Source organism: Nonomuraea sp. NPDC050153, from assembly GCF_044460125.1.
Lineage (GTDB): Bacteria > Actinomycetota > Actinomycetes > Streptosporangiales > Streptosporangiaceae > Nonomuraea.
Map to the genome: position 1 here is coordinate 285188 of NZ_JBITJQ010000009.1, position 55055 is coordinate 340242.

Consider the following 55055-nt stretch of genomic DNA (forward strand, 5'->3'; position numbering starts at 1 on the left):
GACCAGCCCGGCCAGTGCGACGGCCACGACGCCCGTCACGAGCGTTACCAGGTTGGCTCTGATCACGGTGTGACTCCAAGGATCGGGGTGTCGTGGGCGGGGCAGCGTCCGAGCGTGGCGGCGCCGTCCGGCACCACGTCGACCAGCACGGGCCTGCGCCTGAGCAGCGCGGTGACGGCCAGCGAGCCGTCGTCCGCCACCCGCGCGTGAAAACGCCGCCACAGCAGATGAAGGTGACCGCACCCGGCGCGTGCGGCGTAGTAGCCGAGGTACGGATCATGGACGAGATCGCTTCGGCCGGCGCCGTCCAGCCCCGCCCGCTCCAGCACGCGCGTCTCGACCTCGGCCAGCGCGGGCAGGAACTCGGCCACGGCCTCGCGCTCGCCCACCAGGACTGCCCGTCCGGCCGCCGCGGCCAGCCGTAGGGCGGGCTCGTTGAGCTCGCGCCGCCGCCGTTCGTGCCTGACCTTGGCATCGGTCGCCAGCAGCACGCCGTAGCGCCTGGACAGGCCGAGCGTGCGCCGGTCGAGCACGGCCCGGCGCACCTCCAGCACCGGTGCGCGCCCGCCGGCGCCCGCCATGCTCAGGACGGCACGCAACTCGGCGGTGGAGCCGATCCACAGGCTGGGCTCCGCTCCCGGGTCGTACGGCTCGGCGAACGGGCACAGTCGGTGTAGCTGCCCCGCCAGGTCCGCGCACGGCGTGGGCACGGGCTCGCTGAGCGCCCGGCCGGCCCGTACCCACTGGTCCCGGTAGAAGGGTACGCGGGCGAAGGCCGACCGGACGGTGCGCCGGTAGGCCCGCTCCCACAAAGCGGCGGAGAAGCCGAAACCGGAGTTGCTAGCGGACATCTATCCTGATCAGCGCATCGAGGTCGGCCGGTACGTGGTCCACGACGTAGCCCAGCTTGGCCCGGCACTCGGTGTAGGGCACGACCTGGTCCCCCGGCTTGGCCACCACGACCACCTCGGCGCTCTCCGGTAGTGAGGCCAGGCCCTCGATGGCGGCGAGCGTTCCCGCCGCCGGCGCGCGCAGCACTCGTACCGAAGCGGGACCCCGCCGGGTCGGGGTCAGATCGGGACGCTCTCCGACCGCCAACCGGACGGCGGCTTCGACCGTGTCCACCCCGTGCATCAGTCCGAGCGCCTCCCCCAGCCCGTTGCCGCCGATCCGCGCGCCCATCTCGACCAGGGTGACCTCACCGTCGTTCACGAACAGGTCGACGTTGAGCGGGCCGTCGGAGTACCCGAGGTCACCGCAGACGAGTTCGAGTTGCCGGGTGACCTCCTTCTCCAGGACGCCGTCGCCCGGCGCCATGTCGTGCCCGACCGCCACCACCTCCGGCGGCGCGGTGACGCGCCTGCTCAGACCGAGGAGGGCGACCCTGCCGTCCTGGAGCATGCCCTCCGCGCAGAGGTCCTCACCGGTCAGCAACTCCTCGATGATGACCCGCCCGCTCGGGGAGACGTCCGCCGCGTGCGCCATCGCCGCCGGGACCTCGCCGGGCTCGCGGCAGATCGTGATGCCGCGCGAGCTGCCGGAGTCCACCGGCTTGACGATGACCGGCAGCGGCGGCCGCAGCGCCGGGTCGGTGGCGTAACGCGGCCCCGGCAGGCCGAGACGCTCGCATACCTGGCGGAAGTAGAGCTTGTCCGTCGAGGCGCGCAGCGTCTCCTCTGTCAACCCGCACGGCAGGCCGAGCATACGGGCAAGTTCGACCAGCGACGGGAGGTTGATGTCGGTGCCGGGGGCGAGCAGACCGGCCAGCCCGGCACGCCCGCGCAGCGCGGCGGCGATGGCTGGGACGTCACGGGTGCTGATGTGGAGGAACTCGTCGGCCTCCCCGACCCCCGGGGCGTCCGGCCGCATGTCGACGCAGATCGTGGTCAGGCCCATCCGCCTGGCGGCGCGAAAGGCGCTGACCGTGCCGTCCGAGCCGCCCAGGATGACCAGGTGGCTCATTGCGGGGGGCTCCAGTGGGTGCCGCGGTTCTCGATGAACCAGTCGACGGTTTTGGTCATGCCCTCCGGCAGCGAGACCAGCGTGTCGGGGGCGATGCCGACCGAACGCAGCGTCTCCGGGTCGGCGGTGACGGCCGTCTCCGGGGTCTCGCCCGGTCGCATGGGCAGGTCGACGATCGGGACGCGGTCGTAGCCGCGTTCCACGCAAATATCGATGATCATCTCGGCGACGGCGCGGATGCTGGTGGACTCGACAGGGCCGATCTCCACCACGTGGTTCAGCGGGCCTTGAGCAGCCGCGGTCTCCAGCGCGGAGACCAGCCCTCTGGCGACGTCCCCGACCCAGACCATGTCGGAGATCTGAGTGCCGCCCCCGTACAGCTCGACCGGCATGCCGGACAGCGCGCGGCAGACCACGGCCGGGGTGATCTTGCGGACCTTGCCGGGCGCGAACGGCGGGGCGGCCATCTGCCGTGGGCCGTAGGCATTGACGACCCTGACCTGGTTGACGCGAGTGCCGCGGTGCGCATTGAACATGCGGACGAAGCGCTCGACGGCGGTCTTGGAGATGGAGTAGCTGTTGTCCATCCAATGGTTGCCGACGCAGATGTAGACGCCGGGCAGGTCGTACTGGGCGACGGCTTCGAGGAAGTTGAGGCCGCCGACGAGGTTGGTCTCGGCCGCGGGACGCGGGTTGGCGATGGTCTCCTGGGTCCCGAGGACGGCGGCCAGATGGATGATCGCGTCGGTGTGGGCAGCCAGTTCGACCATGGCCGTGGCGTCTCTGATGTCGCCGAGCATGAATTCGAAGGTTCCTGTACCGCGATTACGGTGGTCGAAAATGACCGGAGTGTGACCGCGGGCGGCTAACTCCTCGCATACGTAACGGCCGATGAAGCCGTTGCCGCCGGTGACGCCAACTTTCATGCTTTCCCCCTGATCAGCGCCGCGCCGGTGGTGGTGCGCGGGCGAAGGATGCACGCGTCCAATGGTGTGACGCGGCATGATCAAACCAGACATATACTTCAATTCTCGACGGCATATAACTATGTTGCATATTTGTTATATATTCACCGCGCAGCTAGGACGCACCGTGAGGTTCGACTTCTTCCAGCCGGATCGTGATCCCGAACCCGCAGGCTGGGAAGACTTCCGCCGTAGCCGCGATCTGACGGCTATCTGGTCATACGACGTGATCCGCGCCTCCTTCGACGGATCCTGGGCACGACCGCTGCTATGCGTGGCTCGCGAGGGGGAACGAGTCGTCGGCGCCGTGGGCGCGCTCCGGCTCGGACGCGGGCCGCTCCTGCTCGACGTACGCCTGCCTGCCCACTCCAACGGCCCCACGTGGTGCCTGCCCGACGGCGCCGAAGGGCGGGCGATCATCAGGGGCTTCGAACAGGCCGCCGTCGCCCGGTTCGGCCGGCGGCTGGCCGGAGTGGTGTACCGCATGGTCACCGAGCCCGCCCTTCCGCTGGTGGCCAGACGCGGCGCAGTGGTCCGCCACTCTCCCGGCACGACCCAGTTACCCGTGCGCTGGACGAGTGCCGAGGAATGGATCGCCACGCTCAGCCGCAACCGCCGCTCCACGCTGCGCCGCCAGCTCAGGCGGATCGAGGGGGCCGGCACGCTGCGCGTCCTGGAGGGCAGCGGGCGCACCGACCTCGACCCCGCCCAGCTGGCCGAGCTCCACGAGCGCCACGCCGCCCGGGTCGCGGCCCGCACGGTGCAGGGAAACGGGCCGGGCGCCTTCTTGGGCCGCCTTCTGGCGCGGCCGGCCGCCTCGTTCGATCGCCGCCTCGCGTTGTCCGTCGCCTACTTCGCCGAGCTGACCCGCCGCGACGACGTCTGGACCGTCTCCTATCACGAGGGCGAGCGGCTTCTCGCCTTCGCCATCGTCTACGACCACCCTGTCACCCCCATGTACGGGCCATGGGCGGCGCTGCCCGCCGACGAGGGCGGCCGCAAGGACCTCTACTTCGACAGCTACGCCCGGATCGTCGCCCGCGCGGCGGCGGGCAAGGCCGAGCGGCTGTTCGCGGGGCGGGGCTTCGTTGACGTCAAATGCTCGCTGGGGTTCGAATACCTCCCTATGAGACTCGTGGCAGTACCTAGATGGGCGATCGGATGAGGGTCGAGCTGCTTGATCCGCGGCACGACCCGGAGCCCGGCGACTGGGAGGAGTTACGCCGCGCCGCCGGCCAACGGGTGACCTGGCGCTACGACCTCCTGCGCGCTTACGCCTGGGCCGCCCAGGCGCCCGTGCTGCTGGCGGTGCTGCGGCGCGACGGCCAGGCGGTGGGCGCGGTGTCGGCCTCGCTGCGCGCCCCGCGGTTACGGCGGGGCAGGTACGCCGGGCCCGGGCGTGGGGTGGCGGGCGTCGTGGACGTGCACGCGCCTGGCAACCGCTCGCAGAAGGGCTGGTGGTGGCGCGGTGAGAACGACCCCGACCTCCTGCCCGGCTACGCTCGCGCGGTGCGCCGCGCACTCGGCCCCGGCTGGCGGAGCATGGTGTGGCGCGAGGTCTCGGAAGGCGAGAGCGCGCTGCTGCCCGGCCCGCTCAGGCTCCGCCTCCCCACCGCGCCCCTGGCCAAACTGATCCTGCCCTGGCCGCGCCTGGAGGATTGGTACGCGGTGCTCGATCCGCGCCGCCGCGACTCCCTGCGCAGACGCGCCAAGACCTTCTCCGCCGAGCTGTCGGTACGCATCGGGGCCGCCCGCGAACTGGTCAGCTCGGACGAAGCCGCCGGCCTGCGCGCCGAGAACGACCTCAAACACCGCAGCAGGCTGTTCCCGGCCCCGCCGCTCCCGCTGCCCTACCTGGAGGCGCTGATCGGCAGCGGCGAAAGCGTCGCGCTGACCTACCGGCAGGGCGAACGGCTGCTCGGCCTGTCGCTCATCCTCGACCACCCCGACTGGCCCATCTGCCTGAGCTGGGGCGCGGTCCCTCCCGAGAACGGCGGTCGCAAGCACCTGTACTTCGACGGCTACGTCCGCATGATCGAGTGGGCCATTGGCGCGGGCAAGCACGGACTGGTGCTCGGCAAGGGACAGGCCGAGGTCAAGGGCAGTCTGGGCGCCGACCTGCTGCCCTCCTCGGTGATGGCGGTGCCGCTGTGAGATGCGTGCAGTGCGGCGACCCGCACCCCACCCGCCTGCGCGGGCGACGCCGGTCGTGCCGCTCCTGTGGGGCCGTCTTCCTGGAGGTTCCGGTCGCGCCCCGCTCCGTGGCCGATGATCCGCTCGTGCCGTACCTGCCGGCCCGGATGATCCGCTGGATCCGCGACAACGACGACGACCGCCCGCTCGACCGCGCCACCCTGACCAGCTGGTACCAGGAGTTCGACGCGCTGGTGCTCAGGGCCAGAACCGACGACACCGCCGCCGGGCTCCTGGCGGAGATCAGCGAGATCTCGGCCGGCGACCTGCCCACGAGGCCGCCCGCCTTCCCCCAGGTGTGCGCCGCCCTGCACGCGACGTGCTACGACCTGCGGCTGGCCGAGGCGCGGCTCGCACCGGGCGACTCCTGGACCGCCGAGCGCCTCGCCCACGTACGCGCCTGGTTCGCCGGGCCGGGCCGCGCGGCCACGTGGCTGGCCGCGCCACCGGCCGCCTCTCCGGACCGCGAGGCGGTCGCCCGCCTGCTGCCCCTGCCGGACCGCTTCGAGTCCGCCCGGCTCAGGACATTCTTCTCTGCATTGTTCCAGGTGGACAGAGGGCCCTCGCCGATCGGCGTGCTGGACCGCTTCGGAGCCGAGTCGGTCGAGGCCGCCCTGCGCACGTACCTGCGGGACGGCTCGCGCCCGCTGCGCGAGCAAGTGGTCGCCGACCTGGACGCCGGATGAGCGCCGTCACCCACCGCATCGGGCTGTCCAGGCTGACGACGCTGCTCGCCGGCCGTGCCGTCTTCCGGCTCATGCTGTACGGCTCGGCGGCCCTGCTCGCCCTGGCCTGGAGCCGTCCCGACTTCAACGCCTACGCGGCGGTGATGGGAGCCGTTGGCTGGCTGTGCATGGTCGTGCAGTCCGGCGGCGAGAAGGCGGCGCTGAAGCTCATCCCGCGAGCCCGCCGCACCAGGGACGACCTTGCCGGCATGCTACGCGCCCTGGTCGCCTACGTCCCGGTGCCGCCCGCCGTCGCGGCGGTGGTCGCGCTGGCCGCCGCTCCGGGGGAGCACCTCACGTTGTACCTGCTGGGCATCGCCTACTACGTGGCGCTGGGCTGCGGAATGCTTGGCGTGGCCCTGCACCGCGCGCTCGGTCACTACACCCGCGACACCGTTCACTTCGCCGTGCTGGGCCTCGGGATGGGCGCGATGGCGGGGCTGGCGTTCCTGGCGGGGGTCGGGCCGACCGGCTACCTGTCCGGGCTGCTGGCGCTGGTCACCGTGCTCAACCTGTCGCTGCTGCCGGGGCTGCCGCGCCAGGCACGACCGCGGCCCGGACTGCGCCGCGTGCTGGCCGGGACCATGCTGCTGATGGGTGCGGCCGACGTGATGAACAACGCGATGATCGGTGCCCTGTTCGTGGAGCTGGCCCTCAGCCCGCACGCGGCGCAGAGCGGCGACCTCTACCTCGTCACACTGGGCTGGGGATTCGCGCTGTCGATCCTCTACACCGTGCAGCGCATCTACCAGCCGCAGCTCTCGCTGCGCGTGGCCGGGGGTGGCCTGGCCGGGGCACGCGTGCTCGCGCGGCGCATGGCCGGGCTCGCCGCGCTGGGGGCGGCTCTATGGCTGCTGATCTCCGGGATCGTGCTGGCCCAAGGACAGCACGGGCAGCTCGCGCTTGGGGCGCTGGCCCTCACCCTGCTGCCGATGCAGGCGTTGGCCAGTGGTGCCACTTTCGTCGTCGAACATACGAACCTGCGGGCCAACGCCAGGGCGGTCGTTATCGCCCTGGCCGCCGTCGCCGGACTGGGCGTCGTGGCCGTCTCCCTGGCCGGGGCGGCCGGGGCCGTGTACGCGCTGGGGGCGAACCCGCTCGTCCTCGGCCTGGCGCTGTGGAGGGCGCGATGACCGGATTGACCGTGCTGGTGCCGTGCTTCAACGAGGGCGCTCAGGTCGACGTGGCCCACAAGGAACTGATGGCGGAGCTGGCTGCCATCGAGGACCTGGAGATCCTCTTCGTGGACGACGGCAGCACCGACGACTCCCTCGCCCGCATCCGTACGCTGGCCGAGGCGGACCCGCGGGTGCGCTATCTGTCCTTCACCCGCAACTTCGGCATCGAGGCCGTCATGGCCGCCGGGTTCCGTTACGCCGGGCAGCCCTGGACCGTCCAGTGCGACGCCGATCTGCAGGTTCCGCCATCGCAGATCTGGCGGTTGCTCGACGGCGCCGCCGAAGGCCACGACATCGTCTTCGGCCGCCGAGTGCGGCGGCGCGACCCGCTCGTACGCAAGATCGGCTCGGCTGGGTTGCACTGGGCGGCGCGGACCGTGTTCCGCATCGAGATGCCCCGGGGCGCCTCCACGTTCCGGCTCGTCCGCACCCCCGTCGCCCGCACGATCACCGAGTTGCGCCTGCCCTGGTTCATGGCCGCCGTGCCGCTGGTGGGGGCGCGGCATACCATGGTCGACGTCAGCCATCGCGAACGCGACTCCGGCCGATCGAAACTGCGGCTGGCTCGGCTGGCCGGGCACTCCTTCGAGTTGTTCTTCGGCTTCTCCTGGCGGCCGTTGAACGCCCTGTACCTGATTGCCGCGCTGGGCCTGGTGGCGGCCGTCCTGGGGCTGGAGGTCGCGCACCTGCTGGTGTCGGCGGGGACGCTCGCCGCTGTGGCCCTGGTCGGACGCTACGTTCACCGCCTCGCACCGCGTCCACCCGCGTTCTATGTCCGCGAGTCGAACCTGCCTCTGCGCCCTGAGGACACTCTCTCCCACGGCGCCCCCACTCCGCCCCCACCGTCTCGGCCCGCTGTGTAGCACGGACGGTGGGCGGATCGGGCGTTGATCAGCGTGCCGGCGATCAGGAGGTGAAGAGGTCGAGCAGGTCTGTGCCGCGCTTGGTCCGGTGGACGTAGATCTCTCTTCCGTCGCGCCGCCGGGTGACCAGCCCCGCCGATTCGAGGTGGTTGCAGTGGTAGGTGATCACGCTGGGGTGGCATTTGATGCGCCTGGCCAGAACGCCCATCGACAGCGGCTGGTCAACGCTGATCAGGATGGTCGCCCGTGCATTGCCGAAGAGGAACCCGAGCTGCTCCTCGGTGTCCTTCGGCCTGGGCATCGTCAGATGCGGCGGGGAGTAGCCGACCCACACGGCGTCCGGTCCGTCGACGCAGGTGATGAGCGCGTTCGGTCCGGCGAGCATGGGCATCAGCACCAGGCCCTTGGACCCGATGGGGAACTCGTCGAGGCTGTAGTGGGGGATGGTCAACGCGCCGTCACGGAAGGTGCAGTCGGGGTGCAGGCCATTGAGCACGACATCGAGTGCTCCTCGGGCGCTGGCCACAGCGATCCGCTCGACCTCGCGGTCGAACAGCGCGCGTGTCTGCTGCCACTCCGGATGCATGGCGGACCACACCTGCTCCATCAGGTTGGCGAACCCGTGCAGCCAACGGCGAGGGGCCTTCATCGCGGGCTGCCAGTGGGTCGGCGGTTGCCCGTTGGTCAGGGAGTCCAGCTCTACCTGTAACGCGTCGGGCGACAGATCGCGAAGCATTTCGAGTTGCGCGGGAACGTCCACATCTCGGCTGAAGTCTCCGGGGAACGCGACAGTGGGAAATACGGTGCAGCCGGGTGCCGAGAGCGAATCCACCACCGTTCCATCAGGTGTCACCGCGGCGGAGCGCACCAGTTGCCGCCATCGTTCGGGAGTGCCCTTGTCCCGGCCCGCGAGCGCATCGCTGATCAGCGCGAGCATGGACAATCCGGGGACCATCGTCACGGTCACAGGTACCCGATCAAGCCGCTCAATGAGCAGGCGCGCGCGCATCAGTGGGTCTTCCCTTCGAGCTTCGGTCAACAGGAAGCAGCGATGCTACCCATGGCACGGTGGCGGATACAGGCTTGCTTCGGTGGTCGGCAGGGCGCCGATTCCGGAAGACGATGATCGCCTGCGTCCTGCTCACTCATCCGCACCACCTGATCTGGCTGGCGCGCAGATGCTCGCGTACGGCGGGAGTCAGCACCTGACGCGCCCGGTCCGCCATGAGCGCCATGTGGTAGGCGACGAGCGCCGCGTCGCTGTCGGGCGCAGCGAGCACGGCCAGCCAGGCGTTTTCGCCGATCGACATGGTGGTCAGCATCATGCCGTTCGCCATCTCGACCATGCTGTGGACAACCTCACCGCCGTCGAGGGCCCAGGACGCGGCCACCGACAGACCCATCAGCCCAGAGGTGATCGCGGCCAGCCGGCCGGCCCGGTCGACGGGGAAGCCCGAGGACGTCGCCAACGGCAGGCCGTCGCCGGAGAAAAGGACGGCGTGGGCGACTCCTGGAACAATGCCAACGAATTCGCTGATCAGCCAGTCGACCTCGTAGGCCATATAGCTCAAGTCGTTCATGCGCCCTGTCCTCTGTGCTTCGGGTCAGGAGCGGCCATGCCCATACTGATGTCGTCCCGAGCGGACCGGTATCCCTGCTGGAAGCTGGACAGGCGGCTGCGTACCCGGTCCGCCGAGATGGACGGCATCGGCGGGACGTCTTTGGGCGCGGAGGCCGGGGTGGCCGAGCCGGGCACCAGGTTGGCCTTGGGCACCCGCTTGGGCAGCCCGGTCGCGGTCTCGCCGTCGCGCACCGGCTCCGCGGCGGCTCTCGCCGCGTTCCATCCGGCGTCGGCCGCCCCCCAGCTGGCTCCCTGCTCGAACCACGCCGACTCGATCGAGGCGTAGATCGGCAGATACTCCTCCGAGGTCGCCTTGGTGGCCGGGATGGGGCTGGTGGACGCCGACGTCGTGTCGGGGAAGTCGTAACCGGACGGCCGCTGCGGCGCGTCGTCCATGCCGCCGCGCAGGCCCAGGTTGGGGCGCCTGGGGAGGAACGTTTCCTCGCCTGACAGGTCGTGCCGTTTCCGCGCCGGTGCCCACGGGTCAGCGGTGCCGAAGGAGCCGGTGTCGGCGGTGCGCGGCCCGGACGGCCGGACGGCGGATCCCGCCGGCCTTTCGGACGGTGCGAGCCAGGCGCCGGGCGGGTTGGACGGGTACGAAGGATGCCCCGGACCCATCTGGATCGAGCCCCATTGCGGTGGGGCGGGGACAGCCTCGGAAGAACCGCCGGGATAGCTGGGCGCCTGCGTGGCGAGCAGCGCCTCGGGCATGAGGATCATCGCGGTGAGCCCCCCGGTTTCGTGCCGGCGCAGCTGCACCCGGATTCCGTGGCGGTGGGCCAGGCGCGCGACCACGAACAAGCCCATGCGCCGCGACACCGACACGTCCACGGTGGGAGCGTCAATGAGGCGCTCGTTGGCCTGGGTGATTTCGTCCGGGGTCATGCCGATGCCGGCGTCGGTGATCGACAGCATCATGCCGCCGCCGTCGATCCTGCTGCCCGACACCATCACCTTGGTCTCCTGCGGCGAGAACGACAACGCGTTCTCCACAAGCTCGGCGATCAGGTGGATGACGTCGTTGACGGCCTGTCCGGCAATCGAGACGCCGTCCGGGACCTGGAGGACGACCCGCTCGTAGTTCTCGACCTCCGACAGCGAGGCGCGGGCGACGTCCACGAGCTTGACGGGCTTGCTCCAGCGGCGGGGCGGTTCCTGGCCCGCGAGGACCAGCAGGTTCTCGCTGTTGCGCCGCATACGGGTGGCCAGGTGGTCCAGCCTGAACAGGTTGCCGAGGCGCTGCTCGTCCTGCTCGCCCTGCTCCAAACCGTCGATGAGGGTGATCTGCCGCTCCACCAGCGTCTGGCTGCGCCGCGACAGGTTCACGAACATCGCGTTGACGTTGCTGCGCAGGCGGGCCTCCTCACCCGCCAGCCGCACCGCCTCGCGGTGGACCTCGTCGAACGCCCGCGCGACTTCGCCGATCTCGTCCTTGGAGGAGATGGCGATCGGCGGCACGTGAATCGCCTTCGTGTCGACCTCGCTGTTGCGCAGCTGCCGCACGAGCTCGGGGAGCCTCTGGCTGGCGATCATGAGCGCGTCTCTGCGCAACCGCCTGAGCGGCCGGACGAGCGAGCGGGCCATGACCGCGGTGATGGCGAGGACCAGGAGCAGCAGCACGGCGAGGATGATGATGTTGAGCGTGGCCGCGGACCGGTCGCTGGACTGAATGTCGGCGCTTCGGGTGCCAACCTGCTCCAGCAACGCCCGCTGAACGGTGTGCAGCCGGCTGACGGTGTCGCTGATGGCGTTGAACCACAGGGTGACGTCGTTGGAGGTCGAGGTGTCCAGCCGCCGCAGGGGGAGGCCGGCGTTGGTGAGGAACACGGCTCTGTTGATGTAGAACTCGCCCCGGCCGACCTCCACACTGGCGACCGTGTTGTCGTGGAACTGCCGCTGCGCCAGCGTGGCCACGGCGCGGAACGAGGCGCGCTCACTCTCGCGATTGGAGCGCGCGTCGAGGAACGCCTTGTGCTCGGGCTCTTCGAACGCCCCTTTGACCAGAGCGATCGTCAACAGGCCCCGCAGCTTGGCGGCCTCCTCTTCGGAGCGGGCGACGGCTCGCAGCGCGGCGCTGGTGGAGATCAGCCGTTCGTCCGTCGAGCCCTGCGCCACCTCGTCATACAGTTGCAGCATCTCCGCGATGACCTCGGAGTACTTCTCCATCGTCGGGAGCGGCGGCAGCTGCGCGTTCGGCCCGGACACGGTGGCGCGCAGCGAGGCGAGCTGGGTCAGCCTGGTGCGGACAAAGGACAGCTTCCTGCGGCCGAGATCGGACAGTGAGTCCTGGGCCTCCGCGGCCACCGCATTCGTGCGCTGCACGCTGGAATCGACGATCCGCCGCTGGGCCGTGAGCTGCTCCAACCGCGCCGATGCCCTGTCGGAGGCGACATAGTACGCGGAAAGGTCACGCTCGAGTGCCATCTCGCGGGACAGCTCCCCGAGCTGCCCCACCAAGGAGCCCACGTTGCTGATGCGCTGATTCTGCTCCGCGCTGCTGATCGATATGCCGACCCGCAGCGCCCCCAGGGCCACGGCCACCAGGGTCGGAATGGCGATAAGCGTGATGAGGCGGGTCCGCACCCGCCAGTTTCGCAGCGCCATCGGGTTCCCGTGGGCAGGAACCTGCTCCGCCGACTTATCGTCGGCCACGAACCGTTCCTGCAGAACGGGAACGCTGGCACGACCAACTTGGGTCATTTTTGTCCCTTACCGATGGCGAACGTCTCCCAACGGCCTGCCTCGGGAGACTTCAGCCGCGTCGCTGACTGAACGCGGGCAGGCTCCGGCGCCGCTGCCGAGCGCGGGCAAGCTCCGGCGCAATTCGATCACACAACTCATTGGCCGGCCAACGCCACGAGGGTATTAAATAAATAAACATTTGCAATTCTCTGCAAACATCACGCACAGTCACTCGACCGGTCGATCGCCGGGTCATCCGATCATTTGGTGCGCGTCCGCCGTTCACGCTGGTGGCGCAATTCATTTGCAGAGAAATCCAAGAGAACGTCACCCGTCGCGCTTCAGCATCGATCTCGCCTTCGGTAATCTTCACGTTCGATGCCCCGGTGCCGATCACCGGAGGCTTCCTGTGTTAGGAGAACCTCGAATGACTCGCAAAGTGCGCCGTCGCACCGTCGTGCTCGGCGTTACAGCCACTCTGTTATTCACCGGCTGCGGTGGAAACGGCGAGCCGGCCGGCTCAACCGGCGGCAACGGCTTGGAGAAGGTCACCATCAAGGTCGGCGCCATGCCGATTCCCGACCCTGTCTCCCTCTACATCGCCATCGCCAAGGGCTATTTCAAGCAGGAGGGTTTGACGGTCGAGCCGGTCACCATCACCGGCGGCGCGGCGGCTGTCCCGCTGATCAAGAACGGTCAGCTGGACATCAGCCAGACCAACTACGTCTCGACCTTCCTGGCGGTGAGCAAGGGCGAGAAGTTCAAGCTCGTCGCGGACATGTACCAGGCCGGTCCGAACGCCTACAACATCATGGTCCCGAAGGATTCGCCGATCAAGACGGTCGCGGATCTCAAGGGCAAGACCGTCCTGGTCAACAACTTCCGGAACATCGCCACGCTGGCCGTCACGACGCAGCTGAAGGTTGCCGGCCTCACCGAGAACGACGTCAAATTCGCCGAGAAGCCCTTCCCCGACATGGGCAACGCGCTCCAGACCGGACAGGCCGACGCCGCCTGGATCACTGAGCCGTTCATCACCGCCAACCAGAGCAAGCTGGGTTTCCGCAAGATCGCCGACACCATGACGGGGCAGACCGAGGACCTGCCGATCGCGGGTTGGATGGCCTCCGACGACTGGGCTCAGAAAAACCCGAAGACGCTGGCCGCCTTCCAGCGGGCCATCGCCAGGGCGCAGGCGCTCGCATCGAACGACCGTAAGGAGATCGAGGCGATACTGCCCACGTACACGAAGATCGATGCGAAGACCGCCTCGGTCATCACGCTGGGCACCTTCCCGAGCGAGCTGAGCGCCAACAGGCTGCAAAAAGTGGCCGACCTCATGCTCGAGTACAAGTACCTCGAGAGTCCGATCGACGTGAAGTCGGTCATCGCGACGCCGTCGGGCGGATGAGTCGTTCGCGGTCATTCCGCAGCGTCGTGGGCGTTGCGGGGTTCCTCGTCGCGGGAGAATCGGTGATCCGGTTCGGGCTGAGCGACGGCGTGGTCTTCCCCACACCCTCCGTCATCCTGATGGAGGCCGCGCGGCTGGCAGCCGACGGAGAGTTCTTGTCGGGAGCGCTCGCCACGCTCACGAACTGGGCGCTCGGCCTGCTGGCAGCGGTGGTGGTGGCGGTCCCGGCAGGCGTCCTGCTCGGCTCGCTGGCCCCGTTGGAGCGCGCCGTCCGGCCCGTACTGGAGTTTCTGCGGCCCATTCCCTCGGTTGCGGTCATCCCGCTGGCGATCCTGCTGATCCCTGTGGACGGATTGATGAAGGTCGGCGTCATCGTGTACGCGTCCGTCTGGCCGATCCTGTTCAACACGTTGTACGGCATGCACGACGTCGACCCGCTGGCGAAGGAGTCGCTGCGTAGCTTCGGATTCGGGCCGCTGGCTGTGCTCGGCAGGGTGAGCCTGCCCAGCGCCGCGCCTTTCGTCGCGACCGGTGTCCGGATCGCCGCCGGGGTCGCGCTGATCATCGCCGTCAGCGCCGAGCTGTTCGCCGGCGGAACCGCGGGCCTGGGGGTCTTCGTCATCCAGGCGGGCAGCGGAAACAGGACCGACCTCATCATGGCGGCCACGCTGTGGGCCGGCATGTTCGGCCTGCTGGCCAACGCATCGCTACGGGCGGCCGAGCGCCGTCTGTTCAACTGGCACCAGGCACGGACGGGTGTGGCGTGAAATCACTTGCCGGGATCTTGGTGATTCTTCCTGTCATCGTCGGGTGGGAGCTCGTCACGCGGTCGCTCGGAGACACCGACTTCCCGCCGCCCACGAGCATCGTCGCCCGCATGCACGAGCTGTGGTTCTCGGGCCCGGCCGCGCGCCTGTTCCTCACCGACGAAGCCGTGGACAACATCCTGCCCAGCATGGGACGCATGTTCTCCGGCTGGCTCCTGGCCGCGTTCATCGGAGTGGTGGCGGGAGTGGTGCTGGGACGTTCGCGGGTCGCGGCCGACTACGTGGACGCGCTGATCGAGTTCGGTCGTGCCGTTCCGCCGCCCCTGCTGCTGCCGCTGTTCATGGTGCTGTTCCAGGCCGGGCTGGCGATGCAGCTCGCCGCGATCGTCTCCGGCGTGATCTGGCCCGTGCTGCTCAACTCGATCGACGGAGCCAGAAACGTGGACCGCACCTACACCGAGACCGCCACGGTCTTCGGGCTGTCGAGACCGCAGCGGCTATGCCGGATCGTCATCCCCGCCGCCTCGCCCAAGATCTTCGCGGGCCTCAGGCTGAGCCTGTCCCTCGCGCTGATCCTCATGGTGATCTCCGAGGTGTTCGGCAGCACGGACGGCATCGGCTACCAACTACTGGTGGCGCAGCGGAGCTTCGACACGCCCGGGGTCTGGGCGACGATCGCCCTGTTGGGCATTCTCGGCTATATCGTCAACTCGCTGTTCGTGCTCGCGGAGCGCCGGCTGCTGATCTGGCACAGGCAGGCGAACCGTACGCCATGACCTCTGGGAAAGGGCACATGCCGTCATCCGACAGCCTCCTCTGGGAGGCAGTTTCCGGTATCTCCCGTTTTGCTGCCCTCTTGACTATGGCGGAGCTCGGCGTGGCCGATCAGCTCACGCATGGGCCGCTCAACGCCGAAGAGCTCGCCGCCAGGTGCGGGGCGCACGCCCCCTCACTCCGCCGGGTCCTGCGCGAGCTGGCGGGCATCGGGGTCGTCCGGCCGGCCGGCGCCGACCGATACGCCCTCACCGAGGAGGGCTCGGCGCTCCGCTCAGACGTCTCCGGCTCGATCCGCTCGTCCATGCGCATGCTCGGCGAGGAGAGCTTCTGGTACGCCATGGGCAAAATGCCGGACACGGTACGCGAGGGCAACTCCGCGTTCGTCGCCAGGTACGGCGAGCTCTACGAGCGCCTGGCCCGCCATCCCGACATCAGCCTCCTCTTCGACGACTACATGACCGCCAGGGCCGACGCCTTCACGCGGGGCCTGGTCACGCGCTATGAGTTCACCGATGTCGGCACCATGGTGGACGTCGCCGGAGGCAAGGGTTCGATCCTGGCCACGATCCTGCGCGCCAATCCCGGCATGCGGGGCATCCTCTTCGACCTCGACCACGTGGTGGCCCATGCCGGGGAACTGCTGGCCGCGGAGGGCCTGGCCGATCGGTCCGAGGTGGTGGCCGGGAGCTTCTTCGACTCAGTGCCCTCGGGTGGGGACGTCTACCTGCTGGCCAGCGTCCTGCACAACTGGGGCGACGACGACGCCGTGCGCATCCTGCGAAATGTCCGGCGCGCCATGAAACCCGACGGGCGCGCGCTGATCCTGGAGGTGGTGCTGCCCGATGACGCGGAGCCGCATCTGAGCAAGGACTTGGACCTGAGGATGCTGGCCATCTTCAACGGCGGCTCGGAACGGAGCCGACAGGAGTACGCGAAGCTCTTCGCCTTGGCCGATCTCGAACTGGGGGAGGTCGTGGAGTTGGGTGCGGGAGCAAGCCTCCTCCAGGCCGAGCCCATCTGATCGCTCGGCTTCGGCGCCCCGCCGTACCGGACCGAGCCGACCACCGTTGTGGCGGCGTGCCCCGCGGTCGCCGCAGGCGAAGAGACCTTCACCCGCAGCACGGCCGAACACGACGACCTGGCTCACCGTCGCTCCCGCGGACGCCGTGGGCGCACTGCTATGCCGAGCGCTGGATCCGGACGGTGCACGCTGAGTACACCGACCGCATGCTGATCTACGGCGAACGCCACCTGCGCGCGGTCCTGAACGAATATTGCGATCACTACAACGACCAACCGGCCGCATCAGGCTCGTGGACAACGACCACCCGATCACGATGAGCCGGATCGAACCAGGTGGCCGAGATCGACACCGGCACCCTCAAGATCAAGCGCCGGATTGACCTGCCCGAGCACCCGTGCCCGACCTCTTTGGCGCTGACCGGCGAGCGGCTGTGGGTGGGCTACGGTTGTTTCGACAAATTCCAGGGCGGCTTCCTCGCTCTCGACCTGGCGGCGACCTCACCTACACCGGTCGCCATCGGGCTCGGCCTCCACAGCGCACCGAAGGTCGTGGCCGCGGGCAACACACTCGTGGTCGGTGAGGTGACCGGCGTCCCGGCCGACCTGATCGTCTATGACATCGGCGGGCCCGCTCCCACCTTGCGTGGCAAGATCGACGGCGTGACGCATGACCAGTCGGAGGTGAGGGACCTCGCGTTGACCTCTGATGGAGCGCATGTGATCTCGGCGTTCGACACACCGTACCGGTTCGACACCTGGAACACCACGACCCTGTCCCGGGTGCGCCGCTACGGTCAGCCGCACGAGGCGTACCCCACAGGTCTGGCGATCAGCTCGGGCGATGCCTATGTCGCCGGCGGACGCGATTGGAACACCGATGTCACGGTCTACGACGCGGCGACGGGCGCGACGGTCTTCTCGGGGGACAACCCGGCGGGAAGGTTCGTCACGGGCGGGCTCGCGTTCTCGGGCACGAATCTCTACGCCCTGCTGAGAGGGTCCGGGGACCAGCTGCACCTGTGGCGGTTGAAGCGCTCCCCACGGCTAAGCCGGGGGATTCCAGCCAGCTCGGGCTCCGTCTACGCGGTGGCCTGAGCTGCTGTTGCTTGGCGGTTTGCCTTCCGGCCCACGCGGTTGCGTGGTTTGCGCGCCCCAGCTCGCGCACCCGGTCTGGGTTGCGCGAACTCCGCCCTCCCGGCGGTGAGGATGTTGTTGGCGGCGTGCACGTCGGCGTGCTCGGTGTGTCCGCAGGAGGTGCACCGGAAGACCGCTTGGCTCTCGCGGGACTTCGGGTCCACCACCCTGCAGACGCGGCACGTGATGCTCGTGTACGCCGGGTTGACGGTGATGACGTGGCTACCGGTGTAGCGGGCCTTGCTGCGGGCGGCCAGTTCGATGCGGTGCCAGCCCTTGTCCACGATGGCCTTGTTGAGGCCGGACTTGGCCGCCGCCCCGTTGGGCAGGTAGCTGCCCGGCTGGTCGGCATCCGGCTTGGGTTTCGCGGTGGCGGTCATGTTGCGGGTGGCGAGCTTCTCGAAGACGATCAGCTCGAAGCTGGTGGCCAGCACGCACGCGGTCTTGGCGGCGAAGTCGGCGCGGCGTCGCCGGACCTTGGCCAACGCCCTGCCCAGCGTGGCGGCGGCCTTCTTGCGGCGGGCCGATCCCTTACGGGTGCGGGCCAGGCGCCGCTGCAGGACAGCGGCGTGCTCGACTTCCCGGTCGGTGGCGAACACCTGATGGTGGAACACTCCGTCCGAGCGGGTGACGACCTTGACCACGCCCCGGTCGATCCCGGCCGCGCTCCCCGGATAGGCGTGCCGCTCGGGCGGGCTGATGTCGTCCTCGACGAGGAAGCTGATGTGCCAGTGCGCGCCGTCGCGGCTGACGGTGGCGTTCTTCACCTTCCCGCCCAGCGGCCGGGTGATCCGGAACCGCACCCAGCCGAGTTTCGGCAGTTTGGCCCGCGCCCAGCGCCGGTTGAGTCGCTCGATGGTGATTTTGCCGCCTTCGGGGAACCGGAACGACGGCGCGGTGCGTGCCCGCGACTTCCAGCGGACTTTCCACGTGCCGTGCCGCGAGCAGGCTTGGTCCAGGTCAATGAGGGTCTGTTGGAGGCAGTGGCCGGGCACTTCGGCCAGCCAGCCGAACTCGGTTTTGGCCTCGACCAGTTGCTGTGCCTGCTCGTGGTAGCCGATCCAAGCATCCCGCCTGCGGTAGGTGCGGCGTTGTTCCAGGGCGGTGTTCCACACGCTGCGGCACGCGCCGCCGATTCGTTCGGCGAACGCGGTCTGCTCGGCGGTCAGGTCCAGGCGGTACTTACGTCCGGTCAGCATGGCCGCTCACCGGTTCTTCTGGTTCTCGACATACCGCTTGACCACGTCCAGTGGCGCACCGCCGACGGTGGCGACAAAGTAGGAGTTGGTCCACAGGGTCGGCAGTTTCGAGGTCAAGCTGGGGAACTCCTGTCGCAGCACCCGCGAGGAGCGGCCCTTGATGGCTTTGACCAGACGGTGGATGCCGTACTGGGGGTCCACCTCGACCAGCAGGTGGACGTGGTCGGGCATGACCTCCAGCTCGATCAGCCACGCCTGCTTCTCGGTGATCACCTCGCGGATCAGTTCCTTCAGCCGCGTCTCGATCTGTCCGCCGAGAACTCGCCGCCGGTACTTGGGGCACCACACGACGTGGAACGCGCACTGGAACGCGATGTTGCTGTTCGTGCGGAGGGTCACGGCCACAACGATCATTATACAGCTTTTCGCTGTCTACCGCTCAAAGATTCGAGAGAAGGGCTTACCTCCATGGCTGAAGCCAGGGGTCCGCGCCCTAGATCTCCGATCGAGGACATCACCCGCACCCCATCGTCGCTGGCCCTGACAGCGCCCTCCGACGCCGTGGCCGGCAAGCCGCTCACCGTCACCGGTAAGTTCACGCTGAGCAACGGCACCGAGCCCGGCGCCCAGCAGCTCATTGTCACCCGCCGCCGGCTCGGCGGCGGTGCCACCCAATACCTCCCGGCCGTGACGACGGCGGCGAACGGCACGTTCACCATCACCGACACCCCGCCCGAGGCAGGTGACACCACCTACACCGCCACCTGGGAAGGCAGCACGAACTACAACGGCAGCACCGGCACGGTCACCTTCCCGGTGAAGAACGACTCGTCCCCGCAGGCGCCTCCCCGACGATCGAACACCTAAGAGCCTGCTGACGAAGGACTTTGGTGTCGAGGCTCGGGTCAGGAGAGCGTCGAGGTGCGGTCATCATTGGGCTGTTGACCGGTGAACGGGAGCGGGCTCCCGGTAGCTGAGGTGGTGTCTAAGCAGCTCAGCGGCCAGGAGCCCGTGGTTGTCTGTCTACACGCCTGCAGCGGTGAGCGCCAGCGGTTGTGCCTCACCCGGATGCGCATGTCGCGGTCGGAAACCGGCATACCCCTCAGAGCCTGCTGACGAACGGATTTGGTGACGGGTTCGAGTCAGAAGACCGTCGGGGTGTGGTCATTTTCAGGCTGTTGACCCGTGAATGGGAGTGGGCTCCCGGTAGCTGAGGTGTTGTCTACGCAGCTCAGCGGCCAGGAGCCCATGGTTGTCTGTCTACACTCCCGCGTCCCGGGGCGCCAGCGGTTGCGCATCACCGGGGTGTGAATGTCATGGCCGGAATCCGGCATATCCCTCCGATCTGACCGATTCCGAATGGTCGGTGCTGGAGGGCGAGGCGCGGGCGGTGATGGCCGAACTGGTCAGGGCCACCGGCAGGCCCATGGTGCATGATCTGCGGGCGGTGCTGGACGCGATCAACTATGTGACCCGGTATGGGATCGAGTGGCGGGCTGTGCCGGTCGACTTTCCGCCGCATGATGCGGTGTATGCGTTCTTCCTGCGCTGGTCGGGGCGTGGTCTGCCCGAACGGCTGGCCGGGCGCCTGCGCGGCCGCCTGCGGGTCATGGCCGGACGCAACGAACTGCCCACGGCGGGCTGTATCGACTCCCAGACCGTTAAGGCGGCCGAGACGGCCGGGGCCGCTGCTTGCGGGTACGACGGAGGTAAGAAACTGAAGGGGCAGAAGCGGCATATCGTGGTCGACACGCTCGGACTGCTCCTGTGTGTGACCGTCACCGCCGCCTCAGTCCAAGACCGTGATGGCGCACACCCGCTGCTCGCCCTGTTGCGGGCGAAATTCTCCACTCTCGCGCTGGTGTGGGCCGACGGCGGTTACGCCGGACGGCTGGTTACCTGGGCCAAGCAAGCTCTCGGCCTGGCCGTCGCGATCGTCAAGCGCTCCGACGATGTCCGCGGCTTCGTCGTGTTGCCTCGCCGGTGGGTGGTGGAGCGAACTTTCGGCTGGCTGTCGCGTTACCGCCGACTCGTACGGATCTATGAACGTAAGCCCGAGCACCACGAAGCCCTGATCTGGTGGGCCACCGTGCACCAGATGACCCGCCGCCTGGCCCGTGAACTGGCAGGTCAACCGCCGCATGGCCGCTGGAGCGACCCGCCGCCGCTGCCCGCCCTGTCCAACCCCGACCGGCGCGGCAAGGTCCTGGAACTCCTGGCAACCCAGCCTTGGAAGGCTTGGAAAGGGACCGAATTGGCCGCCATCCTCGGAATCGAGAACATCAACAGCTTCCGCGTCCAACTATCCCAATGGTCCCACCAGGGCTACATCCACAAGATCGGACCAGCCTTGTACGGGCCAGTGCCCACGAGCACTTAAGCCTTCGTCAGCAGGCTCTCAGATCTGTCCGACAGCGAATGGCAGGTGCTGGAGCCTGAGGCGCGAGGTGTGATGGCCGAACTGGTCGCGGCCACGGGCCGGCCGATGGTGCATGACCTGCGCGCGACGCTGGACGGGATCGGCTACGTGACCCGGTACGGGATCGAGTGGCGGGCCCTGCCGGTCGATTTCCCGCCACACGCGGCGGTGTATGCGTTCTTCGTGCGCTGGTCCCGGCGTGGTCTGCCCGAACGGCTGGCCGGGCGGCTGCGTGGCCGGTTGCGTGTTCTGGCCGGGCGGGCAGAACTGCCGACGGCCGGTTGTATGGACTCCCAGACGGTCCGGGCGGCCGAGACCGTCGGGGCGGCGGCCTGCGGGTATGACGCGGGCAAGAAATTGAAGGGGCAGAAGCGGCATATCGTGGTCGACACGCTCGGGCTGCTGTTGTGCGTGATGGTCACCGCCGCATCGGTGCAGGACCGGGACGGCGCGCATCCGGTACTGGCGCTGCTGCGCCAGAAGTTCTCCACCGTTCGTCTGGTCTGGGCCGACGGCGGCTACGCCGGACGGCTGGTCACCTGGGCCGGGCAGGTCCTGGACCTGGCCGTGACGATCGTGCGGCGCAGCGACGACCTGCGCGGCTTCGTCGTCCTTCCGCGCAGGTGGGTGGTAGAACGAACATTCGCCTGGCTGGTCCGCTACCGCCGACTGGTGCGCATCTATGAACGCAAGCCTGAACATCACGAAGCCCTGATCTGGTGGGCCACGGTGCACCAGATGACCCGCCGTCTGACCCGCGAACTCGCCGGCCGGCCACCCGCCAGCCGCTGGGGCGATCCACCACCGCTGCCGCACCTGTCCAGCCCCGATCGGCGGGGCAAGGTCCTGCAACTCCTGGCCGCTCAGCCCTGGCGGGCCTGGAGAGGTAGCGAACTGGCCGCCATCCTCGGCATCGAGAACGTCAACAGCTTCCGCGTCCAGCTGTCCCAATGGTCCCACCAGGGCTACATCAACAAGATCGCACCGGCTCTCTACGGCCCCACGCCCACCAGCACTTAAGCCTTTGCCAGCAGGCTCTAAGGGGTGTTGCAGACGTCGGCGTGTGGGCAGGTCAGAGCAGGATTTGTGGCCACGCTGCGCGGCTCCCGCAACCCCCTCTTCGCGAACTCCAGCGCCGCTGTCGAGGACTACACCGACCTGCTCAACCGCCGCTGCCAGAACGCCCGCGTACCGGACGAGTTCGCCCCACCACGGAAACCTGTCCAAAGACATCCGCGAGCACACCGAAGCCCGCCTCAAAGATCGGACCCGCCCGGCCACCGCCATCTGCACCCCCACCCTGGAGATGGGCATCGACATCGGCTCCGTCACCTCCATCGCTCAGGTCAGCGCACCAGAGGGTGGCGCACACAGCCCGAACATCCGGGAGCGGTTCAACTATTCGGTGCGGCGCAGATCCATGCTGCCGGATCCGTCCCACCGGTTGTTCGCGGCTGCCTGGCGGGCTCGCTCTGCCAGTTCGCCGGTCAGGCCGGTGCGTTCGATGCACCATTCGACCCACTGGGGTAGCAGATCGAGTATGGCCTCGGCGTACTTCTTGATGTATCCGTCTGCGACGAGGATCACGGTGTGTTCGATCCGATGCGGGGAGCAGGCATAGTAGCCGGGTCCGGACAGGTGGGACCAGGTGTCGGCGAGCGTGGCGATGTCTTCTCGTTCGGGCGTGTGGTCGTCTCGATCGCGTAGCCAGGCGGTGAAGTCGTCGATGATCGGGTTCAGGTCCTGCTGGGGCTTGGGCTCAGCAGGGACGGTGAACGACTCGCAGAGGGCGCGGGCGCGCTGGCGCAGACGGAAATGCTCGGCGATGAGCTGTTGCGACTCGTTGCCGAGCAGCAGGGCGCCCAGGAGGTCTGAACGGCACAGCGGATCCAACAGGTCGCGGGCGGTGGCTTGGTCGCACGGGGCCGGTTGGGTGGAGGCGGGTGCCGCGTGCGTCCCCACGGCGGCTCGCCACTCGGCGAGCGCATCCTCCGGTGAGGCGAAGACGGCAGCGTGCACGACCCGGTCTCCGGTGCAGCGGTCGATGTCCCAGCAGTACCAGTGCGGGTCCTCCTCGCCCCAGGCGAAGGGGGCGAGGAGCGCGTACCGCGAGCCGTACTCGTCGGCCAGCAGCAATGGCTGTCCGGCCGGAGCGGCCCGGAGAATCCCGCTCGGCCACCCGGGAGCGATGCCGGCCTTGGCCAAGGCCGTCGTGGTGTCCTTGATGGCTTCGCGGACGGCGAGATCGAGGTCGCGGCGCAGTATCTCCCCGCTGGACGGCGCGGTCATCGCGGCGAGCCCGTGCAGCAATCGCCACAGGTCATCCATCTGCCCGCCGGTGCGCGCGGCGATCTGGATCTCGTCGCGGACGAGGTCAGCCAGCGAGGCCAGGTACTGGTCCCAGTGGAAACCCATGGTCTCGGTCTGGGTACGTGTCCACATCTCCTCGCCCACCAGGTCGACGACGGCGTTCTCCAGCCGCAGAGGCGAGTGGGCGGGCAGGTCGGCGAGGCGCTCGATGATCGCATTGTGGGAATTCGGCCACCACTGATCCCCAGCGGTCCCCAGCAACGACTCGAACAGCCCAGAACGAGCATCAGGCGACGGCTGACGGGCGGCGAGTTGCAGCGCGCGCCGGGCAGGATGGCCGCTGACTCCCCGCGTGGGGTTCGCCTTCGCTTTACGCTTCTTCGCCACGGCACCCGATCCTACGGTGTCTCATGGGCCAGGAAGGGCTCGTTCGCGCGGCGCGGGCGGCTGAGGCCAGACCTCGGGTCGTACTCTGAATGCTGTGCAGGAGGAGTTGCGGGCGTTCACCGAGTGGGTGGGCGCAGGCCGGAAGCTGACCCAGACGGGGAAACTGACGTTGTCGGATGCGCGGGCGCTGGTGGCGCTGCTGGAGACCGGCGACGAGATCGACCCGAAGATCGGCGACCGGGTGTTCCGGACGAAGAGCAGCGCCGAACTGCCCGGATTGAACCTGATCGTGGAATGGGCCAAGGCGGCTGGGCTGGTCCGGGTGGTCAAGGGCCGGCTGCTGCCGGTGAAGAAGGCGGCGCCACTGCTGAAGAACTCGGGGCGGTTGTGGGAGGCGTCGTTCACGGCGTTGGGGAAGATGAGCGAGGCGCTCTTCCCCAAGAACTACTGGTACACGTCGCTGGTCGGCGAGGAGTTCACGCTCATCTGGCCGGCGCTGCTGCGCAGGTTGTACGGCAGGCCGGTGCCCGTTGCGGATCTGCGGGAGCTGGCCTGGGAGATCGCCTCGCCGTATTACGAGATGCGCGACCCGCAAGCGCAGCGACGGATGGCCGACCAGGACATCGATCGACTGCTGGCCGTCCTGGTCCGGCTGGGCGCGGTGGAGCTCACGGAGGAGACGGCGGCTCTGACCCCGGCGGCGGTGAACGCCGTACGGCGCAGCCTGGGTGAGGCCGCACCGGGAGAGCCGATCTACCAGATCCGGGTGACGCTCCAGGAGAGTGCGGATCCGGTGATCTGGCGGCGCCTGCTCGTCTCACCCGGGATCACGATCAGCAGGCTGCACGACATCCTGGTCGCGGCGATGGGCTGGGAGGACCGTCATCTTCACCTGTTCACGGTGGGCGGTGTCCTGTACGGCGAAGCGTCACCCGAGTGGGATCTGGACGTTCTGGACGAGAAGAAGACCTCGCTGCGGGAGGTGCTCACACAGGTCGGGGCTACCATCGAGTACGAATACGACCTGGGTGACAGCTGGCGGCATGACATCGTGCTGGAGGAGATCCTCACCGCGGAGGAAGGGGTCCGTTACCCGGCGCTGGTGGACGGGTCGGGCGCTTGCCCGCCAGAGGACGTCGGCGGCATCGGAGGCTACCAACACCTCCGTCTGGTGCTGGCCGATCCCGGGCACGACGAGCACGACGAATATGTCCGCTGGGCCGGTCTGGGAAGCGCGCAAGAGTTCGACCCGGCCCGGTTCGCCCTTGAAGCCGCTCGCCGAGCACTGGCCTCGGCTGGGTGATCAGATGCACATCGCAGACGCACAGTCGGCGCGCATCCCCGCCGTTGCACTCGCTCCGCACATCAACGGCTGAAACGCCGGCAAGGGCGATCCCTGTACGGAAGCCCTGGTGGTGCCCGGTCGGGACCCATCGCGGCAGCGCCGACCGCCACACCCCCTGAGCTTCCCACCGTACTCCGGACACTTGACCTGAGGTCACCTCCCGATCGAATGCGAGCCCTAGCTGGCACGTCTGTCGTCACACACCGTGGGAGGCGGAGGAGGGACCAATGGCAAAGACACGTGTGCAGGTCAGCAGGCGATGCGGTTGTGTGGATGCGGAGACGGGACGTCAGCGAGGCGTCACGTGTCCGCGTCTGCCGGTAGATGACGATCACGGCAGCTGGTATTTCGCGGTCCAGGAACGCAGCCTGGACGGGCAGCGGCAGCGCATCCGCCAGGGCGGTTACGCCGACCCCGAGGAAGCGCAAGCGGCAGGCCGAGCCCTGGCCGCTGCCGACCACGACGGCGCAGGGGCCGGATGCACCCTCGGGCAGTGGCTGGCACGCTGACTGGCCACCAAGGACGCCCTGCGTCCGTCGACCCGGCAGGGCTACGCCACACACATCCGCTTCCACCTCATCCCGCAGTTGGGACGGATCCTGCTCCACCAGCTCAGCTCGCGCGACGTCAACAGACTGCTCGCGACGCTCGCGTCCCGCCCCTCGCCGACTGGCCGCCGGCTGTCGCCCGCTACCGTGGTGCGGATCCACGCCACCTTGCGGACCGCGCTGAACGCCGCGGTGCGTGCCCGACTGATCCCCGTCAACCCGGCCAACGGCGCCGAACTCCCCCATCCCCGCCGACCGCATCCGGTCGTCTGGACCGCCGGACGGACCGCCCGCTGGCAGCAAACGGGAGAACGTCCGGCGGTGGCGGTCTGGACCGAACAACAACTCGCGGCATTCCTGACCGGCGTCGCGCAGAACCGCCTGTACGCCGGCTGATGGCCTGCCGCGCTGCGCGGCCTGCGCCGCGGTGAGCCGGCCGGGCTGCGTGGGCGGACGTCGACCTGCAGGCTGCGGAGCTGACGGTGGCGCAGCAGCGCGTGCACGCCGACGACCAGGTCGTGGTCGGCCCGCCGAAGAGCGCCACCAGCTGCCGGATGGTGGCCCTGGACGCGGAGACCGTGCGGGTGCTGACCCGGCACCGCGAGCGCCAAAGGAGCTGAACGCGACGGCAGGAACCCACTGGCGGGACTCGGGATAAGTGTTCACCACCGCGACGGGTGCGCCGCTGCGACCGGACTACCTCACCGGCTGGTCGCGGCCCTCCGGACAACCGCCTATCCGGCTACACGACCTGAGGCACGGCGCCGCCACCCTGGCGCTGACCGCGCACACCGACCTGGAGGTGGTGCAGGCGATGCTCGGACACGCCAGCATCGTGCTGACCGCCGACACCTACGTCTCGGTGCTGCCGGAGGTGGCCCACAAGGCGGCCCGGGAGACGGCCCGGCTGGTGCTGAACGCCGCGTCCGCGCTGGGGCGGCAGCTCAGCGGCTGACTCAGCTTTGCCTCATAGTTGCCCCAATGCCGCCCCAGCGCACGGGCGCGGCTGGAGTTTCCGCAGATGGAGAAGCGCGCTCTGCAGGATTCGAACCTGCGACCGTCGGATTGGAATGAGGGCGGCACGAGCCGGCCGCGCGCACGGACTGCCCCCAGGGCGGCTTGGCGGGCAGTCCACGATCGCGGCGCTGAGACGAGTTCAGGCGGAAGCGCTCCTCGCTGCCGAGCGGTACCGCCACGACCACAAATGATCCACATCTTCTGTCATTCACGTTGACAACAGCCTTTTTTCGGCCGATGCTTTCCTCGCTGCACGCCCATCTTTTGACCATCACGCCCAATATTTGGGCATCTGGGAGAAATCCACGCCGTGTTCGCGATTCATCGTCTGAAACCCGAGTTCGGACGCGCCACAGCCCTTTCAAGGCGCCCCATGGAGGGCGGCGTGGGACCGGGAGCCTCCGGCGACAGGAACATCACGCAATGCCCTAGTGGCACGCTGACCTGCCATTTACCACCCATCGCAGCGAGTGCGCCGTGAATGTCGTCACCGATCTCACGCCCCGGCTGCTCTCCCGCTGGTGCGATCTGCCCCGCTCACCGATCGCGTCATCCATCGCCCGCCGCTGGGTATCGGGCATGCTCGCCTCCTGGGGTCTGCCTCTCTCCCCCGCCCGCGAGGCGACGATCGCCGAGCTGACCAGCGAGCTGGTCACGAACGCAGTCCAGCACGCGGCCCCACCCGCTCGCGGATCCTGCGACATAAGGATCAACGTACGAGTGGGGGGCGCCATAATCTGGCTGGCGGTCTGCGACCACGATCCGACCCTCCCCACGCAGCGAGCCCCCGACTTCCTCGCCGAAAGCGGACGCGGGCTGTTCCTTGTTGAGGCGCAGGCCGACCAGTGGGGCGCTGTACAGCACGAAAACGGCAAGTACGTCTGGTTCAGCCTGGAATGCCTCGACGGCACCCGGCGTGCGGGCGAGACGCCACCCGCCGACCACCCCGCATCCGCCAAGGAGAATCCGTCATGTCCCCCCTCGCCCTTCCCCACGACGTCCTCGGCTCGGGGCCGCACCGCGTAATCGCGTTGCACGGCTGGTTCGGAGACCACAGCTCCTTCAGGAAGGTCCGGCCCTACCTGAACGGCGATGCCTTCGCCTACGCCTTCCCCGACTACCGTGGGTACGGCCAGGCTCGCGACCTCACCGGCGAGTACACCCTCGCCGAGATCGCCGCCGATGTGATCGCGCTCGCCGACAAGCTGGATTGGGAGACATTCTCCCTGATCGGGCACTCGATGGGCGGGACGGCGATGCAGCGGGTGATGCTGGACGCGCCCGGCCGGGTCCGCAAGCTTGTCGGCATCTCTCCGGTGCCGGCCTCGGGCGTACCGTTCGACGACGAGGGGTGGGCGCTGTTCGCCGGCGCCGCCGAGGAGCCCGCCAACCGTCGCGCGATCATCGATCTCACCACCGGCAACCGGCTTCCGAGCACGTGGCTCGACGAGATGGTGGACAACTCGCTGCGGACGTCCACGGTGACCGCTCACCGGGCCTACCTGGACGCCTGGGCCCGCACCGACTTCCACACTGAAGTGGTCGGCATGACCACGCCGGTGCTCCTCATCGCCGGCGAGCACGACCCCGCGCTCTCCGCCGATGTCATGCGGGCCACGTGGCTGCAGTGGTACCCGAACGCCGAACTGCTGACATTCGCGGACGCCGGTCACTACGCGATGGACGAGACACCGTTGGCTCTGGTTTCCGCCGTCGAACGTTTCCTCGCCGCCTGACGACCTCTTGTGATCGACATGAGTACGACAGCCAACGTGTTCGACCCGCGTATCTACGCACAAGGCATCCCGCACGGTACGTACCGCTGGCTGCGTGACCATGACCCCGTGCACTGGCAGGCGGAGCACGAGGTCGGTGACTGGCCCGCAGGCCCTGGGTTCTGGGCGGTGACCCGCCATGCGGATGTCGTACGCGTGCTGCGCACGCCCACCGAGTTCAGCTCCTGGCTCGGCGCCACCCAGATCCGCGACCCGGACCCCGCTGACCTGTCGTTCATCCGGCGGATGATGCTCAACCTCGATCCGCCGGACCACGGCCGACTCCGGCGGATCGTCTCCGGCGTGTTCACCGCCAGCCGCATCGAACGCTTCACCAGCAGCGTCGCGGCACGGGCACGACTGCTCATCGACGAGATCGTCGAGCGGGGCGAGTGCGACCTGCCGGCGGACGTGACCGACGACTACCCGATCCACAATCTCGCAGACCTCCTCGGCATCCCGCCCGCGGATCGCGGCCAGATCCTGAAGTGGACCAACCGCGTGATCGGCTACCAGGATCCCGACCACGCGACCACCGTCCACGGCCCGGACAGCAAGCCGGTCAACCCACGATCGCCGGCCATGCTCACCGACATGTTCGAGTACGCTCACTCGCTCGCCGCCTACAAGCGACGGAATCCGGCAAGCGACGTCATGACCGCGCTCGCCACGGCCGAGGTAGACGGGCAGCGTCTTACCGATCCCGAGCTGTCGATGTTCTTCTTTCTCCTGGTCATCGCGGGCAATGACACCGTACGGTCGGCCCTGCCGGGCGGGATGCTCGCCCTGCTCGGCCATCCGGACCAGCATCGTCGCCTGCTCGACCAGCCCGAACTCCTCGGCTCGGCCATCGAGGAAATGCTGCGCTGGCATCCCCCCGTTCTCAGCTTCCGCCGTACCGCCGTACGCGACACCGTCGTGGCCGAGCGCCACATCGCCGCGGGCGACAAAGTCGTCGTCTTCCACGGTGCCGCCAACTTCGACGAGCGGCGCTTCCCCGATCCGATGCGTTTCGACATCGCACGCCAGCCCAATGACCACGTCTCGTTCGGGGACGGACCGCACGTGTGCCTCGGCTCCCATTTCGCCCGGCTGCAGCTTCGAGCGTTCTACCGGGAGTTGCTCTGGCGACTGCCGGACGTCCAACTCTCCGGACCGCCTGTCCGGCTGGTGTCGAACTTCATCGGCGGCATCAAGCACCTGCCCCTGCACTACACCCCCGCACCTCGCCTAGGCATCGAATGACTCCTGATCAGCGGAACACGGCCGCCTCCACGGCGGGCTCGAAGACAATCGACACCGGCCTGCGGCTCCTGGAGATCCTCAAGGACCACCCGGACGGGCTGACGATCACCGAGCTCGCCCAGTTGGCCGGGATCCATCGCAACGCCGTCTCCCGCCATCTGGTCGCACTCGGCCACCACCGGCTGGCCGCCCGGATCGGCACCCGCTTCACCCTCGGCCTCGGCATCGTCGAGCTCAACGCCGCCGTGCAGCACAGGCTCCGCAGCGCGGCCTCCGCCGCGCTCCAGGTGCTGGCCGACGCCTGCAACGCCACCGCTTTCATCACGGTGCTCGACATCGACGAAAGTCAGGCGGTCGTGCTCACCGTGGCCGAGCCGCGCGTGTCACAGATCCACGTCAGCTATCGCGCCGGCACCCGTCATCCCGTGAACCGCGGCGCCTCAGGCATCGCCATCCTGGCCGGCCGCCCGCCCCCGCCCGAGGAACGCCCGGCGATAACCCAGGCCCGCGCCATCGGCTACTCGGTCACCGCAGGTGAGCTGCAGCCGGGGGCATGGGGTGTCGCCGCCCCGATCATCACAGCAGGGCGCCCGGCCAACGCCAGCGTGGGAGTGGTGACCATCGGAGCGCGGGATGAGAACGAGATCGCCCCACTCGTACTCAGCGCCGCCTCCGAGATCGCGCGGCTCCTCTAGCTTCGGCACAGCCATCCAGGGAACGGAGCGTGACAAGCTCTCGCCACTCGCTCGTCCTATCCATCCGCCGGCGCGCGTCGCGAGCTACCGTGCACAGGCCCTGGAGATCGCCGCCGGTCGCGTCCTCGGAGCGGTGTAAATAGCTCGACGAGGTAGGTGCCGTGGGGTGATCTCAGGCGGCCTCGGTAGCGGGGGCCAAGGCCGGGTTGTCGGTCGGGTGGAGCTGAATGGGCGGGTGGAGCAGGGCGCGGCGGAGGTCTTGCAGGATGCGCAGGCCCTTGCTGGTGCTGGTGAAGCCGCGCCAGCCGCGGGCTGCTCGGTCCAGTACGGCCCAGACCGGGACAAGGCTCCGTCGCGATAGGGTTCTGGCGGACTTTCTTTAAGGTGGACGGCACGTGTGAGTAAGGCTAATGAGCTGATCGCGGCGGCGATGGAGGCCCTTGCCCGCGAGGATGAGGCAGCCTTCGACTCCGCCGCCGCCTTCCTGGCCGATCGGGACGACGCCGATCGGGTGCTGGTGGAGGTTGTGACCCGTGCGATCTCGGGGTTGTGGCGGAACGGCTGGCAGCCCGCCGACGTGGTCAGGATCGCGGCCAGGCGGCTGACCGACTGGCACGGGCGGGCGGCGGCTGACCTCATCGCCTGGGAGATGCGGGCCTACGCGCCAGCCACGGTGGATGAGCGCTGGCGCGACCAACTCGCCGGTCTGGAGGCCGCGGTGTGGTGGAAGGGCGGCTACCTGGCAGCGCGGCAGGCACGCGACGGGGCCAGCCGACTGGTGACCGTCTCCGGTGGGCTGGAGTTGCTGGGGTTGCTGACCGGGCTGCCGCGGCTGGAGTCGTTGAGCCCGCGGCCCGGGGCCGCTCGCTGTACGGTCCAGGCACGCTCGCACGCGGTCAGCGAGAAGACGTTCGCGCGGGTGCGGGCGCTGCTTGCCAAGGCGGAGTCGACGACGTACGAGGCGGAGGCGGAGACGTTCACGTCGGCGGCGCAGAGCTTGATGGCGAAGTACAGCATCGACGCGGCGATGCTGGACGCACAGCCAGGCGGAGGTGAGGCCCCGGCGGGCATCCGGGTCGGCATCGACGCGCCGTACGAGCAGCCCAAGGCCGTGCTGCTCGACCTCGTCGCCGAGGCCAACAGGTGCCGGGTGATCTGGTCGAAGGAGCTGGGGTTCGCCACCGTCCTGGGGTTCTGGGCGGACCTGTCCTGGGTGGAGGTGCTGTTCACCTCGCTGCTGGTGCAGGCGCAGACCGCGCTGGTGAACTCGGGCACCAAGAAGCACGGCACCGGCCGGTCGAGGAATAAGACATTCCGCCAGTCGTTCCTGTCGGCGTTCGCTTCCAGGATCGGGGAGCGGCTCGCCGAGGCCACGGTGGGTGCGGTCTCGCAGGAGAGCGCCAGCCGGGGCACCGACCTGGTGCCGGTACTGGCGGCCCGCCAACAGGAGGTGGAGCAGGCGGTCGAGCGCATGTTCCCGAACCTGGTATCGCACGCGGTCCGCACGTCCTGGGACCGAGAGGGCTGGGCGGCAGGCCGTACCGCCGCCGATCAGGCCAGCCTCGGGGCGCGAGACCGATAGCGCCTATATCCCTAATGCCGGGGATATCTTCCCCCAGCGGTAGCCACCCAAGGACGCGACGACACGGATCCGACAAGACAAGGCTGAATGCTGAGCTTGAGAAGCTCTCGCGCCTGCTCTTGCCGTCGTTGACGGTGGGATGTGGAGGTGGCGCAGATGGCAATGGCTCATGTGCAGGTCAGCAGGAGATGCGGCTGTGTCGATCCCGAGACCGGACGTCAGCGAGGGACGCAGTGTTCGCGCCTGTCAGTGGATGACGAGCACGGCAGCTGGTATTACGCGGTGCAGCTACGCAGCCTGGACGGGCAGCGCAGCGGCAGCGCATCCGCCAGGGCGGTTACGTCGACCGCGAGGAAGCCGAGACCGCCGGCAAGGCGCTGGTCAGCGCTGACCGCCCTCGCCGGGCGGCGCCAGTTGTCGCCCGCCACGGTGGTCCGCATCCACGCCACCTTGCAGACCGCGCTGAACGCGGCGGTGCGCGCCCGGCTGATCCCGCTCAACCCGGCTAACGGAGCAGAACTGCCGCATCCACGGCGACCGCATCCGGTGATCTGGACCGAGGGGCGGACGGTCCGCTGGCAGCAGGCGGGAGAGCAGCCGACGGTGGCAGTCTGGACCGAACAGCAGCTTGCGCTGTTCCTGGCCGGGATGACGCAGGACCGTCTGTATGCCGCCTGGTGGCTGGCCGCGCTGCGCGGCCTGCGCCGGGGCGAGCTGGCTGGGCTGCGCTGGACGGACGTCGACCTGCACGCCTCGGAGCTGACGGTGGCGCAGCAGCGGGTGCACGCCGACGGCCAGGTCGTGGAGGGCCCGCCGAAGAGCGCCGCCAGCTTCCGGGTGGTGGCCCTGGACGCGGAATCCGTGCGGGTACTGACCCGGCACCGCGAGTACCAGGAGCAGCTGTGCGCGACGGCAGGCTCGCGCTGGCAGAACTCGGGGTTTGTGTTCACCACCGCCGAGGGGACGCCGCTGCGGCCGGACTACCTCACCGGCCGGTTCCGCCAACTGGTGGCCGCCTCCGGGCTGCCGCCGGTCCGGCTGCATGAGCTGCGGCACGGCGCCGCGACGCTGGCCCTGGCCGCGCACACGGATCTGAAGGTGATACAGGCGATGCTCGGCCACGCCAGCATCGTGCTCACCGCCGACACCTACGTCTCCGTACTGCCGGTAGTCGCCCATCATGTGGCGCAGGAGACGGCCCGGCTGGTGCTGAGCGCCGCATCGGCGCTCGGGCGAGAGCTGAACGCGTGACTCAGCTTTGCCTCACATCTGCCCCACGCCGCCATCGCTCCACGATATGGCGCGGGTTTGCGCAGGTGGAGAAGCGCGCCCTGCAGGATTCGAACCTGCGACCGTCGGATAAGAAGTCCGGGATCTCGTCCAGCTTCAGGAAACACCCCACGGCCTTCCTCGCGCTCAACCCCAAGGAACGTGCCCCCGCTGGAACCGTCCGCAACCTGACCGCCCGCAGCCGACCCCGGAAGTCGACATGATCAGCGCGCGCGAAGTCGTCGAGCGAGCGGGCGTCGATGTGAACCTCCTGATCGGCCGGCTCACCTCCGCCGCCGCAGCGGAGCCGAGCGCCGTCTACCGCTACACGATCTCGGGTTGTCTACCCCGCCATTCTGTACGGGTCGCTGACGGGCGGCGGTGTGTTAACTTGGCCATATGACCAACTTGGCCGATCGGCCAAATTCGCCACGTGGCGACCGCCGCCGTGAGCAACTGGTGGACGCCGGCATCGCACTGCTGCGCGAGGAAGGCTGGCCCGGCCTCACCACCCGCGCTGTGGCCCAGCGCGCCGGCACCAACCCCGGCGTGATCCACTATCACTTCGGCGGACTGCCCGGGCTGCACACGGCGATCTTCCGGCGGGCCACGGACCTCATCATCAGCCCGCTGGTCACAGAACTCCTGGGAGCTCCGGACGAGCGAGCGGCGCTGACCATGCTGCGGCGCATGCTGCCGCAGACCACCAGAGATGAGCCGGTGACCCGGTTGGCCGCGGAGCTGATCGTGGGGGCGTCGCGCGATCCCGCCCTGGGCACCGTGCTGCGCGACGAGCTCCGCCAGGCCCGCACACACATTGCCGGCCGCCTCGGGCAGTTGCACCCCTGCTGGCCGTCGGCACGGCTGGACGGGGTGGCCGCCCTGATCGCCGCGTTGATCGATGGCTTGATGCTGCACTACATGATCGACGGTGAACTCCTCGTCGGTGAGGCTCTGTCCGCCGTCGAGGAACTGCTAGAGGAGAACCGGCCGTGAGGGTGCTCATCTGCGGCGGTGGAATTGCGGGGCTCACGCTGGCGTACTGGCTGCGGCGCCGTGGCATCGAGCCGGTGGTCGTGGAACATGCTCCACACGGTCGCCTAGGCGGGTACGGCATCGACTTCTTCGGCACCGGCTACGACGTCGCCGATCGCATGGGCATCATCGATCGCTTGATGCCGCATCGGCTGCCGGTCGACTCCGTGGACTTCGTCGATGCCTCCGGCCGTGCCGGAGTTCGCCTGACGGGTGAAATCCTGAACAAGATCATCCGTGGACCGCACCTGGCGCTCATGCACACCACCCTCGAGGGCGCCCTCCTCGAGGCGATTCAGGATGATGTCGAGATCCGCTTCGGAGAGACCATCACCGCTGTCCGTGACACCGGCGCGGCTGTCGAGATCGATCTGGCCAGTGGCGGCGCGCAGCGGTTCGACCTGCTGGTGGGGGCGGACGGCATCCATTCGAAGACACGGGAACTCATCTTCGGACCGGAGGCCCGCTACGCCCGCTACCTCGGCTGCCGGCTGGCGTCCTACTCGGTCCCCGACCGCTACGGCTGGGGGCGCGTCCGGGCGCACTACACCGAGCCCGGCCGGCAGGTCATCGCCTATCCCACGGGCAAGTCCGGTGAGCTGATCGCCCTGTTCCTGTTCAAGTCGCCGCATGAGACGAGCGCGTCGCGCGCCGAACGCCTGGACCTGCTCCGCTCGACCTTCCGCGGCATGGGTTGGATCACGCCATCGGTGCTGGCCGACGCTCCGGCAAGCGAATCGATCTTCATGGACACGATGACCCAGATCACACTGCCCATATGGCATCGCGGCCGGGTGGCACTGGTCGGTGACGCGTGCGGCTGCATGACCATGGTGTCGGCGCAGGGTGTGTCCATGGCGATGGCGGGCGCGTACGTCCTAGCCGAGGCGCTGGAAGCCGACCGGGACCATGTGGGCGCGTTCGCTCGCTACCACGAGCGGATGCACACGCAGGTGAGGCGGCGGCAGCGCACCGCACGGGTGTTCGCCCGGTCGCTGGTGCCGGGCACTTGGGCGGGGCTGATCGCGCAGAGCCTGGTCAACCGGCTGGTCATGCGCGAGGCGTTCGCGCCGATGTTGCGTCGGCAATTCGGCGCGGGCAGCATCTTGGCCCCTCAGACCGCCGACCTCAGGAAAGGCTGAACCATGGAAATTGTCAAGAAACCCGCCCCGCCGACCGGGCTACGCCGCAGGCTGTGGCGGCTTCCCATCGGGCTGTACCGCATCGGGCTGGGACCGCTGCTGGGCCGCCGCTTCATGCTGCTCACCCACACCGGCCGTGTCTCCGGCCGCAGACGCCAGGCCGTCATCGAGATCGTCCAGCACGACGAAGACGGCTACGTGGCGGCCTCCGGATTCGGGCCACGCTCAGACTGGTACCTCAACGTCATGACCACTCCGGACGTCACCCTCCAGGTCGGCAGGCACCCCCTCCAGGCGACCGCCACGCCGATCGGAGCAGACGAGGGCGCCGAGATCATGGCCGGCTATGCGCCGCGCCACCCCGCTGCGGCCCGTCAACTGTGCAAGCTCATGGGCTTCGCCGTCGACGGCAGTGCCCAAGATTACCGCGAGGTCGGCCGGCACATCCCATTCGTACGATTCGCATCACGCACCACCCATACCTGAACCGTGAACTGGAAGCTGGCGGGCCCGGCTCGCTGACCAGCGTGAGCGCCTGCTCCAGATGCTCGGAGTCGCCGGTATACGGGTGTCGATAGCGGAGCTGTCATGAAGTACACCGGACGGCGTTCGACCAGGTCAGCGGCTTGCGCCTACTGAGACAGAGCGGTGGTTCTGCCGGGGCCGGCGAGAGGGAACCGACCGCAGGTACTCCAGCAGTCGCAGCGCGTGCGGCGCCGCGAATTCCTGCCAGGTCAGGTTCTCGCGAGCGAAGAAGTCCCACAGGTGCCGAAGGTCGTGGGCGTAGGAGACCAGCGTGTTGGGGGAGTAATCCCGGGCCGCCAGTGACCGCAGGAACCCCGAGACGATCTCGACCGGCTCGCCTTTGCCGTCGAGGAGCTCAACATGGAGGCTCCCGCTCTCGAACGTTGCTTGCGGACCCGCATCAATCGTTATCTGGGGTTGTCAAGCGAACTGGCTGGTCAGCCGCTTGGAGGTCTGTCAAGCACGTCAGGCAAGTAGACGGGATGACGGCTGGTGAAGGCTGGCCTGTTTCTTCAGACGATGACCGGGCTGCGCCGCTCGATGAGTACGACGTCGCGCCAGAGGTCGTGATGGCGGCCGATGCGCTGCCGGGTGCCGATCACCCGGAATCCGGCGCGGGTGTGCAGGGCGAGGCTGGCGGTGTTCTCGGGGAAGATGCCGGACTGGATGGTCCAGATTCCGGCGGCCTCGGTGGAGGCGATCAGGGCCTGCAGCAGGGTGTGACCGACGCCGCGGCGGCGGGCGCCGGGATGGACATAGACCGAGTGCTCCACCACTCCGGCGTAGACGCACCGGTCGGAGACGGCGGTGGCCGCGACCCAGCCGAGCACCTGGCCGGTGTCGTCGAGGGCGACGTGCCGGTGGGCGGGCAGCTTGGCGGTGTCGAAGCTCGACCAGGTGGGGGCGGTGGTCTCGAAGGTGGCCTGTCCCTCGTCGATGCCGAGCTGATAGATGTTCAGCACCTGGGCGGCATGCTGGGGCGTCATGGCGGCGACCTTCACGGTGGTACTGCTCATTCCTGTTGCCCGGGCAGGAGGTCGGCGATCAGGGCGCGGACGCGGGCCTCGATCTGGTCGCGGATGGGGCGCACGGCGTCGAGGCCCTGGCCGGCGGGGTCGTCGAGCTGCCAGTCCTCGTAGCGTTTGCCGGGGAAGATCGGGCAGGCGTCACCGCAGCCCATGGTGATGACCACGTCGCTGGCCTGGACGGCGCCGGTGGTGAGCACTTTGGGGATTTCGGCGGAGATGTCGATGCCGGCCTCGGCCATCGCTTTCACCACGGCCGGGTTCACCGCCTCGGCGGGCGCCGATCCGGCCGAGCGGACCAGGACGCGATCGCCGGCCAGGTAGGTGAGGAAGGCGGCGGCCATCTGGGAGCGGCCGGCGTTGTGAACGCAGACGAACAACACCTGCGGCCGGTCGGGCTGGTGGGACATCGGTTCTCCTCTTCAGGGCAGGTCGGCGGCGGCCGTCTGGCGGACAGCGTCGGGCGCGGGCGCCGTGCCAGGTCGTGAGGCGTTCTGCGCGGCGTTCGGGAACAGGACGGCCAGGAGCAGGCCGCCGAGTGCGGCCCCGGCCAGCTGGGCGGCGATGAAGCCGGGCACCGAGGCGGGCGCGATCCCGGCGAAGGTGTCGGTGACGGCCCGGCCGAGGGTGACGGCGGGGTTGGCGAAGGACGTCGATGAGGTGAACCAGTAGGCGGCGCCGATGTAGCCGCCGACCGCGACCGGCGACAGCGCGGCTCGGCCCTGCCGAGCCAGGGCGAAGATGACCACGATGAGCCCGGTGGTGGCCACCACCTCGCCCAGCAGCAGATGCGGCGCGGAGCGGTCCCGGGCCGACAGCTGGACGGCGGGCAGCGCGAACATCGCGTTGGCCAGCACCGCCCCGGCCAGCGCTCCGGCGACCTGGGCGGGCAGGTAGGCGGCCAGATCGCGGCCGCGCACCGCCGGGTCCGCCTCGCGGCGGGTCAGGAGCCAGGCCGCCAGCGTGACGACCGGATTGAAGTGCGCTCCGGACACCGGCGCGAGGACCACGATGAGCACGGCCAGGCCCGCCGCGGTGGCCAGGCTGTTGGCCAGCAGTTGAACGCCGACGTCGCGCGACAGGCTGGCGGCCATGATGCCGGAGCCGACCACCACCGTGACCAGGGCGGCGGTGCCGGTGAACTCGGCCAGCGCCCGGCGTGCCAGGCTCACCGGGCCGCCGCGGTGAGCGTCTCGGGCAGGGCGAGCACGCCCGTCAGCCGTTTGAGGGTGGCCGGGATGATCCAGTAGTAGACCCAGGTGCCGCGTCGCTGGCTGTCGATGAGACCGGCCTCGCGCAGCACCTTGAGGTGGTGGGAGATGGTCGGCGCGGTGACCGCGAACGCGCCGGTCAGCTCGCAGACGCAGACCCCGTCGCCGGCGGTGCGGCCGCCCTCGTGCGCGCCGATCAGCGACAGCAGCCGCACCCGGATGGGGTCGCCCAGAGCCTTGAACACCTGGGCCAGTTCGGCCGCCTCGTCCTGGCCGACCGGTTCGGCGATCAGCGGTGCGCAGCATCCGGAGGCGAGCACCGGCAACTTCTGCTTCGACATATCTCTAATTTGACAGAATCCTAAGCAGGCTCGCAAACTCGAGGCTGCTTAGACATCCGTCGAAACAACGTGGTGGGAGACCGTCATGTCACGTGATGCACTCGTCGGCGGCCTGGGCCATCGCGTGGAACTCCGTGCGGGCGATCGAGGAGGAGTTGGCGGCCTCGAAGGTGGTGGCGCGGTGCATGTCCTTGACCGACGTCATCGCCGCTCGCGCGGCGGACATCGCGTCGCGGGCGCCGAACTCATCTCCGTGGCCGGAACGCATGTAGCGGGTGACAAAGACCCACCGCCGGTCAGGGCCGCGCCGCGCGGGGTCGGCTGAGGGCATGAACCGTTCCAGGCGGTCGCCCTGCGGCCGTGAAACGATCCGCCATCGCTCGGCGGACAATTCAGGGATGCTCCCGCTTCGGCTTCGGCCGGAGGCAGCGGTTGCCATCGTGACGATCATTGATACGTTGTTGATAGGTGCGCCGGGAAGTCTGGTCGGCAATTCCCATTGCCGATCAGGAGAGAGGCTCCCGGATGCGTGCACGCGACCTGGCCACCGAGTTCCCGATCGTCACCCTGGACACACCTGTCCATGAGGCCGCCCGGCTCTTGTCCGAGCAGGACTTGCCTGGCCTGATCGTGGTCGACGAGCAGGGACTGCCCTCAAGCATCCTGCCAGGCACACAGGTGCTGCGCCTTGCGGTGCCGGGCTATTGCCAGGGGGATCCGGCGCTGGCGCGGGTGGTTGACGAAGCGCATGCCGACCTGTTCCTGCGATCGCTGGCCGGAAGGACCGTCCGTGAGGCGCTGCCGAGAGAGCCGCGCGAACTGCCGGTCACGGATCCCGATGCCACGGTGCTGGAGTTGGCGGCGTTGATGGCGCGTACACGTAGTCCGCTGGTGGCGGTGGTGGACGACGGGCGACTGGTCGGCGCTGTGACGCTGCAGGCGCTGCTGGACTGGGCGGTGTCGGCGTGACGGTGACCGCATGGCTGGCGGTGGCGGTCTTCCTGGGCGCGTACACGCTGATCGCGACCGAGAAGATCCACCGTGTCGCGGCGGCGCTCGGCGGCGCGGGGATCATGCTGCTGATCCACGCCACCAATGCCCAGGCAGCATTCTTCTCCGAGACGACGGGCATCGACTGGAACGTCATATTCCTGTTGCTGGGCATGATGGTGATCGTCGGCGTGCTGAAGCAGACCGGGATCTTTGAGTATCTGGCGATCTGGGCGGCCAAGCGGGCCAAGGGGCGTCCGTACCGGCTGATGGTCCTCCTGGTGATCATCACCGCCGTCGCCTCTGCGCTGCTGGACAACGTCACCACCGTGCTGCTGATCGCCCCGGTGACGTTCCTGGTGTGCGAGCGGCTGGCGCTGCCGGCCGCGCCTTTTCTGATCGCCGAGGCCATGGCGTCCAACATCGGCGGCGCCGCGACGCTGGTCGGCGATCCGCCGAACATCATCATCGCCAGTCGCGGCGGTCTGAGCTTCAACGACTTCCTGATCCACATGGCGCCGATGGTCGTCGTGCTCATGGTGGTCTTCATCGGGATGTGCCGCTTCCTGTTCCGTAAGTACTTCCGCTACGACCCGGAGCGGGCGGCGGAGGTGATGGCGCTGAACGAGCGGGAAGCCATCGCCGACCGCAGGCTGCTGTGGCAGTCGCTGGCCGTGCTGGCATTGGTGATGGCGGCGTTCGTGCTGCATCCGGTGCTGCACTACGAGCCCTCGGTGGTGGCCGTGCTGGGCGCCGGGGTGCTGGTGGCCGCCACCAGGGTCACTACGCAGGAGGCGATCCGGGAGGTGGAATGGCTGACCTTGGTGTTTTTCGCCGGTCTGTTCGTCATGGTCGGCGCGCTGGTGGAAACGGGCGTGATCGGCCAGGTGGCCCAAGCGGCGGCCGATGCCACGCAAGGCCGGCTCGGGCTGACGACAATGCTGCTGCTGTGGGCTTCAGGCGGGTTGTCGGCGATCGTGGACAACATCCCGTACGTGGCCACGATGAGCCCGATCGTGGCCGAGCTGGTCCAGGGCAACGGCGGGAACGGTTCAGCGCAGGTGTTGTGGTGGGCGCTGGCCTTCGGCGCCGACCTAGGGGGCAATGCCACGGCGGTGGGAGCGGCGGCCAATGTCGTCATCTTGGGCATCGCCGCACGTAACGGCACGCCGATCAGCTTCTGGCAGTTCACCCGGTACGGCCTCGTGGTCACCGTGGTCACCATCGCGCTGTGTGTCCCATACCTATGGTTGCGCTACCTGTGACCGCTACGCGCATAGCCGCGAAACCTACGTCAAGGATCCGTATAGACGGGTGCGGCGGTGGTGCTGTTACGGTATAGCGCGGTGCGCCGGGAAGTCTGGTCGGCAAAGTCCTATCCCGTATGACTTATGCGGAGGCTTCCCCTGTGGGCACCTTGCTGACGGTTTTCGCCGGCGTGCTGCTGCTGGCCGTGCTGGTCTCGAGCCTGGCCCATCGTACGATCTTGTCCACCGCGGCGCTGTTCCTAGTGGCCGGGTTCGTGCTGGGCGACGGCGTGCTCGGCGTGGTCTCCGTCGGGCCGGGCGACGAGCTCGTGGGCACGCTGGCCGAGCTGGCGCTGTTCGCCGTGCTGTTCACCGACGGCATGCGGGTCGGCTGGACGGAGCTGCGCAGCGCCTGGCGGCTGCCGGGGCGCGCCCTGGGGTGGGGGCTGCCGCTCACGCTGGGCATCACCGCCGTCGTCGCGCACTACCTGCTCGGCTTGGGCTGGATCGAGTCGCTGCTGATCGGTGCGATCCTGGCGCCCACCGATCCGGTGTTCGCCGCCGCGCTGGTGGGCAATGAAAAGGTGCCGCCCAGGCTGCGCCAGCTCCTCAACGTGGAGTCGGGCGTCAATGACGGATTGGCGCTGCCGTTCGTCATGCTGTTCCTGGCGATCGCCGCCGGCTCCGCGGACCTGCACCTGAGCGAGCTCGGTCTCGAGCTGGGGCTCGGGGTGCTGATCGGCGTGGCAGTGCCGTGGACGGCGATCAAGCTGGAGCAGACGCGCTGGTTCTCCGCCTCCACCCAGTACGAGCCGCTCAACGCGCTGGCCATCGGTCTGCTCGTGCTGGCGCTGGGCAAGGCCACGCACGGAAACCTGTTCCTGGCCGCTTTCGCCGCCGGCATCACGGTGGCCACGTTCGGCGAGCGACAGCGCAAGTCGTTCGAACACTTCGGCGAGCTCATCGCCGAGCTGTTCAAACTGGGCGCGCTGCTGCTGTTCGGCGCGCTCATCACGCCCGCGCTGCTCGGCGCTGTCGGGTGGCAGGGCTGGCTGTTCGCAATCCTGGCCCTCGTGCTGGCTCGCCCAGTCGCGATCTGGATTTCGTTCCTGCGCTCCGGGCTGTCGGTGCGCGAGCAGGCGGCGGTGGCCTGGTTCGGGCCCAAGGGGTTCGCCTCGGTGGTGTACGGGCTGATCGTGCTGGCCTCCGGCATCGCTGCCGCGCAGCAGGTCTTCCAGCTGGTCGCGATCACCATCGTGCTGTCGATCCTGCTGCATTCATCCACCGACATCGTCATCGCCCGCGGCTTCGACGACGAACGCGATGTGCCAGCCTGGTTCGGCATCGTCCGGCGGTTACGCGGCGACTCTCCATCATGAAGACGAACGGCCTTTTCTTGATCCATTCCGGTATGTGGCGCAGGTCATCGTCGGTGGTCGGTCGGGTGCGTTCTAGCGGTGGTGCGGTGGGCGTCGTCGTTGGTGGCCCCTGTAGCCCCCGGCGGGAAGAAAGTCGGCGGAGGGGGTTGCCAGGGGAGCCGACGCGGTGGGCTCTGAGATCAAGATGGGATGGAAGAAGGCGCATTGAGTGGGGGTGTCCCGCACGCGCCAGTATGGCTGGTGATCGTCACCGGGCTCCTGGCGCTGGCCGGTTTCGTCAATCACGCGAGGTTCATCAGGGCGAATGCGCGCAGCTGGTGGGCATTGCGTTACTTCGACCAGGACAAGCCCGCCGAATGGCGCAACCTGCCCTTCCTGCTGCTGCCTGGTGCGGTCATGCTCACGATATGGACCGCGGTGTTGGCCTACACCTGGGTCTCCAGCCACCCGGTGTTCGACGTGCTGGTGGCGCTGGCGGCGTTCACGTCCTTCTGGTGCGGCATAGTCGCCATCGTGCGTCTCCACCAGCCGCCGGAGCGAGCCAAGCCCCGCTGGCTGGTAGAGGAGGAGGCCAGAAGAAGGCCCCGTTGACGGAGTAGGGGCCAGTGGTCAAGCACCGAGCCCGGAACCATGACGCTGACGAGGCGACTCTGCTGGGCAGACGGCACCAGGGCAGCTCGGCGAATCGTTCCACCTGTTGCGTACGGCCGGAAACAGCACGGTGCTCGGCCGGCCCTGAACCTGGCCGCGTCCCGTCGACCACGGGTACGGCGAAGGCGGCAAGCGGTGCCAAGGCGCCGAGCAGGGGGATTTGGCGAGGTGTCTTGCCGCTGGTGCCGGTTCGCGAGCGCGCCCCGTAAGGAGATCTTGCGCCTGCGCGTTGGTGACGTTCCGCCTCCTCCTGCGCGGCCTCACGGAAGGGCCGAGCCCCGTTGCGGTCGTCTCTGCGGCTTCCAGCTTTGCTCGGGACGGTGCTGCGTACAGACCCATGCCCACCGGTTTGCGCTGCTGTGCCGCAAGCGCGAGCTGACCGGTAGGAAGGGGCGCTTCTGGCCGACGGGCTGCCCCGGTCAGGTCCAGCCAAGCCGGGCCAGGTCCCCGTCTCGCACCGGTGTGGCGGTCTCGCCGCCCGCCGCCGAGAAGGCCCGCATTGCTTCGACCAGCGCTGCCCGCTGTTCCGGCGCCAGTCGCCGGACGACATCGGCGATCTCCTGCCGTCTCCGCGCGGTGACCTCCGCCACTATCCGGTGGCCGTTCTCGGTGAGGTCTATCAGTATCTCCCGGCGGTCGCGCGGGTTGACGTTGCGCGTCACCAGCTCGGCGGCGGTGAGGCGGTCCACCATGCGCAGCGCCGTGGAAGGGTTGACGGCGAGCTGCTCGGCCAGCGCGACCAGTTTCATCGGGCCGTGCACCGAGATGATCACTAGGAGCCGGAACTGAGGGAGGGTCACCGTCTCCTCCACCGCCGTCAGGGACCGTGCCGCAATGGCCACCAGCAGGCGGGAAGCGGTCAGCACAGCGAAGGTGACGGCCTCGATGTCCTCAACCTCGATCATGCGTACCCCCCTGTCCAGCGTTCACATGGCGGGAACACCTGCTGACCCGTGATCAGCAAATCCCGGAGGTTGGACTGAACGGGACCGCGTCCGGTTCCCCGATCCGTCGGTTCCGCGTGATGGCGCTGTCCAGCCTCGCGCCTCCAGGAGTCCCTGAACTTTGGCCAGGGCAAATTTTGCAGCATGCATCGAACTCCTCGACGGGGGCGTGCGTACCTCACTGGGAACGAGAACACGTTCCGCTATTCACGGATCCGGCGCTGATCCGCAGCGGTTCACCTTCGGAAGGACGACGGCAGATGAGACGTCAGTACTCTCGCTTCCTGGCCGCAGTGGGTGGCTTCGCCGTGCTCCAACTCACGGGCGCTTGCGCAACGGTCGACGGCGGTCGCGGCGGCACCACAGGCACGCAACTTCTCGCCGCCGCGGCGAATGCCGGCGGCACCGCCACCACCCGGTCAGGCTTCGCCGAAACGAAGTGGGGTCCGCTGAGTGCCGCCGATCGTGATCTCCTGGTGAAGGTGCGGCAGGCAGGGCTGTGGGAGATCCCCGTCGGCCGGGAGGCGGCCGAGCGAGCAGTGCGCGCCAAAACCAAGGAGATGCTCGGCGGGCTGGCCAAGCAGCACGTCGTACTGGACAAGGACGTACGGCGGGTGGCGGCGCGCCTGCGGGTGCCGCTGCCCGACGAGCCGAGCGAAGCGCAGCAGGGCTTCATGGCGGAGATCTCCAGCAAGTCGGGCCTCGACTACGATCGGACGGCGGTGCTGCGGCTGCGGCAGGCGCACGGCGGGGTGTTCCCGGCGATCGCGCAGGTGCGTGCGACCACCCGCAACACCCTGATGCGCGACTTCGCCGAGCGCGCCGCCACGTTCGTGAACAGGCACATGGACATGCTGGAGGCGACGGGCCTGGTCACCGCCGATGCGCTGCCGCAGGCGCCGGAGGCGCAGTCCGCCCCTGACGTGATCGCACGCGGGCAACGCCTGCCCAAAGTGCCCTCCGTCGCCGACCTGCCCACGCCCGACGGCACCGGCTCCAGTTCCGAGGATGAGCCGCTTGCCGGCACCGGCCAGGGACTGGTCGAGGCGCCGGGCGGTCCGCTCAGCCCGGCGGACCGTGATCTCCTGGTGAAGGTGCGGCAGGCGGGACTGTGGGAGAGCCCGGTCGGGATCCGGGCGTCGCGACAGGCTGCGCGCGCCAGGACCAGGATGCATCTGCAAAACATCGGACGCCAGCACATCGCCCTGGACGCCGATGTGCGGCGGGTGGCGGCGCGGCTGCGGGTGCCGCTGCCTGACAAGCCGAGCCGGCAGCAACTGGGGTTCATCGCGGAGATCTTCGCCAAGCGGGGAGCGTCCTTCGACAAGACCGCGGTCAAACGGCTGCGGCTGGCACACGGCGGGGTGTTCCCGGTGATCGCGCAGGTACGGGCGAGCACGCAGAACCAGCACATCCGCGACTTCGCCGAGCGCGCGGCCAAGTTCGTCAACGGCCACATGGACATGCTGGAGGCGACCGGGTTGGTCACCGAGGATGCGTTGCCGCCGGTGCCAGAGGTCCAGTCGGCCCCCGATGTGATCCCGGCCGGCCAGAACCTGCCTTCCACGCCGCCCGCCGCCAATGTCATCGGGGTCTTCCCGACCGAGTTCGGCCCGCTCAGCGCCGCCGACCGCGACCTGCTGGTGAAGGTGCGGCAGGCAGGCCTGTGGGAGATCCCGGTCGGGCGCGAGGCGGCGCGGCGCGCGGAGCGCGCCAAGACCAGGGAGATGCTCGGCGAGATGGCTCGGCAGCACGAGCAACTGGACGCCGACGTGACCTCGGTCGCGGCGCAGTTGCGGGTGCCGTTGCCCGACGAGCCCTCGGCCCAGCAGCAGGGATTCATCAAAGAGATCTTCGGCAAGCAAGGGCTGTCCTTCGACAAGACCGCGGTCAAACGGCTGCGGCTGGCACACGGCGGGGTGTTCCCGGTGATCGCGCAGGTACGCGCGACCACGCAGAACACGCTGATCCGCGACTTCGCCGAGCGGGCGGCCAAGTTCGTCAACGACCACATGGACATGCTGGAGGCAACCGGCCTGGTCAACGCCACCGCCATCCCACCCGCACCGCTCGTCGACTCGGCCCCGGCGCCCGTCCCGTCCGGCAGTCCCGCCCCCAGCGCGCCGCCGGCTACATCGGTCATCACCACGAACGACTAGCGGCGAACCACCGCCTGCCGGCACTATCGTTCAGGCGGCCGGAACCCGCCGAGCCCGGTGGCCACATGCCCGCCCCGTCCAGACCGAACATCCACGTCCACCGATCGCCGCCCGATCTGGAAGCCACGCCAATGACTGGCGTAGCCCACGCGGATATATCGGCCCCGCGGTGCTTCTCGGTCGAGGAGCTAACCAGGTGAAAGATCGTCTCTGCGTGTCGTGACCTTCCCATCGACGGTCGAAGGATGGGTTCGTGGTGTCGACGCAGCCGCGGCCGTGCCGCACGACGGTGCGCCCGCTCCTGGTGACGTCGGTCATGAGGGCGACCAGATCCGCCGATCAGGCGATCAGATCGCCTGATCGTGGGTCCATTCCTGGCCTTGCCAGGCCGGGTCCAGCGGGGTGTGGGCGATGTGGTTGGTGTAGTTCGACAGTGTCTTCATGCCGATGCCGAGCACGATGTCGAGCACGTGGCGGCGGGTGTAGCCAGCCGCGAGGAACGCCTCGATCTCGGCGTCGTCCACCCAGCCGCGCTGGGCGACCATCGCCTGGGTCAGACGCCGGGCGGCTTCCAACGCCTCGTCTTGCAGGGGCTTGCCCGCGCGCAGGGCTTCGACCACTTCGGCCGGGACGCGCGAGCGCAGCGCGAGGGTGGAATGCGCGGCCACGCAGTACTCACAACCGTTCTCCACGCTGGCGACGATCCACACCACGTGCTTGACCGGTCCGGGCAGGGAGGACTTGCCGAACTGCTCGGCCAGCGCGTTGTAGCCGGCCAGCAGTTCGGGTGATTCGGCCATCACCCCGTTCAGGGTGGTCACGAAGCCCATGCGCTTCTTGGCCGCTTGCAGCATCGGGCGGGCCGCCTCGGGGGCGTCGCTCTCGTTGTAGACGCGGAAATCGGTCATCATCTCTCCTCGGTGCGGGTGAAACCATCCAGTACGGCGCGCACGCCGGTCAGCAGCTCGGCTGAATCGGCTCCGGCCCGTGAGCGCAGGTTGACCCCGTAGGCAAGCAATGCGAGCGTCTCCGCGCCCGCCTCCACGTCCACGCCGGGTCGCAGGTGGCCGTGCTCGCGTGCCGTCTGCAGCGCAGCGCGCATCGCCGCGCGCAGGGCTTCATGGTGGGCCCGCAGCGCTTGCTCGACCTCGGGCAGGCCCCGGCCGGCCGTGGCGTGCGTGTTGGTGACGAGGCATCCCCAGCGGGCGTGCTCGCCGGTGCAGCGTGCCGCCACCAACCGCTCGAAGAAGCCGGCGATGGCGGGCAGGCCTCGGCTGTCGGCGGCCAGCGCGTCGAACACCGGCCGCGACTGCTGTTCCAGGTAGCGGTGCAGCGCGGCCGCCTGCAGCTGGCCCTTGCCGCCGAAGGTCGCGTACAGGCTTGAGCGGCTCAGCCCGGTGGCCTGCACCACTTCGGCGATGCCGGTGACCTCGGCGCCGCGTTCCCAGAACAGGTGTACGACCTTGTCCAGTGCCACGTCGGGATCGAAGTGCTTGACGTCCGGCATCCGCGATCTCCTATCTTGGAACGACCATTCCAAGATAGGGGATCGCGGACATGAGAAGCAAGCCCAGATGCGCGAGCAAAAGCGCGGTCCGCGTCGGCCAGACAAGGCGACGGATCCGCAGCGGCGGCGGACCGCAGAGGATGGGCCGTGGTCACGTGTCGAGCGGAACCGGCCATCAGTCCCACATTCGTTCCTCCGTAAGGAGTCCGTAATGACCATGAACGTCCCTTGGCGGGGCGAACGCGATCTACGCTCCATGCGCGGAACTAGATCACCGGTGCGCGAACGAGAGGAGACGGGGATGGCGGGACGGAAACGCGTGGCCGTCGGTTTGGCTGTGACGGCTCTCATCATGCTGACACCCACCCGGGCTGTCGCTGGAACGCCGGGCTGGGAGACGCTGCCCACTCCGAATTCGGGCACCGGGCACAATGTCCTCTTCGACGTGTCCGGCACCTCTGGCAGCGATGTCTGGGCGGTCGGACAGTACGAGGTCAAGCCGCATGTGCCCCGCTATGCGCTCTCCGCGCACTGGGACGGCACCGCATGGCGCAACATCGACGTCCCGATACCCGCGGGCAAGAACGACGTGGACCTGGCCGGGGTCGCCGCGATCGCGCCGGACGACGTATGGGCGGTCGGGACCGCCGGCACGACGAACGACCTGCGCATCGCCACCCTGATCACCCACTGGGACGGCGCCGCCTGGAAGATCGTCCCGAGTCCGAATGTGGGTGATGAGAACACGCCCAACCATCTGACGGCGGTCGCCGCCGCCGGACGGGACGACGTGTGGGCGGTCGGCTACGCCCACCAGAACGCTGTGAGCAGACCCATCGCCCAGCACTGGGACGGCCGCTCGTGGACGCTGGTACCGCTGCCCTCGCCGGGAGCGGGTCACAGCGTGCTGTCGGGGGTGGCCGCGCGTGCCTCCGACGACGTGTGGGCGGTCGGGTACGCGCCCAGCCGTACCAGTGGGCACCAGATCGAGCCGTACGCCGTGCACTGGGACGGCCGGTCGTGGACCCGCGTGGACACCCCGAACGGCGGCGCCAACGGCACCTGGCTGACCGACATCGCGGTCGGCCCGTCCGGCCAGGTGTACGCCACCGGTTCCTGGCGCTGGCGCACCTGGGCAGGCAGCCTGACCGCCAAAGCCGCGGTCATGCGCTACGACGGCACCCAATGGAACTACGTCAACGTGCCCTCGTTCGACATCGAGGGCACCAGCGTGAGGGATGTCACCATCGCTCCGGGCGGCGAGGTATGGCTGACCGGCTCCAGCCGCACCGGCGAGAATTTCGCCCGGCTGTCCGGCGGGACGTGGCAGCTCATCGCGGGCGCGGACCCGTCGGTCTGGGCAGGGCCGGCTCATGAAGGGCTGACGATCGCCGGGAACCGGGTCTGGATGGTCGGCTCTTACGTGCCTTCGAACGACAACGTCAACTCGCACACGTACGCTGAACGATCACCGGCGCTCTCCTGAACACCGGCGGCGACCGGGCCCGCGGTTCCCGGTCCACCAAACCGCCATGCACATGGTATGGAACACCCCACACGTCCAGAACGAACTTCGAAGATCAGCCTCCGGCTGGTACGGGTCGGTCGAGGACCGCGGTGATGGCGGTGAGGATGTCGGCGGGTTCGGTACGGGTGCTGTAGTCGGGTCGTACGTCGATCCAGGCGATGACGCCGTCGGCGTCAGTGAGGACGGCCGTGGGCATGGGCATGGATGTGGTGCCGTCGGCGTTTCCGGCGGCCACGTCGATGCCCATGGCCAGCTGTGCGGCGCGGGCGTCACGGCTGGGCGCGGTGATGATCCCCAGTTGCCGTGCGATCTGGTTGCCGGGGTCGGACAGTACGGTGAAGTTCAGGTCGTTGACCTGGCGCATCGACAGTGAGCGGTCGGGTCTTTGCGGGCTGATCGCGATCAGGGGGATGTCGAGGGCGGCCAGGGACGGCACGAGTTGCTGCTGGTAGGTGCGTAACACCAGGTTGCAGTAGGGGCACCAGTCGCCGCGGTAGAAGACGACGACGGCGGCCCGGCCGGCGCGGGTCTGCTCCAGCGTGGTCGCCCTGCCGTGGACGTCCAGCAGGTTGCCGTCGGGCATGGCAGAACCTGGGCGGAGGACTGTGCTGGGCACACCGGCCGTGTCCAGGTCCGCCTGCTCGGCGAGCAGGGCGGCGCGTACATCTGGCGGAATCTTCTCGGCGTGTTCGGCGATGAAGGTGGCACGTCGCTCGGCATACGTCTGATCTGTCGTTTTCACGTGATTCCCTTCGGTAATCGTGCATGGCGCATGGCTGCCGGGGCGCGGGGCGCGGGGCGCTGCCAGGGCGGAGGGTTGAGATCTGCTAGGCGTTGAGGGACTCGCCGGTTTCGAGCAGGGTCTTCAGGCCGCTCAGCACGCGCATCCAGCTGGGGCCGGCCACTCGGGCGGCGGTCTTGGGGGCGGCTTCGAGCCGGTCGTGCACGACGGTGAGCAGGCATACTCCGCTGTCGCCGGGTTCGATCTGCCAGGACACCCGGCTGGCCGGTTCGGTGGCCAGGTCGGGGTTGTACAGGCCGCGGTAGCCGACGACGAGCCGGTGGGGCGGGTCGGCGTCCAGGACGGTTTCGTCGCCCCAGAGGCTGGATCGATCCGGCGCGTGGTAGCGAAACGGCGAGCCGATGTCGCCGGTCGTCTCGACCAGGGCGCCGAACAGGTATCCGGCGCTGTATTCGGGCTTGGTGATGGCGTCCCAGATCTGCTGTGGGGTGGCCCGGATGAAGAGGTGGTAGGTCTGCGTGGCGGGTGCGGCCGTCGTGGTCACGGGGCTGCTCCTTGGCGTTGGGATGGCTCAGCCGGCGGGCTGGATGAGGAAGGCCGGGTGACGGTGCGCCTCGATGGTGTAGACCTGGGGCCGGTCGTCGGCGTCGGCGTCGAAGGCGTCTCGGACGAAGGGCACCAGGCCGTAGGCGCGGCGGTAGGCGCGCAGGATCTCGGGCTTGCGGTTGTCAGCTACTTCGATGAGCCGTACCGGGCGGAATCGGTGTCCGCGGCCCAGTTCGGCCTGGGCGTCGGCGCGGATGTTGTGGACCCAGTGGGTGTCGCCGAAGGGGGAGACGAGCCAGTGGTGGCCGTCGTGGCGCAGCGTGGCGATCGGGACGGTGCGGGGTAGTCCGCTGTGTCTGCCGTGGGTGCGCAGCAGTACCAGCGGTCCCATGGGGATGCCCCAGGTGAGGAGCAGGTGCGGGATGCGGCTGAGGCGGATCATCCGCGGTGAGAGGCGGGGGGGTGGTCACGGCTCGGCCGGGGCCGGGTCGCGGTCGGCGAGGTTACGAGCGGCCCGGCCGAGCATGCGGCCGTTCATTCGTACGGCCTGGGCGCGCGGCATGAGCCGGGTCATCACTCGCATCAGCCTTCCGGGGATGTGCATGGTCCGCTCTTTGAGGAAGGCCGTCATGAACTCGGCAACAGCCTTGTCGGCAGGCTGCGGGCGGATCGGAAGAGTCGAGCGGTCCAGGCCGAAGGCGTCGATGATCGGGGTGTCGACGTTGCCGGGCAGCATCACGGTGACGTTCACGCCGTCGGGCGCGAGCTCGTGGTGCAGGGCCTCGCCCAGGTTGAGCACGTAGGCCTTGGCCGCGCTCTCGTGTGCCATGTTCGGCAGGCCCTGCAGCGCGCCGTGCGCGGAGACCAGCACGATGCCGCCCCGGCGATGGGCGTGGCCGCGGGCTACCAGCCGGGGTGCGAAGGCGTGGACCAGGTCCAGATGGGTGACGGCGTTGAGGGTGAGACGGTCGTGCAGGTCGGGCAGTGATTGATCGAGCAGCCGACCCGGGCGGCCGCCTCCGGCGTTGGAGACGAGCAGCCCGACGTCGAGGTCTGCGGTCGCCTCCACGATGGCCGAGGCTCCGGCCGGCCGGCTGAGGTCGACGGTGACCACCCGGTGGGCGATGCCGTAGCGGCGGGACAGCGTTTCGCCCACTACGTGGAGCTTGTCGGTGGAACGGGCGGCCAGGACCAGATCCAGACCGGCTTCGGCGAGGTGTTCGGCGAAGGCTTTGCCGATGCCGGAGGAAGCTCCTGTGATCACTGCCCACGGCCCATAGGATAAGATTTCAACCACGATTTAGACTGTAATCTAGACTGCAGTCTAAACTCAAGCAGATAGGCTTTCTCGGCGTGAAGAACCCGCCCGCGGATCTGGCCCAACGCCTGCTCGATGTCAGCGAACACGTGTTGCACGCCGACCCGCCGCCCCGGCTGGAGGACGTCGCACAGCTGGTGGAGGCATCGCGCGCGACGCTGTACTACTACTTCTCCGGCCGGGAGGACCTGCTGACCTTCCTGCTCACCGCACATGCCAGACGCGGAGCCCAGGCGGTGCAGGCCGCAACGACACCCGGCGACCCGCCCGAGCCGCGGCTACGGGCGATGGTGTCTGCTCTGGCGGAGTATCTCGGCCACCACCCCGGAACCTGCGCCGGCCTGCTGGGCGCTCTGGGAGCTAGCGGACGGATGAGCGAGGTCCTCGCGGCCAACGACACCTGGATCGCCGGCCCGCTCCGCGATCTGCTCGCCGAGGGCCGCAAGACCGGTGCCTTCGCCGTCGACGACATCGCCGACGCGGCCAACGCCATGCTCGGCGGCCTTCTCCTGGCGGTCCTCGGCCGGTCGATGGCCGGAACTGACGCCGCCGACCCCACCTTCCGCCACCAGCTCACCGAACAGACGATCCGCGGCATCCTCACCCGCTGATCCGAAATAGGCCCCGTCCGTTCCGAAAGGCGTCCGCCTCCTCGGCTGTGGCCAGCACCACGTCCGCAGCCAGGGGAAGCGGGTCGGCAGGGCCCTGCGACCCGGTTGGCGCAGCGCGGTCATCTCTCGTGCACCGCCGCCGGTCCGGGTGCCTTTGAACACGCGCCGGACCCGCGCGGCGGCGCACGCCCACCACTTCAGCCACCACCCGGCCGCCGATGGTCACGCTGTTGGTTCGGTGCCCTTGGGAGTAGTGGTCAGACGGGCGAGGAAGGGAGAGCGGCCGCGGAAGCCGCGGTGGAAGCGCCCAGGTGGTCCTGTGCCGAGGAATTCTTCCAGCCACGCCATGTGTTCGATCTTCTCGTTGCGGATCGCCTGGGCTAGGAGATAGGTGCGTTGGTCTTTGCCTTCGGTGAGGTCGCACAGGCCGCTATAGGGGTGGACGGCGCGTCGTACGTCTTCGATGAGTGCCGTGACCGGATCCCGTGCGTCGGCGGCGCTGTCCTCCGGCCGTTCATGCCCGGTTTCCAGGAACTGCCGGATGTCCTCGGGGAGCCTTCCGTCCAGTTCGTAGACGCGGCCCACGAGCGCGTCGAAATGGTGTCGGTCCTCATCGTGGATGTCTTTGAGGATCTGCCGTAGTAGCTCATCGACGAAACCGAGCGGATGAACGGTCAGGATCGTGTAGCGGTAGACGGCGTTCAGCTCCGCTGCGGCGGCGAAGGTGAGGCGGTCGATCAGGAGGTTCACATCGACGCCCGCTCGCTCGACGACTTCGCGTGCGCTGATCATGTCTGCTCCAGGGTCGGCTGCGGGCGGTCAGGTTGCGGAGGGTTCCAGCGGGGTGCGTTCTTGGGGGTTGAGCGCGAGGAAGGCCAGCCCGGCCAGGGCGCCGCCCGCCAGGTCGGCCAGGAGCCAGATCCAGATCTTGGACCAGGCGAACAGTCCCATCCAGGCAGCGCCGACGGCGACGGCCGGGTTGAAGGCTCCGCCGGAGATGCCGCCGACCGCGAACGCGCCGGCGGCCACGGTGAATCCGATGGCCAGGCCGTAGAAGCTGTTGCCGGGATGGTCCCTGCTGGTGGCCGCGTTCAGCACCACGTAGGCGAGCGCGAAGGTGAACAGCGCCTCGGCCAGCAGCGCGACCATAAGCCCTCGCCCTGAGGGCGACAGCGCCGGCACGCCGCCGGGATTGACGATGTAGGTGGCGGTGAGCGCGGCGGGAACGCTGCCAGCTAGCTGGGCGATCCAGTACGGGACGGCGTCAGCCAGGCTGATCCGGCCGCGCAGCAGCACCGCCAAGGTCACGGCGGGGTTGTAGTGGGCGCCGGAGACATGTCCTCCGGCGTACACCATGACCATCAGGATCGCTCCGATGGCCACGGGCGCCAGGGGCGTCTTCGTCAAGACCGTGGTGCCGATCGTGAGGACCAGGAAGAACGTTCCGATGAACTCCGTGATGTAGCGGCGCATGGACAGTCCTCTCCGCTTGTGGGGCCGGAACCGATCACGCTCCGCGGCAGCGCATCCAGATCGTGCCATGCGCCTCGGCTCAAGAAATTGCGGGCTCCTTACGGACGCTTACGGCTCTTTACGGCTCGCGGAACCGGACATGCGGGCCTTGCCGGATGGCCCGGCGTCCGCTGCAATACGCACTCGGTCACTCCCATCCAGGCGCTGATCGGCATTGAGGCCGGCGGCAGGAGCGTTCAGGCAAGCGGCGGTGGCTTCGGCTGCCTGTCAATGCTTGAGGTGTGCGGGACGTGCCGCACCCGCGTGTAGCGGGTCGGGCGGGCCGTTGTCGCCGTCACCGGGTTGTAAGAAGTGACGCAGAGCAGCGCTTCTAGGCTGGACGGCATGTTCCGACCACGAATGGCGGCCGCCACGGCGGCAGTTGTCCTGCTGGCGGCCGGGTGCGGCGGCACGGGGCAGGGCGAGGCGGCGAGTGGCGCCGCGTCGGCTCCTGCGACCTCCACGGTGCCCTCCGCGCCGACGGTATCCCCGCCGGCCTCCGCCACGCCCGCGCCGGCAACGTCGCAGAAAGCGGCGAGCAAGGCTTCGGTGCCCGCCGTGCTGGAGTTCTCCGCCCGGACGTTGAACGGGGAGACCTTCCAGGGCGCGAGCCTGGCGGGAAGGCCGGTGGCCTTCTGGTTCTGGGCGCCGTGGTGTCCCAAGTGCCTTTCTGAAGCGCCCGCGGTCAAGGCCGCGGCCGGCAAGTACAGCGAGGTCACCTTCGTCGGGGTCGCGGGGTTGGACACCGAAGCGGCGATGAAGGACTTCGTCCAGCGCACCGGAACCGGCAACTTCGTGCACCTGTCAGACGCCAAGGGCGCGGTGTGGACGAAGCTGGGTGTCAGCCAGCAGTCCACGTTCGTGTTCATGAAACCGGACGGCTCCACCGAGAAGGCCTCGGGCCCGCTCAGCCAGGACACGCTGGACGGACACCTTCGCCAACTCCTCGGCCGGTAGCTCTTCCATGTCCGCTTCCATCCCGCAGGAGCATGCATGAGCGTCGCCGATCTGCCGCTCGCCCTGGCGCTCACCGCCGGCACCGTGGCCGCGTTCAACCCGTGCGGCTTCGCCATGCTGCCCGCCTACCTCACCCTGCTGATCAACGATGAGGAGAGCACGCGCCGCGGGCTCGTCGCACGGGCGCTGCTGCTGTCGGCGGCCATGACCGCCGGGTTCGTCACGGTCTTCGGCCTGTTCGGGCTCGTGGTCACCGCGCTGGCGGTGTCGGTGGGCGGCTACCTGCCGTGGGCGACCATGGGCATCGGCGTGGTCCTGGTCGGGCTGGGCCTGTGGTTGCTGTCCGGCCGGGAGCTGCTGCTGCGCCTGCCGGGGCTGGCCACCGGCCGCCCCACCACCTCGCCGCTGTCCCTGTACGGCTACGGGCTGTCGTATGCGCTGGCCTCCCTGTCCTGCACGGTCGGGCCGTTCCTCGCGGTCACCTCGGCCTCCCTGTCCGGCGGCGGGCTGCTCGGCGGCGTGGCCGCCTTCGCAACCTATGCCCTCGGCATGGGACTGGTCATCACCGTGCTGTCGCTGACGGTGGCCTTCGC

60 protein-coding genes and 2 pseudogenes (2 of these 62 running past the window's edge) are annotated in these 55055 nt (G+C 68.7%); 36 read left to right on the forward strand and 26 right to left on the reverse strand.

The genetic code is table 11. The annotated features are described in order from the left end of the window. The 4 genes in view from ACIBQ1_RS24250 to ACIBQ1_RS24265 are tightly spaced (each overlapping or abutting the next) and all read right to left on the reverse strand, a layout consistent with a single transcriptional unit that may run on beyond the window. A protein-coding gene (locus ACIBQ1_RS24250; protein ID WP_397280815.1) for a hypothetical protein crosses the window boundary here: on the reverse strand, nt 1-66 show its 5' portion. It extends 618 nt beyond the left edge of the window; only the first 66 of its 684 coding nucleotides appear in the window; its start codon is at nt 64-66; the stop codon falls past the left edge of the window. Then, nucleotides 63-851 (reverse strand): hypothetical protein, encoded by a 789-nt coding sequence (locus tag ACIBQ1_RS24255; RefSeq protein ID WP_397280816.1) that lies wholly within the window; start codon nt 849-851, stop codon nt 63-65. The genes ACIBQ1_RS24250 and ACIBQ1_RS24255 overlap by 4 nt, the downstream gene beginning before the upstream one ends. Further along, nucleotides 841-1962, reverse strand: coding sequence for an ATP-grasp domain-containing protein (locus ACIBQ1_RS24260; protein ID WP_397280817.1), 1122 nt, complete (start codon nt 1960-1962; stop codon nt 841-843). Before ACIBQ1_RS24260 ends, ACIBQ1_RS24255 begins: the two co-directional genes overlap by 11 nt. Beyond that, nucleotides 1959-2888: an NAD-dependent epimerase/dehydratase family protein gene (locus ACIBQ1_RS24265; protein ID WP_397280819.1), complete on the reverse strand. Its 930-nt coding sequence runs from the start codon at nt 2886-2888 to the stop codon at nt 1959-1961. Before ACIBQ1_RS24265 ends, ACIBQ1_RS24260 begins: the two co-directional genes overlap by 4 nt. A gap of 166 nt (nt 2889-3054) precedes the next feature. Here ACIBQ1_RS24265 and ACIBQ1_RS24270 point away from each other — a divergent pair, with 166 nt between their 5' ends. From ACIBQ1_RS24270 to ACIBQ1_RS24290, 5 genes are read left to right on the forward strand one after another with little or no spacing between them, the layout of a single operon-like run. Then, nucleotides 3055-4092 carry a GNAT family N-acetyltransferase gene (locus tag ACIBQ1_RS24270; protein WP_397280821.1) on the forward strand — a complete coding sequence of 346 codons (1038 nt, stop codon included), beginning with the start codon at nt 3055-3057 and terminating at the stop codon, nt 4090-4092. Then, on the forward strand, nt 4077-5081 hold the full coding sequence (locus tag ACIBQ1_RS24275) for a hypothetical protein (protein WP_397280823.1): 1005 nt from the start codon (nt 4077-4079) through the stop codon (nt 5079-5081). The genes ACIBQ1_RS24270 and ACIBQ1_RS24275 overlap by 16 nt, the downstream gene beginning before the upstream one ends. Next, the gene (locus ACIBQ1_RS24280; RefSeq protein ID WP_397280824.1) at nt 5078-5806 is read left to right on the forward strand and encodes a hypothetical protein; all 729 of its coding nucleotides are present in this window, start codon (nt 5078-5080) and stop codon (nt 5804-5806) included. Before ACIBQ1_RS24275 ends, ACIBQ1_RS24280 begins: the two co-directional genes overlap by 4 nt. Then, the gene (locus ACIBQ1_RS24285) at nt 5803-6978 is read left to right on the forward strand and encodes a hypothetical protein (protein WP_397280826.1); all 1176 of its coding nucleotides are present in this window, start codon (nt 5803-5805) and stop codon (nt 6976-6978) included. Before ACIBQ1_RS24280 ends, ACIBQ1_RS24285 begins: the two co-directional genes overlap by 4 nt. Further along, complete coding sequence (locus ACIBQ1_RS24290; RefSeq protein WP_397280828.1) at nt 6975-7886, forward strand: glycosyltransferase family 2 protein; 912 nt, start codon at nt 6975-6977, stop codon at nt 7884-7886. The genes ACIBQ1_RS24285 and ACIBQ1_RS24290 overlap by 4 nt, the downstream gene beginning before the upstream one ends. Before the next feature lie 43 nt (nt 7887-7929). On the opposite strand, the gene ACIBQ1_RS24295 is transcribed toward ACIBQ1_RS24290, so the two are convergent. The 4 genes from ACIBQ1_RS24295 to ACIBQ1_RS24310 all read right to left on the reverse strand — a co-directional run bounded on the left by ACIBQ1_RS24295 (nt 7930) and on the right by ACIBQ1_RS24310 (nt 12586). Then, complete coding sequence (locus ACIBQ1_RS24295) at nt 7930-8895, reverse strand: hypothetical protein (RefSeq protein WP_397280830.1); 966 nt, start codon at nt 8893-8895, stop codon at nt 7930-7932. 136 nt (nt 8896-9031) lie between these two features. After that, nucleotides 9032-9466 carry a roadblock/LC7 domain-containing protein gene (locus tag ACIBQ1_RS24300; protein WP_397280831.1) on the reverse strand — a complete coding sequence of 145 codons (435 nt, stop codon included), beginning with the start codon at nt 9464-9466 and terminating at the stop codon, nt 9032-9034. Further along, complete coding sequence (locus ACIBQ1_RS24305) at nt 9463-12159, reverse strand: nitrate- and nitrite sensing domain-containing protein (protein WP_397280832.1); 2697 nt, start codon at nt 12157-12159, stop codon at nt 9463-9465. Before ACIBQ1_RS24305 ends, ACIBQ1_RS24300 begins: the two co-directional genes overlap by 4 nt. 100 nt (nt 12160-12259) lie before the next feature. Further along, entirely contained in the window at nt 12260-12586 is a 327-nt protein-coding gene (locus tag ACIBQ1_RS24310; protein WP_397280833.1) for a hypothetical protein, read from the reverse strand. Between the two features lie 30 nt (nt 12587-12616). Between ACIBQ1_RS24310 and ACIBQ1_RS24315 the strand changes: the two genes are divergently transcribed. The 5 genes from ACIBQ1_RS24315 to ACIBQ1_RS24335 all read left to right on the forward strand — a co-directional run bounded on the left by ACIBQ1_RS24315 (nt 12617) and on the right by ACIBQ1_RS24335 (nt 17262). Further along, nucleotides 12617-13600 (forward strand): ABC transporter substrate-binding protein, encoded by a 984-nt coding sequence (locus tag ACIBQ1_RS24315; protein ID WP_397280835.1) that lies wholly within the window; start codon nt 12617-12619, stop codon nt 13598-13600. 62 nt (nt 13601-13662) lie between these two features. Beyond that, nucleotides 13663-14367 (forward strand): ABC transporter permease, encoded by a 705-nt coding sequence (locus ACIBQ1_RS24320; protein WP_397280837.1) that lies wholly within the window; start codon nt 13663-13665, stop codon nt 14365-14367. 20 nt (nt 14368-14387) lie between these two features. Next, on the forward strand, nt 14388-15143 hold the full coding sequence (locus ACIBQ1_RS24325; protein WP_397280839.1) for an ABC transporter permease: 756 nt from the start codon (nt 14388-14390) through the stop codon (nt 15141-15143). An 86-nt stretch (nt 15144-15229) separates the two neighbouring features. After that, on the forward strand, nt 15230-16165 hold the full coding sequence (locus ACIBQ1_RS24330) for a methyltransferase (RefSeq protein WP_397280841.1): 936 nt from the start codon (nt 15230-15232) through the stop codon (nt 16163-16165). Nucleotides 16166-16500: 335 nt separating this feature from the next. Continuing rightward, on the forward strand, nt 16501-17262 hold the full coding sequence (locus tag ACIBQ1_RS24335) for a hypothetical protein (protein ID WP_397280843.1): 762 nt from the start codon (nt 16501-16503) through the stop codon (nt 17260-17262). On the opposite strand, the gene ACIBQ1_RS24340 is transcribed toward ACIBQ1_RS24335, so the two are convergent. Beyond that, complete coding sequence (locus ACIBQ1_RS24340) at nt 17247-18500, reverse strand: RNA-guided endonuclease InsQ/TnpB family protein (protein ID WP_397280845.1); 1254 nt, start codon at nt 18498-18500, stop codon at nt 17247-17249. The genes ACIBQ1_RS24335 and ACIBQ1_RS24340 overlap by 16 nt on opposite strands. 6 nt (nt 18501-18506) lie before the next feature. Continuing rightward, complete coding sequence (tnpA, locus tag ACIBQ1_RS24345; protein ID WP_397280847.1) at nt 18507-18905, reverse strand: IS200/IS605 family transposase; 399 nt, start codon at nt 18903-18905, stop codon at nt 18507-18509. 63 nt (nt 18906-18968) lie between these two features. On the opposite strand from tnpA, the gene ACIBQ1_RS24350 reads away from it, so the two are divergent. The 3 genes and pseudogenes from ACIBQ1_RS24350 to ACIBQ1_RS24360 form a co-directional block, all read left to right on the forward strand. After that, on the forward strand, nt 18969-19367 hold the full coding sequence (locus ACIBQ1_RS24350) for a hypothetical protein (RefSeq protein WP_397280849.1): 399 nt from the start codon (nt 18969-18971) through the stop codon (nt 19365-19367). Nucleotides 19368-19845: 478 nt separating this feature from the next. Further along, a pseudogene (locus tag ACIBQ1_RS24355) lies at nt 19846-20619 on the forward strand (IS5 family transposase); the annotation flags it as partial. 285 nt (nt 20620-20904) lie between these two features. Continuing rightward, nucleotides 20905-21678, forward strand: a pseudogene (locus ACIBQ1_RS24360) (IS5 family transposase); the annotation flags it as partial. A 639-nt stretch (nt 21679-22317) separates the two neighbouring features. On the opposite strand, the gene ACIBQ1_RS24365 reads toward ACIBQ1_RS24360, so the two are convergent. After that, nucleotides 22318-23616: a hypothetical protein gene (locus ACIBQ1_RS24365; protein WP_397280851.1), complete on the reverse strand. Its 1299-nt coding sequence runs from the start codon at nt 23614-23616 to the stop codon at nt 22318-22320. A 94-nt stretch (nt 23617-23710) separates the two neighbouring features. On the opposite strand from ACIBQ1_RS24365, the gene ACIBQ1_RS24370 reads away from it, so the two are divergent. The 14 genes from ACIBQ1_RS24370 to ACIBQ1_RS24435 all read left to right on the forward strand — a co-directional run bounded on the left by ACIBQ1_RS24370 (nt 23711) and on the right by ACIBQ1_RS24435 (nt 35755). Then, the gene (locus ACIBQ1_RS24370) at nt 23711-24919 is read left to right on the forward strand and encodes a plasmid pRiA4b ORF-3 family protein (protein ID WP_397280853.1); all 1209 of its coding nucleotides are present in this window, start codon (nt 23711-23713) and stop codon (nt 24917-24919) included. A 269-nt stretch (nt 24920-25188) separates the two neighbouring features. Continuing rightward, on the forward strand, nt 25189-25470 hold the full coding sequence (locus ACIBQ1_RS24375; protein ID WP_397280855.1) for a hypothetical protein: 282 nt from the start codon (nt 25189-25191) through the stop codon (nt 25468-25470). A 78-nt stretch (nt 25471-25548) separates the two neighbouring features. Further along, nucleotides 25549-25905 carry a hypothetical protein gene (locus ACIBQ1_RS24380; RefSeq protein WP_397280857.1) on the forward strand — a complete coding sequence of 119 codons (357 nt, stop codon included), beginning with the start codon at nt 25549-25551 and terminating at the stop codon, nt 25903-25905. Between the two features lie 86 nt (nt 25906-25991). Next, the gene (locus tag ACIBQ1_RS24385; protein ID WP_397280858.1) at nt 25992-26129 is read left to right on the forward strand and encodes a hypothetical protein; all 138 of its coding nucleotides are present in this window, start codon (nt 25992-25994) and stop codon (nt 26127-26129) included. A 38-nt stretch (nt 26130-26167) separates the two neighbouring features. Continuing rightward, entirely contained in the window at nt 26168-26464 is a 297-nt protein-coding gene (locus tag ACIBQ1_RS24390; RefSeq protein WP_397280860.1) for a tyrosine-type recombinase/integrase, read from the forward strand. Between the two features lie 539 nt (nt 26465-27003). Continuing rightward, entirely contained in the window at nt 27004-27552 is a 549-nt protein-coding gene (locus tag ACIBQ1_RS24395) for an ATP-binding protein (RefSeq protein ID WP_397280861.1), read from the forward strand. Continuing rightward, a complete protein-coding gene (locus ACIBQ1_RS24400; RefSeq protein WP_397280862.1) occupies nt 27498-28262 on the forward strand; it encodes an alpha/beta fold hydrolase in 765 nt (254 codons plus the stop codon). The genes ACIBQ1_RS24395 and ACIBQ1_RS24400 overlap by 55 nt, the downstream gene beginning before the upstream one ends. Before the next feature lie 18 nt (nt 28263-28280). Continuing rightward, on the forward strand, nt 28281-29546 hold the full coding sequence (locus tag ACIBQ1_RS24405; protein WP_397280864.1) for a cytochrome P450: 1266 nt from the start codon (nt 28281-28283) through the stop codon (nt 29544-29546). Continuing rightward, nucleotides 29543-30241: an IclR family transcriptional regulator gene (locus tag ACIBQ1_RS24410; RefSeq protein WP_397280866.1), complete on the forward strand. Its 699-nt coding sequence runs from the start codon at nt 29543-29545 to the stop codon at nt 30239-30241. The genes ACIBQ1_RS24405 and ACIBQ1_RS24410 overlap by 4 nt, the downstream gene beginning before the upstream one ends. A gap of 397 nt (nt 30242-30638) precedes the next feature. Further along, nucleotides 30639-31823, forward strand: a complete 1185-nt coding sequence (locus ACIBQ1_RS24415) for a DUF2786 domain-containing protein (RefSeq protein WP_397280868.1) — start codon at nt 30639-30641, stop codon at nt 31821-31823. 249 nt (nt 31824-32072) lie between these two features. Beyond that, nucleotides 32073-33074: a tyrosine recombinase XerC gene (xerC, locus tag ACIBQ1_RS24420; RefSeq protein ID WP_397280870.1), complete on the forward strand. Its 1002-nt coding sequence runs from the start codon at nt 32073-32075 to the stop codon at nt 33072-33074. Between the two features lie 417 nt (nt 33075-33491). Next, complete coding sequence (locus ACIBQ1_RS24425; protein WP_397280871.1) at nt 33492-34088, forward strand: TetR/AcrR family transcriptional regulator; 597 nt, start codon at nt 33492-33494, stop codon at nt 34086-34088. Continuing rightward, the gene (locus ACIBQ1_RS24430; RefSeq protein ID WP_397280872.1) at nt 34085-35269 is read left to right on the forward strand and encodes an FAD-dependent monooxygenase; all 1185 of its coding nucleotides are present in this window, start codon (nt 34085-34087) and stop codon (nt 35267-35269) included. Before ACIBQ1_RS24425 ends, ACIBQ1_RS24430 begins: the two co-directional genes overlap by 4 nt. Nucleotides 35270-35272: 3 nt before the next feature. Beyond that, entirely contained in the window at nt 35273-35755 is a 483-nt protein-coding gene (locus ACIBQ1_RS24435; protein ID WP_397280874.1) for a nitroreductase family deazaflavin-dependent oxidoreductase, read from the forward strand. A gap of 132 nt (nt 35756-35887) precedes the next feature. Here the strand turns inward: ACIBQ1_RS24435 and ACIBQ1_RS24440 are convergent, their stop codons facing one another. The 6 genes from ACIBQ1_RS24440 to ACIBQ1_RS24465 all read right to left on the reverse strand — a co-directional run bounded on the left by ACIBQ1_RS24440 (nt 35888) and on the right by ACIBQ1_RS24465 (nt 38702). Next, nucleotides 35888-36205: a site-specific integrase gene (locus tag ACIBQ1_RS24440; RefSeq protein ID WP_397280961.1), complete on the reverse strand. Its 318-nt coding sequence runs from the start codon at nt 36203-36205 to the stop codon at nt 35888-35890. A 101-nt stretch (nt 36206-36306) separates the two neighbouring features. Beyond that, nucleotides 36307-36780, reverse strand: coding sequence for a GNAT family N-acetyltransferase (locus ACIBQ1_RS24445; RefSeq protein WP_397280876.1), 474 nt, complete (start codon nt 36778-36780; stop codon nt 36307-36309). 26 nt (nt 36781-36806) lie between these two features. Then, complete coding sequence (locus ACIBQ1_RS24450; protein WP_397280878.1) at nt 36807-37229, reverse strand: arsenate reductase ArsC; 423 nt, start codon at nt 37227-37229, stop codon at nt 36807-36809. A gap of 12 nt (nt 37230-37241) precedes the next feature. Further along, the gene (locus tag ACIBQ1_RS24455) at nt 37242-37991 is read right to left on the reverse strand and encodes an aquaporin (protein ID WP_397280880.1); all 750 of its coding nucleotides are present in this window, start codon (nt 37989-37991) and stop codon (nt 37242-37244) included. Continuing rightward, nucleotides 37988-38371, reverse strand: a complete 384-nt coding sequence (locus tag ACIBQ1_RS24460) for an ArsR/SmtB family transcription factor (RefSeq protein ID WP_397280881.1) — start codon at nt 38369-38371, stop codon at nt 37988-37990. Before ACIBQ1_RS24460 ends, ACIBQ1_RS24455 begins: the two co-directional genes overlap by 4 nt. A gap of 88 nt (nt 38372-38459) precedes the next feature. Continuing rightward, on the reverse strand, nt 38460-38702 hold the full coding sequence (locus ACIBQ1_RS24465; protein ID WP_397280883.1) for a hypothetical protein: 243 nt from the start codon (nt 38700-38702) through the stop codon (nt 38460-38462). A 194-nt stretch (nt 38703-38896) separates the two neighbouring features. Between ACIBQ1_RS24465 and ACIBQ1_RS24470 the strand changes: the two genes are divergently transcribed. From ACIBQ1_RS24470 to ACIBQ1_RS24485, 4 genes are all read left to right on the forward strand, one after another. Next, complete coding sequence (locus tag ACIBQ1_RS24470) at nt 38897-39340, forward strand: CBS domain-containing protein (protein ID WP_397280885.1); 444 nt, start codon at nt 38897-38899, stop codon at nt 39338-39340. A 2-nt stretch (nt 39341-39342) separates the two neighbouring features. Beyond that, complete coding sequence (locus ACIBQ1_RS24475; RefSeq protein WP_397280963.1) at nt 39343-40626, forward strand: SLC13 family permease; 1284 nt, start codon at nt 39343-39345, stop codon at nt 40624-40626. Between the two features lie 143 nt (nt 40627-40769). Next, complete coding sequence (locus tag ACIBQ1_RS24480; RefSeq protein WP_397280886.1) at nt 40770-41987, forward strand: cation:proton antiporter; 1218 nt, start codon at nt 40770-40772, stop codon at nt 41985-41987. 204 nt (nt 41988-42191) lie between these two features. Further along, the gene (locus ACIBQ1_RS24485; protein WP_397280888.1) at nt 42192-42578 is read left to right on the forward strand and encodes a hypothetical protein; all 387 of its coding nucleotides are present in this window, start codon (nt 42192-42194) and stop codon (nt 42576-42578) included. 479 nt (nt 42579-43057) lie between these two features. Here ACIBQ1_RS24485 and ACIBQ1_RS24490 read toward each other — a convergent pair whose 3' ends face one another. Beyond that, on the reverse strand, nt 43058-43543 hold the full coding sequence (locus ACIBQ1_RS24490) for a MarR family winged helix-turn-helix transcriptional regulator (protein ID WP_397280890.1): 486 nt from the start codon (nt 43541-43543) through the stop codon (nt 43058-43060). A gap of 299 nt (nt 43544-43842) precedes the next feature. Between ACIBQ1_RS24490 and ACIBQ1_RS24495 the strand changes: the two genes are divergently transcribed. Beyond that, nucleotides 43843-45741, forward strand: a complete 1899-nt coding sequence (locus tag ACIBQ1_RS24495; RefSeq protein ID WP_397280892.1) for a DUF4142 domain-containing protein — start codon at nt 43843-43845, stop codon at nt 45739-45741. Between the two features lie 347 nt (nt 45742-46088). Here the strand turns inward: ACIBQ1_RS24495 and ACIBQ1_RS24500 are convergent, their stop codons facing one another. Together ACIBQ1_RS24500 and ACIBQ1_RS24505 are read right to left on the reverse strand one after the other, a co-directional pair. Then, nucleotides 46089-46649 carry a carboxymuconolactone decarboxylase family protein gene (locus ACIBQ1_RS24500; protein WP_397280894.1) on the reverse strand — a complete coding sequence of 187 codons (561 nt, stop codon included), beginning with the start codon at nt 46647-46649 and terminating at the stop codon, nt 46089-46091. Further along, on the reverse strand, nt 46649-47248 hold the full coding sequence (locus ACIBQ1_RS24505; RefSeq protein WP_397280896.1) for a TetR/AcrR family transcriptional regulator: 600 nt from the start codon (nt 47246-47248) through the stop codon (nt 46649-46651). Before ACIBQ1_RS24505 ends, ACIBQ1_RS24500 begins: the two co-directional genes overlap by 1 nt. A gap of 301 nt (nt 47249-47549) precedes the next feature. Here ACIBQ1_RS24505 and ACIBQ1_RS24510 point away from each other — a divergent pair, with 301 nt between their 5' ends. Further along, the gene (locus ACIBQ1_RS24510) at nt 47550-48734 is read left to right on the forward strand and encodes a hypothetical protein (RefSeq protein WP_397280897.1); all 1185 of its coding nucleotides are present in this window, start codon (nt 47550-47552) and stop codon (nt 48732-48734) included. A 94-nt stretch (nt 48735-48828) separates the two neighbouring features. On the opposite strand, the gene ACIBQ1_RS24515 is transcribed toward ACIBQ1_RS24510, so the two are convergent. From ACIBQ1_RS24515 to ACIBQ1_RS24530, 4 genes are all read right to left on the reverse strand, one after another. Then, nucleotides 48829-49518, reverse strand: coding sequence for a peroxiredoxin-like family protein (locus tag ACIBQ1_RS24515; protein ID WP_397280898.1), 690 nt, complete (start codon nt 49516-49518; stop codon nt 48829-48831). Nucleotides 49519-49603: 85 nt separating this feature from the next. Further along, nucleotides 49604-50062 (reverse strand): SRPBCC domain-containing protein, encoded by a 459-nt coding sequence (locus ACIBQ1_RS24520; protein ID WP_397280900.1) that lies wholly within the window; start codon nt 50060-50062, stop codon nt 49604-49606. 27 nt (nt 50063-50089) lie between these two features. Beyond that, entirely contained in the window at nt 50090-50506 is a 417-nt protein-coding gene (locus ACIBQ1_RS24525) for a nitroreductase family deazaflavin-dependent oxidoreductase (RefSeq protein WP_397280902.1), read from the reverse strand. Nucleotides 50507-50530: 24 nt separating this feature from the next. Continuing rightward, nucleotides 50531-51361: an SDR family NAD(P)-dependent oxidoreductase gene (locus ACIBQ1_RS24530; protein ID WP_397280904.1), complete on the reverse strand. Its 831-nt coding sequence runs from the start codon at nt 51359-51361 to the stop codon at nt 50531-50533. A 56-nt stretch (nt 51362-51417) separates the two neighbouring features. Between ACIBQ1_RS24530 and ACIBQ1_RS24535 the strand changes: the two genes are divergently transcribed. Further along, nucleotides 51418-51993, forward strand: a complete 576-nt coding sequence (locus ACIBQ1_RS24535) for a TetR/AcrR family transcriptional regulator (RefSeq protein WP_397280906.1) — start codon at nt 51418-51420, stop codon at nt 51991-51993. A gap of 222 nt (nt 51994-52215) precedes the next feature. Here the strand turns inward: ACIBQ1_RS24535 and ACIBQ1_RS24540 are convergent, their stop codons facing one another. Together ACIBQ1_RS24540 and ACIBQ1_RS24545 are read right to left on the reverse strand one after the other, a co-directional pair. Beyond that, nucleotides 52216-52785: a ferritin-like domain-containing protein gene (locus ACIBQ1_RS24540; RefSeq protein WP_397280908.1), complete on the reverse strand. Its 570-nt coding sequence runs from the start codon at nt 52783-52785 to the stop codon at nt 52216-52218. A gap of 27 nt (nt 52786-52812) precedes the next feature. Then, complete coding sequence (locus tag ACIBQ1_RS24545) at nt 52813-53466, reverse strand: MIP/aquaporin family protein (protein WP_397280909.1); 654 nt, start codon at nt 53464-53466, stop codon at nt 52813-52815. Nucleotides 53467-53850: 384 nt separating this feature from the next. Here ACIBQ1_RS24545 and ACIBQ1_RS24550 point away from each other — a divergent pair, with 384 nt between their 5' ends. After that, the gene (locus tag ACIBQ1_RS24550; protein WP_397280911.1) at nt 53851-54462 is read left to right on the forward strand and encodes a redoxin domain-containing protein; all 612 of its coding nucleotides are present in this window, start codon (nt 53851-53853) and stop codon (nt 54460-54462) included. A 36-nt stretch (nt 54463-54498) separates the two neighbouring features. Continuing rightward, nucleotides 54499-55055 carry the 5' portion of a cytochrome c biogenesis CcdA family protein gene (locus ACIBQ1_RS24555; protein ID WP_397280913.1) on the forward strand. It continues 298 nt past the right edge of the window, so only the first 557 of its 855 coding nucleotides appear in the window; its start codon is at nt 54499-54501; its stop codon lies beyond the right edge, outside the window.

What these genes read in the sequence shown, in the direction of transcription:
- ACIBQ1_RS24255 (WP_397280816.1), bottom strand. Translation starts at nt 851, where the DNA reads ATGTCCGCTAGCAACTCCGGTTTCGGCTTCTCCGCCGCTTTGTGGGAG.
- ACIBQ1_RS24260 (WP_397280817.1), bottom strand. Translation starts at nt 1,962, where the DNA reads ATGAGCCACCTGGTCATCCTGGGCGGCTCGGACGGCACGGTCAGCGCC.
- ACIBQ1_RS24265 (WP_397280819.1), bottom strand. Translation starts at nt 2,888, where the DNA reads ATGAAAGTTGGCGTCACCGGCGGCAACGGCTTCATCGGCCGTTACGTA.
- ACIBQ1_RS24275 (WP_397280823.1), top strand. Translation starts at nt 4,077, where the DNA reads ATGGGCGATCGGATGAGGGTCGAGCTGCTTGATCCGCGGCACGACCCG.
- ACIBQ1_RS24285 (WP_397280826.1), top strand. Translation starts at nt 5,803, where the DNA reads ATGAGCGCCGTCACCCACCGCATCGGGCTGTCCAGGCTGACGACGCTG.
- ACIBQ1_RS24290 (WP_397280828.1), top strand. Translation starts at nt 6,975, where the DNA reads ATGACCGGATTGACCGTGCTGGTGCCGTGCTTCAACGAGGGCGCTCAG.
- ACIBQ1_RS24295 (WP_397280830.1), bottom strand. Translation starts at nt 8,895, where the DNA reads ATGCGCGCGCGCCTGCTCATTGAGCGGCTTGATCGGGTACCTGTGACC.
- ACIBQ1_RS24300 (WP_397280831.1), bottom strand. Translation starts at nt 9,466, where the DNA reads ATGAACGACTTGAGCTATATGGCCTACGAGGTCGACTGGCTGATCAGC.
- ACIBQ1_RS24315 (WP_397280835.1), top strand. Translation starts at nt 12,617, where the DNA reads ATGACTCGCAAAGTGCGCCGTCGCACCGTCGTGCTCGGCGTTACAGCC.
- ACIBQ1_RS24330 (WP_397280841.1), top strand. Translation starts at nt 15,230, where the DNA reads ATGGCGGAGCTCGGCGTGGCCGATCAGCTCACGCATGGGCCGCTCAAC.
- ACIBQ1_RS24340 (WP_397280845.1), bottom strand. Translation starts at nt 18,500, where the DNA reads ATGCTGACCGGACGTAAGTACCGCCTGGACCTGACCGCCGAGCAGACC.
- ACIBQ1_RS24350 (WP_397280849.1), top strand. Translation starts at nt 18,969, where the DNA reads ATGGCTGAAGCCAGGGGTCCGCGCCCTAGATCTCCGATCGAGGACATC.
- ACIBQ1_RS24375 (WP_397280855.1), top strand. Translation starts at nt 25,189, where the DNA reads ATGGCAAAGACACGTGTGCAGGTCAGCAGGCGATGCGGTTGTGTGGAT.
- ACIBQ1_RS24400 (WP_397280862.1), top strand. Translation starts at nt 27,498, where the DNA reads ATGTCCCCCCTCGCCCTTCCCCACGACGTCCTCGGCTCGGGGCCGCAC.
- ACIBQ1_RS24405 (WP_397280864.1), top strand. Translation starts at nt 28,281, where the DNA reads ATGAGTACGACAGCCAACGTGTTCGACCCGCGTATCTACGCACAAGGC.
- ACIBQ1_RS24410 (WP_397280866.1), top strand. Translation starts at nt 29,543, where the DNA reads ATGACTCCTGATCAGCGGAACACGGCCGCCTCCACGGCGGGCTCGAAG.
- ACIBQ1_RS24425 (WP_397280871.1), top strand. Translation starts at nt 33,492, where the DNA reads ATGACCAACTTGGCCGATCGGCCAAATTCGCCACGTGGCGACCGCCGC.
- ACIBQ1_RS24435 (WP_397280874.1), top strand. Translation starts at nt 35,273, where the DNA reads ATGGAAATTGTCAAGAAACCCGCCCCGCCGACCGGGCTACGCCGCAGG.
- ACIBQ1_RS24445 (WP_397280876.1), bottom strand. Translation starts at nt 36,780, where the DNA reads ATGACGCCCCAGCATGCCGCCCAGGTGCTGAACATCTATCAGCTCGGC.
- ACIBQ1_RS24450 (WP_397280878.1), bottom strand. Translation starts at nt 37,229, where the DNA reads ATGTCCCACCAGCCCGACCGGCCGCAGGTGTTGTTCGTCTGCGTTCAC.
- ACIBQ1_RS24460 (WP_397280881.1), bottom strand. Translation starts at nt 38,371, where the DNA reads ATGTCGAAGCAGAAGTTGCCGGTGCTCGCCTCCGGATGCTGCGCACCG.
- ACIBQ1_RS24465 (WP_397280883.1), bottom strand. Translation starts at nt 38,702, where the DNA reads ATGCCCTCAGCCGACCCCGCGCGGCGCGGCCCTGACCGGCGGTGGGTC.
- ACIBQ1_RS24470 (WP_397280885.1), top strand. Translation starts at nt 38,897, where the DNA reads ATGCGTGCACGCGACCTGGCCACCGAGTTCCCGATCGTCACCCTGGAC.
- ACIBQ1_RS24490 (WP_397280890.1), bottom strand. Translation starts at nt 43,543, where the DNA reads ATGATCGAGGTTGAGGACATCGAGGCCGTCACCTTCGCTGTGCTGACC.
- ACIBQ1_RS24495 (WP_397280892.1), top strand. Translation starts at nt 43,843, where the DNA reads ATGAGACGTCAGTACTCTCGCTTCCTGGCCGCAGTGGGTGGCTTCGCC.
- ACIBQ1_RS24500 (WP_397280894.1), bottom strand. Translation starts at nt 46,649, where the DNA reads ATGACCGATTTCCGCGTCTACAACGAGAGCGACGCCCCCGAGGCGGCC.
- ACIBQ1_RS24505 (WP_397280896.1), bottom strand. Translation starts at nt 47,248, where the DNA reads ATGCCGGACGTCAAGCACTTCGATCCCGACGTGGCACTGGACAAGGTC.
- ACIBQ1_RS24510 (WP_397280897.1), top strand. Translation starts at nt 47,550, where the DNA reads ATGGCGGGACGGAAACGCGTGGCCGTCGGTTTGGCTGTGACGGCTCTC.
- ACIBQ1_RS24525 (WP_397280902.1), bottom strand. Translation starts at nt 50,506, where the DNA reads ATGATCCGCCTCAGCCGCATCCCGCACCTGCTCCTCACCTGGGGCATC.
- ACIBQ1_RS24540 (WP_397280908.1), bottom strand. Translation starts at nt 52,785, where the DNA reads ATGATCAGCGCACGCGAAGTCGTCGAGCGAGCGGGCGTCGATGTGAAC.
- ACIBQ1_RS24545 (WP_397280909.1), bottom strand. Translation starts at nt 53,466, where the DNA reads ATGCGCCGCTACATCACGGAGTTCATCGGAACGTTCTTCCTGGTCCTC.
- ACIBQ1_RS24550 (WP_397280911.1), top strand. Translation starts at nt 53,851, where the DNA reads ATGTTCCGACCACGAATGGCGGCCGCCACGGCGGCAGTTGTCCTGCTG.